At 62.5% G+C, this 55,653-nt stretch carries 55 protein-coding genes and 2 tRNA genes (2 of these 57 running past the window's edge); 22 read left to right on the top strand and 35 right to left on the bottom strand.

Annotated elements, in window-relative coordinates:
* Positions 1-777, top strand: partial view of an AEC family transporter gene (locus SM766_RS09600; protein ID WP_368947632.1) — the 3' portion only. Its footprint begins 168 nt before the window's first position; 777 of the gene's 945 nt are visible here — the last part of the coding sequence; its start codon lies off the left edge, out of view; it ends in the stop codon at positions 775-777.
* A gap of 265 nt (positions 778-1,042) precedes the next feature.
* Here the strand turns inward: SM766_RS09600 and SM766_RS09595 are convergent, their stop codons facing one another.
* The 3 genes from SM766_RS09595 to SM766_RS09585 form a co-directional block, all read right to left on the bottom strand.
* Complete coding sequence (locus SM766_RS09595) at positions 1,043-2,596, bottom strand: DUF427 domain-containing protein (protein ID WP_368947631.1); 1,554 nt, start codon at positions 2,594-2,596, stop codon at positions 1,043-1,045.
* 139 nt (positions 2,597-2,735) lie between these two features.
* A complete protein-coding gene (locus SM766_RS09590) occupies positions 2,736-3,437 on the bottom strand; it encodes a winged helix-turn-helix domain-containing protein (RefSeq protein WP_368947630.1) in 702 nt (233 codons plus the stop codon).
* Complete coding sequence (locus SM766_RS09585) at positions 3,409-3,702, bottom strand: hypothetical protein (protein WP_274833117.1); 294 nt, start codon at positions 3,700-3,702, stop codon at positions 3,409-3,411. The genes SM766_RS09590 and SM766_RS09585 overlap by 29 nt, the downstream gene beginning before the upstream one ends.
* 188 nt (positions 3,703-3,890) lie before the next feature.
* Between SM766_RS09585 and SM766_RS09580 the strand changes: the two genes are divergently transcribed.
* From SM766_RS09580 to SM766_RS09560, 5 genes are all read left to right on the top strand, one after another.
* The gene (locus SM766_RS09580; protein WP_368947629.1) at positions 3,891-4,424 is read left to right on the top strand and encodes a hypothetical protein; all 534 of its coding nucleotides are present in this window, start codon (positions 3,891-3,893) and stop codon (positions 4,422-4,424) included.
* A 123-nt stretch (positions 4,425-4,547) separates the two neighbouring features.
* Entirely contained in the window at positions 4,548-5,165 is a 618-nt protein-coding gene (gene rnhB / locus SM766_RS09575) for a ribonuclease HII (RefSeq protein ID WP_368947628.1), read from the top strand.
* 110 nt (positions 5,166-5,275) lie between these two features.
* The gene (locus SM766_RS09570) at positions 5,276-6,379 is read left to right on the top strand and encodes a site-specific DNA-methyltransferase (protein WP_065271899.1); all 1,104 of its coding nucleotides are present in this window, start codon (positions 5,276-5,278) and stop codon (positions 6,377-6,379) included.
* 179 nt (positions 6,380-6,558) lie between these two features.
* Positions 6,559-7,956, top strand: a complete 1,398-nt coding sequence (locus SM766_RS09565; protein WP_490363351.1) for an adenylate/guanylate cyclase domain-containing protein — start codon at positions 6,559-6,561, stop codon at positions 7,954-7,956.
* A 260-nt stretch (positions 7,957-8,216) separates the two neighbouring features.
* Positions 8,217-9,704, top strand: a complete 1,488-nt coding sequence (locus SM766_RS09560) for a methyl-accepting chemotaxis protein (RefSeq protein ID WP_368947627.1) — start codon at positions 8,217-8,219, stop codon at positions 9,702-9,704.
* A gap of 164 nt (positions 9,705-9,868) precedes the next feature.
* Here the strand turns inward: SM766_RS09560 and SM766_RS09555 are convergent.
* A tRNA-Arg gene (locus tag SM766_RS09555) sits at positions 9,869-9,945 on the bottom strand.
* Between the two features lie 158 nt (positions 9,946-10,103).
* Here SM766_RS09555 and SM766_RS09550 point away from each other — a divergent pair.
* Positions 10,104-11,129: a LacI family DNA-binding transcriptional regulator gene (locus tag SM766_RS09550; RefSeq protein ID WP_065271896.1), complete on the top strand. Its 1,026-nt coding sequence runs from the start codon at positions 10,104-10,106 to the stop codon at positions 11,127-11,129.
* A complete protein-coding gene (locus tag SM766_RS09545; protein WP_368947626.1) occupies positions 11,129-12,343 on the top strand; it encodes a winged helix-turn-helix domain-containing protein in 1,215 nt (404 codons plus the stop codon). Before SM766_RS09550 ends, SM766_RS09545 begins: the two co-directional genes overlap by 1 nt.
* Positions 12,344-12,368: 25 nt before the next feature.
* Here the strand turns inward: SM766_RS09545 and SM766_RS09540 are convergent, their stop codons facing one another.
* The 14 genes from SM766_RS09540 to SM766_RS09475 form a co-directional block, all read right to left on the bottom strand.
* Entirely contained in the window at positions 12,369-13,286 is a 918-nt protein-coding gene (locus tag SM766_RS09540; RefSeq protein WP_274835224.1) for a helix-turn-helix transcriptional regulator, read from the bottom strand.
* 144 nt (positions 13,287-13,430) lie between these two features.
* A complete protein-coding gene (locus SM766_RS09535) occupies positions 13,431-13,889 on the bottom strand; it encodes an acyl-CoA thioesterase (protein WP_368947625.1) in 459 nt (152 codons plus the stop codon).
* 19 nt (positions 13,890-13,908) lie between these two features.
* Complete coding sequence (gene boxA, locus SM766_RS09530) at positions 13,909-15,114, bottom strand: benzoyl-CoA 2,3-epoxidase subunit BoxA (protein ID WP_368947624.1); 1,206 nt, start codon at positions 15,112-15,114, stop codon at positions 13,909-13,911.
* Positions 15,115-15,288, bottom strand: a complete 174-nt coding sequence (locus SM766_RS09525; RefSeq protein ID WP_165832684.1) for a hypothetical protein — start codon at positions 15,286-15,288, stop codon at positions 15,115-15,117.
* Positions 15,289-15,373: 85 nt separating this feature from the next.
* Positions 15,374-16,825 (bottom strand): benzoyl-CoA 2,3-epoxidase subunit BoxB, encoded by a 1,452-nt coding sequence (gene boxB / locus SM766_RS09520; RefSeq protein WP_065271891.1) that lies wholly within the window; start codon positions 16,823-16,825, stop codon positions 15,374-15,376.
* Positions 16,826-16,876: 51 nt separating this feature from the next.
* Complete coding sequence (boxC, locus tag SM766_RS09515; RefSeq protein WP_368947623.1) at positions 16,877-18,535, bottom strand: 2,3-epoxybenzoyl-CoA dihydrolase; 1,659 nt, start codon at positions 18,533-18,535, stop codon at positions 16,877-16,879.
* A 142-nt stretch (positions 18,536-18,677) separates the two neighbouring features.
* Positions 18,678-19,133 (bottom strand): DUF309 domain-containing protein, encoded by a 456-nt coding sequence (locus SM766_RS09510; protein ID WP_368947622.1) that lies wholly within the window; start codon positions 19,131-19,133, stop codon positions 18,678-18,680.
* 1 nt (position 19,134) lies between these two features.
* On the bottom strand, positions 19,135-19,956 hold the full coding sequence (locus SM766_RS09505; protein WP_342455901.1) for an alpha/beta fold hydrolase: 822 nt from the start codon (positions 19,954-19,956) through the stop codon (positions 19,135-19,137).
* A complete protein-coding gene (locus SM766_RS09500; protein ID WP_368947621.1) occupies positions 19,953-21,491 on the bottom strand; it encodes a benzoate-CoA ligase family protein in 1,539 nt (512 codons plus the stop codon). Before SM766_RS09500 ends, SM766_RS09505 begins: the two co-directional genes overlap by 4 nt.
* 268 nt (positions 21,492-21,759) lie before the next feature.
* On the bottom strand, positions 21,760-23,265 hold the full coding sequence (locus tag SM766_RS09495) for a TRAP transporter large permease (protein WP_274835229.1): 1,506 nt from the start codon (positions 23,263-23,265) through the stop codon (positions 21,760-21,762).
* Complete coding sequence (locus SM766_RS09490; RefSeq protein ID WP_065271886.1) at positions 23,262-23,843, bottom strand: TRAP transporter small permease; 582 nt, start codon at positions 23,841-23,843, stop codon at positions 23,262-23,264. Before SM766_RS09490 ends, SM766_RS09495 begins: the two co-directional genes overlap by 4 nt.
* Before the next feature lie 73 nt (positions 23,844-23,916).
* Complete coding sequence (locus SM766_RS09485) at positions 23,917-24,963, bottom strand: TRAP transporter substrate-binding protein (RefSeq protein ID WP_065271885.1); 1,047 nt, start codon at positions 24,961-24,963, stop codon at positions 23,917-23,919.
* A 516-nt stretch (positions 24,964-25,479) separates the two neighbouring features.
* A complete protein-coding gene (locus SM766_RS09480) occupies positions 25,480-26,178 on the bottom strand; it encodes a fumarylacetoacetate hydrolase family protein (RefSeq protein ID WP_274838101.1) in 699 nt (232 codons plus the stop codon).
* A 158-nt stretch (positions 26,179-26,336) separates the two neighbouring features.
* Positions 26,337-26,423: transfer RNA gene (locus SM766_RS09475), tRNA-Leu, on the bottom strand.
* 233 nt (positions 26,424-26,656) lie between these two features.
* On the opposite strand from SM766_RS09475, the gene hemN reads away from it, so the two are divergent.
* A complete protein-coding gene (gene hemN, locus SM766_RS09470) occupies positions 26,657-28,012 on the top strand; it encodes an oxygen-independent coproporphyrinogen III oxidase (protein ID WP_368947620.1) in 1,356 nt (451 codons plus the stop codon).
* Positions 28,013-28,057: 45 nt separating this feature from the next.
* Here the strand turns inward: hemN and SM766_RS09465 are convergent, their stop codons facing one another.
* Positions 28,058-29,203, bottom strand: coding sequence for an alkane 1-monooxygenase (locus SM766_RS09465; RefSeq protein ID WP_368947619.1), 1,146 nt, complete (start codon positions 29,201-29,203; stop codon positions 28,058-28,060).
* Positions 29,204-29,280: 77 nt separating this feature from the next.
* Positions 29,281-30,360 (bottom strand): A/G-specific adenine glycosylase, encoded by a 1,080-nt coding sequence (gene mutY / locus SM766_RS09460; RefSeq protein WP_065271882.1) that lies wholly within the window; start codon positions 30,358-30,360, stop codon positions 29,281-29,283.
* Positions 30,361-30,444: 84 nt separating this feature from the next.
* Between mutY and SM766_RS09455 the strand changes: the two genes are divergently transcribed.
* From SM766_RS09455 to SM766_RS09445, 3 genes are all read left to right on the top strand, one after another.
* The gene (locus SM766_RS09455; RefSeq protein ID WP_274829902.1) at positions 30,445-30,972 is read left to right on the top strand and encodes a DUF721 domain-containing protein; all 528 of its coding nucleotides are present in this window, start codon (positions 30,445-30,447) and stop codon (positions 30,970-30,972) included.
* On the top strand, positions 30,969-31,640 hold the full coding sequence (locus tag SM766_RS09450; RefSeq protein ID WP_368947618.1) for a DsbA family protein: 672 nt from the start codon (positions 30,969-30,971) through the stop codon (positions 31,638-31,640). Before SM766_RS09455 ends, SM766_RS09450 begins: the two co-directional genes overlap by 4 nt.
* A 79-nt stretch (positions 31,641-31,719) precedes the next feature.
* Positions 31,720-32,196, top strand: a complete 477-nt coding sequence (locus tag SM766_RS09445; protein ID WP_368947617.1) for a hypothetical protein — start codon at positions 31,720-31,722, stop codon at positions 32,194-32,196.
* A 137-nt stretch (positions 32,197-32,333) separates the two neighbouring features.
* Here the strand turns inward: SM766_RS09445 and lpxK are convergent, their stop codons facing one another.
* The 5 genes from lpxK to SM766_RS09420 all read right to left on the bottom strand — a co-directional run bounded on the left by lpxK (position 32,334) and on the right by SM766_RS09420 (position 38,446).
* Positions 32,334-33,338, bottom strand: a complete 1,005-nt coding sequence (gene lpxK, locus SM766_RS09440) for a tetraacyldisaccharide 4'-kinase (protein ID WP_368947616.1) — start codon at positions 33,336-33,338, stop codon at positions 32,334-32,336.
* Complete coding sequence (locus SM766_RS09435; RefSeq protein WP_368947615.1) at positions 33,325-34,533, bottom strand: 3-deoxy-D-manno-octulosonic acid transferase; 1,209 nt, start codon at positions 34,531-34,533, stop codon at positions 33,325-33,327. The genes lpxK and SM766_RS09435 overlap by 14 nt, the downstream gene beginning before the upstream one ends.
* Before the next feature lie 66 nt (positions 34,534-34,599).
* Complete coding sequence (locus tag SM766_RS09430) at positions 34,600-35,439, bottom strand: inositol monophosphatase family protein (RefSeq protein ID WP_368947614.1); 840 nt, start codon at positions 35,437-35,439, stop codon at positions 34,600-34,602.
* The gene (locus SM766_RS09425; RefSeq protein WP_368947613.1) at positions 35,426-36,772 is read right to left on the bottom strand and encodes a TldD/PmbA family protein; all 1,347 of its coding nucleotides are present in this window, start codon (positions 36,770-36,772) and stop codon (positions 35,426-35,428) included. The genes SM766_RS09430 and SM766_RS09425 overlap by 14 nt, the downstream gene beginning before the upstream one ends.
* Positions 36,773-36,916: 144 nt before the next feature.
* On the bottom strand, positions 36,917-38,446 hold the full coding sequence (locus SM766_RS09420; RefSeq protein WP_274829895.1) for a DUF2125 domain-containing protein: 1,530 nt from the start codon (positions 38,444-38,446) through the stop codon (positions 36,917-36,919).
* 147 nt (positions 38,447-38,593) lie between these two features.
* On the opposite strand from SM766_RS09420, the gene SM766_RS09415 reads away from it, so the two are divergent.
* Both SM766_RS09415 and SM766_RS09410 read left to right on the top strand, forming a co-directional pair.
* Positions 38,594-39,343 (top strand): SDR family oxidoreductase, encoded by a 750-nt coding sequence (locus SM766_RS09415; protein ID WP_065271874.1) that lies wholly within the window; start codon positions 38,594-38,596, stop codon positions 39,341-39,343.
* Positions 39,340-39,951, top strand: coding sequence for an enoyl-CoA hydratase/isomerase family protein (locus SM766_RS09410; RefSeq protein ID WP_368947612.1), 612 nt, complete (start codon positions 39,340-39,342; stop codon positions 39,949-39,951). The genes SM766_RS09415 and SM766_RS09410 overlap by 4 nt, the downstream gene beginning before the upstream one ends.
* 249 nt (positions 39,952-40,200) lie before the next feature.
* Here SM766_RS09410 and SM766_RS09405 read toward each other — a convergent pair whose 3' ends face one another.
* A complete protein-coding gene (locus SM766_RS09405) occupies positions 40,201-40,506 on the bottom strand; it encodes an HNH endonuclease family protein (protein WP_274835240.1) in 306 nt (101 codons plus the stop codon).
* A gap of 80 nt (positions 40,507-40,586) precedes the next feature.
* Here SM766_RS09405 and SM766_RS09400 point away from each other — a divergent pair, with 80 nt between their 5' ends.
* Complete coding sequence (locus SM766_RS09400; RefSeq protein ID WP_368947611.1) at positions 40,587-41,795, top strand: TIGR03862 family flavoprotein; 1,209 nt, start codon at positions 40,587-40,589, stop codon at positions 41,793-41,795.
* Here SM766_RS09400 and SM766_RS09395 read toward each other — a convergent pair.
* From SM766_RS09395 to SM766_RS09375, 5 genes are all read right to left on the bottom strand, one after another.
* Positions 41,768-42,358: a glutathione S-transferase family protein gene (locus SM766_RS09395; RefSeq protein WP_065271870.1), complete on the bottom strand. Its 591-nt coding sequence runs from the start codon at positions 42,356-42,358 to the stop codon at positions 41,768-41,770. The two genes, SM766_RS09400 and SM766_RS09395, sit on opposite strands and share 28 nt — an antisense overlap.
* A 116-nt stretch (positions 42,359-42,474) precedes the next feature.
* Positions 42,475-43,506, bottom strand: coding sequence for a DNA polymerase III subunit delta (gene holA, locus SM766_RS09390; RefSeq protein ID WP_368947610.1), 1,032 nt, complete (start codon positions 43,504-43,506; stop codon positions 42,475-42,477).
* Entirely contained in the window at positions 43,503-44,036 is a 534-nt protein-coding gene (lptE, locus tag SM766_RS09385; RefSeq protein WP_368947609.1) for an LPS assembly lipoprotein LptE, read from the bottom strand. Before lptE ends, holA begins: the two co-directional genes overlap by 4 nt.
* Positions 44,023-46,590: a leucine--tRNA ligase gene (leuS, locus tag SM766_RS09380; protein ID WP_368947608.1), complete on the bottom strand. Its 2,568-nt coding sequence runs from the start codon at positions 46,588-46,590 to the stop codon at positions 44,023-44,025. Before leuS ends, lptE begins: the two co-directional genes overlap by 14 nt.
* A 91-nt stretch (positions 46,591-46,681) precedes the next feature.
* Positions 46,682-47,167, bottom strand: coding sequence for a DUF3576 domain-containing protein (locus SM766_RS09375; RefSeq protein WP_274833094.1), 486 nt, complete (start codon positions 47,165-47,167; stop codon positions 46,682-46,684).
* A 446-nt stretch (positions 47,168-47,613) separates the two neighbouring features.
* Between SM766_RS09375 and SM766_RS09370 the strand changes: the two genes are divergently transcribed.
* A complete protein-coding gene (locus tag SM766_RS09370) occupies positions 47,614-48,597 on the top strand; it encodes a porin (protein WP_368947607.1) in 984 nt (327 codons plus the stop codon).
* Between the two features lie 139 nt (positions 48,598-48,736).
* Positions 48,737-49,396: a YggS family pyridoxal phosphate-dependent enzyme gene (locus SM766_RS09365; protein WP_274835245.1), complete on the top strand. Its 660-nt coding sequence runs from the start codon at positions 48,737-48,739 to the stop codon at positions 49,394-49,396.
* On the opposite strand, the gene SM766_RS09360 is transcribed toward SM766_RS09365, so the two are convergent.
* On the bottom strand, positions 49,380-49,880 hold the full coding sequence (locus SM766_RS09360; protein WP_065273630.1) for a L,D-transpeptidase family protein: 501 nt from the start codon (positions 49,878-49,880) through the stop codon (positions 49,380-49,382). The genes SM766_RS09365 and SM766_RS09360 overlap by 17 nt on opposite strands.
* An 11-nt stretch (positions 49,881-49,891) precedes the next feature.
* Entirely contained in the window at positions 49,892-50,980 is a 1,089-nt protein-coding gene (ribA, locus tag SM766_RS09355) for a GTP cyclohydrolase II (RefSeq protein WP_368947606.1), read from the bottom strand.
* Positions 50,981-51,151: 171 nt separating this feature from the next.
* Between ribA and SM766_RS09350 the strand changes: the two genes are divergently transcribed.
* Both SM766_RS09350 and SM766_RS09345 read left to right on the top strand, forming a co-directional pair.
* Positions 51,152-51,838, top strand: a complete 687-nt coding sequence (locus SM766_RS09350) for a response regulator transcription factor (RefSeq protein ID WP_065271862.1) — start codon at positions 51,152-51,154, stop codon at positions 51,836-51,838.
* Between the two features lie 291 nt (positions 51,839-52,129).
* Positions 52,130-52,918, top strand: coding sequence for an exodeoxyribonuclease III (locus SM766_RS09345; RefSeq protein WP_065271861.1), 789 nt, complete (start codon positions 52,130-52,132; stop codon positions 52,916-52,918).
* Between the two features lie 206 nt (positions 52,919-53,124).
* Here SM766_RS09345 and SM766_RS09340 read toward each other — a convergent pair whose 3' ends face one another.
* A complete protein-coding gene (locus tag SM766_RS09340; protein ID WP_368947605.1) occupies positions 53,125-53,646 on the bottom strand; it encodes a DUF6653 family protein in 522 nt (173 codons plus the stop codon).
* A gap of 74 nt (positions 53,647-53,720) precedes the next feature.
* On the opposite strand from SM766_RS09340, the gene SM766_RS09335 reads away from it, so the two are divergent.
* The 3 genes from SM766_RS09335 to SM766_RS09325 are packed head-to-tail and all read left to right on the top strand — an operon-like array spanning position 53,721 to position 55,519.
* Positions 53,721-54,656, top strand: coding sequence for a tetratricopeptide repeat protein (locus SM766_RS09335; RefSeq protein WP_274835249.1), 936 nt, complete (start codon positions 53,721-53,723; stop codon positions 54,654-54,656).
* 27 nt (positions 54,657-54,683) lie between these two features.
* Positions 54,684-55,328: an LON peptidase substrate-binding domain-containing protein gene (locus SM766_RS09330; RefSeq protein WP_065271859.1), complete on the top strand. Its 645-nt coding sequence runs from the start codon at positions 54,684-54,686 to the stop codon at positions 55,326-55,328.
* Positions 55,325-55,519 (top strand): Trm112 family protein, encoded by a 195-nt coding sequence (locus SM766_RS09325; protein WP_065271858.1) that lies wholly within the window; start codon positions 55,325-55,327, stop codon positions 55,517-55,519. Before SM766_RS09330 ends, SM766_RS09325 begins: the two co-directional genes overlap by 4 nt.
* 123 nt (positions 55,520-55,642) lie before the next feature.
* Here SM766_RS09325 and SM766_RS09320 read toward each other — a convergent pair whose 3' ends face one another.
* Positions 55,643-55,653, bottom strand: partial view of a UbiH/UbiF/VisC/COQ6 family ubiquinone biosynthesis hydroxylase gene (locus SM766_RS09320; RefSeq protein WP_368947604.1) — the final stretch only. Its footprint extends 1,216 nt past the window's final position; 11 of the gene's 1,227 nt are visible here — the last part of the coding sequence; the start codon falls outside the window, past its right edge — the gene reads right to left on this strand; its stop codon occupies positions 55,643-55,645.

Below are 55,653 nucleotides of genomic sequence, written 5' to 3'. Positions count from 1 at the left end.
CCGGCCGAAGTGTTCCAGCCCGGATATGTGCTGGCCTATGGTCTGGGCGGGGTCGCGACCATCGCGGTTTCCTTCGTGCTGTTCACCCTGCGCGGCGTGGATCCGCGTCGCCGGGCGCTGGGCGTGATGGGATCGACCTGTCCCAACAACGGCTTTGTCGGCTATCCGATCATGCTGTTGACCTTTCCGGATCTGGCCGGGGTGATCCTGGCGCTGAACCTGCTGGTCGAGAACCTGATCCTGATCCCCACGTGCCTGCTCTTGATGGAACTGGCGGGCAGCACGCCGGGCCAGCCCCTGCTGCCGAAACTGCGCGGTATCCTGTGGAACATGGCGAAGATGCCGATGCTGATTGCACTGGCGCTGGGGCTTGTGGTTTCGGCCTCTGGGTTTGCGCTGCCGGGGCCGTTCCTGCGTTTTGTCGATATGCTGGCGGCCTCGGCCGGGGCGCTGTCGCTGGTGGTGATTGGTGGATCGCTGGTGGGGTTGCCGATGCACGGCAATCGCAGTCTTGCGGCGCAGATCGCGGCGAGCAAGCTGCTGTTGCACCCGGCGCTGGTGGCGGGCGCGGCGGCGGTGCTGCTGTGGGCGGGTCTGGTGACGCTGCCGGAAGAGTTGCACAGCGCGGTGATCCTGTCGGCGGCGATGCCGATGTTTGGGATCTACACGGTGCTGGCCCAGCGGCAGGGGTTGGAGGGCGCGGCGAGCCTCGCTATGCTGACCGCCACGAGCCTCGCCTTTGTGACGCTGACCGCTCTGTTGTGGCTGCTGGTTTGATCTAAGTCTTTGGGGCAGGCGGAATACTCCCGCGCCCGCAGGGGGTCGGCTGCGCCAGCCCCCTTTGTGCGTCCTTGGGCCGGGCGCTGTCCTTTGGACAGCGCAAGTGAATCTGCTGAGAGGTCCATTGAGGGGCAGATCTGCCCTCAACGGACCTACACAAGGATCATACCCTCTGGCGCTGCCTCAAGGGTGAACCGCGCTGGCGCGCGGCCGCAGTGCGGCCCTTGACCCATCGCCAGAGAGTGGGGGCCGGAAGGGCAGGTCAGGAAGTGGGGATCGCGTAGCTGTTCACCGGGCGGGAGACATTGTGTAGTTCGACCTCGCCCAGGGGGATGGCATTGGAGGGGTCTTTGAGTACATCGGCGCTGACCACGATCTGGTGACCTTGCGTCTTGCCATATTCACCCAAGCGGGCGGCGACGTTGGCGGCGCGTCCGATGACGGTGAAATCGAGCCGTTCCTGCGAGCCGACGTTGCCATAGGTGACCGAACCATAGGCGAGGCCGGTGGCGCATTGCAGTGCCGCCAGCCCGGTGTCGCGCGCCAGTTCCGGCAGTGCATCGACGATGGCGCGGGCCGAGGCCAGTGCCTGGCTGCGGGCGCGGTAGCTTTTCTGCGGGTCGGCGGGGAAGACCGCCAGCACAGCGTCGCCGATGAATTTCAGCACCTCGCCGCCGTTGTCATGCACGATTGTAGAGGCGGTTTCAAAGAAGCCATTCAGCAGCTGGATATAGGCATCGCGGCCCAGGTCCTCTTCGAGCCGGGTGGAATTGCGCAGATCGCAGAACATGATGGCGGCGTCGATCTCATCTCCGTCGCCGCGGCGGATTTCACCGCCCAGGACCCGCGCGCCGGAGCGTTTGCCGACATAGGTTTCCAGCAGCGATTGCGCGTTTTCGCGCTGCATGAAGACCTCGTAGTAGCGGGCGATCACGGCGCTGCATTCAAATATCAGGCCCAGATTGGCGGTGGTGAACCCGTCGGGGTGATCGCTGGCCACGGTCATCACGTTGATGCGCCCGTCCGAGAACGGCAGCGGCATGGCGACGTAATCGGTGGCGCCTTCGCTGCGCAGGTCCTGAAGGATCGGGAAGGCATCGTCGGGCAGATCGCGGTGCAGCCGGTGGCGCACACCGCCAAGCCCCTGCGAGACGTGGCGCAGGGGGCTGTTCTGATACTGCGGTTTGCTGAGAAGGTCATAGCTGGGTGCGGTGACGATGATCTCTGGGGAGCGGCGTTTCCAGACGTAGTTCTTGCCCGCGATCATCGGGTGCAGGGACCAGGCCAGCACCGACAGCCGGGCCAGTTGCACGCCCTGTTCGCGCAGCTTTCCCGCCAGCGCCTCGGTAAAGCTTTCGGGTGTGTTCAGCATTGCCGCTTCGCGCAGCAGCCAGTCGATCAACGGGCCGGAGATATTGCCGGAATCAGGCGGGGTGAGCGTGTTCTCCCCCAGATCCAGCTGTGTTTCATCATCCTGCACGAAACCCACATGGCCGGTGATCCCGGCGGCCTCGGGCAGGGTGTTTTCGTAGATCCAGACCGCATTGTCGACGCGCTCGTCCTCAAGCTTCAGATCGTGATAGCAGGCGGTGCCTTTGAACGGGCAGAAGGTTTGAAGCGCCACCCGTTCGGACAGGGGCACCAGCACATCGTCGCGCGGGAAATAGACGGTGGGCGGCAGGCGGGTTTCATACATCACCTTTGCTGCGCTGCTTTCGGCGAGAAGGACACCGTTGCGGAACACCCGCACCGGACCGCTGAGCGGTTCGACCAGAATGCCGTATCCCCGGGCGGGGGGCTTAACGTGCACATTCATCCGGGCTGTCCTTTTTAAAAACCGATCTTTGGAGTTGGTCCTATATGGGGCGGGCTCTGCCGGGTTTCCAGATGCGAAACCGGCAGATGCCGCACAGGTGATGTGCAGGTTGCGCACGATGTCGGTGCTCTGTCGCGCATCATACCATGCGGATGACATCCTTGCTGATGGCGAGCACATAGCCGCGTTTGGCGATGTTCTTGACCAGAAGCTCGCTGATCATCTGGTTACCAAGGGTATCGCGCAGGCGTTTGATCCGGGTGGCGCCGGCGGCCTCGTCACAATCGCTGCTGTGACGGCCGGAAATCACCGCTTCGATTTCAGCGCCCGACAGGACATCATCATCCATCCGCGCCTCGGCCAGGGCCGCGAGGGTCTCGATCGCTGCCGGGGTCAGGCGGAAGCCCATGCTGTTGAGATAGACGGTGTTTTCCTCGCGGCTGATCAGCAGCTCGTTGACCTGAATGCCGGCGCGTTCAATCTGCGCCATCCGCCGGTTCAGGAGCAGCAGCATGGTCAGCACCACCAGCGCCGCCAGCATCATCGCAGCGGCAAAGACCAGCAGCACAAAGATCACCATACGGTAGCTGGCCAGCGTATCGGCAAAGGCGGTGCCGGACTGGGCGAGAATCTCCAGCAGCTTGATCTCGGCCTGGGTTGTCAGATCGTTTTCCACAAAGACCCGTTCGACACGGGCGTCAAAGGCGTTGGCATCGGGCAGGGTCAGCAGCAGCCAGGTGCCGGCAATCGCCAGCAGCGCCACGATGGCGACGATACCAAACGCGACCACCCGCCCGCCCGCAGCGCGCATTTCAGAAACGGAGGTAATAGGAGCCCGCATTGGCCTTCCTTTGTTGCAGGCCTTCGGGTCCAAAGACCGACAGCACGTTCAAGAGGGTCCATCCGGCAGGCGCCAGACGGGCCGTGATTTCCTTGCGGGCCGGGCCCTTCTTGCAGGGGCCGGACAGCTGGATGACGCCATAATGCAGTTTCAGCGGGTTGTCCTGCTTGGCCTTGTAATCGGCATAGCAATCGGCCGCCTGCGCCTGCGGCGCGCCCGCAGTCAGGGCAAGAGCCAGGAGGGGGATCAGGAGCATGTGTTTCATGAAGCAACCCTGCGCCTGATCGCGCCGATATTCAATAACAACAGCGTCTTGGCGGGGTTGATATCCGATATCAGGGGGGCGTTATTGCCTGTCCGGCGGCGTCAGAGCCAGGGTCGGATCACCGGCTTCTGGCCGCAACGAAACATTCAACGACATGCCGCCCTGCGCCCCTGATGAAAGGCTTTGATATGACATTCTCCGCTTCCGCCCGCCCCCGCCCCCTGGGCAAATCCCACCGCAAGTTCATCGCCTTGATTCTGTCGCTGTCGCTGGCCATCACCGGGATGTCCGCCGCGCCTGCCCGTGCCGACGAAGACGTGGCAAAGGTGCTGGCAGGGGTGGCTCTGCTTGGCATTCTGGGCGCGGCGATCAATGATACGCGGCATCGGGATCAGTACACTGCACCAGCAGCCACGCCGCCGCACGGACACGGGTATCCTCAGCACGGCGCGCACCCCCACCACGGTCGTCCGCATCACGGGTCGCGCCCGCTGCCGCCCCGGGTGGCGCGTTATGACCTTCCGGCGCAATGCGTGCGCTATTTCCCCCGCTACAGCCGCAGCCATACCTTGGTCGGGGAGAACTGCCTGAAGCGCCAATACCGGTACGAATCGGCGCTGCCGCAGGTCTGCCGGGTGACCTTCTGGAACGGGCACAAGCATCGCAGCGGTTACAAGCCGACCTGCCTGCAGAACCGAGGTTACCGGTTGGTGCGCCGGTGACGGGCAGGGCGGTGATATTTCCGCAACAGTAAGAGGCGATTTCAGAGGGGCATTGCCCCTCTTTTTCCTTTGGCCGGGCGTGACGGGATTGCAAAACTGCGCTGGTTTGGGTCTCTCGGATCCATGGACCAGCCAGATTACAGCCTTGAAGACGCCGCCCGCGCCCGCGGGTCCCTGATCATCGCCGGAGTGGATGAGGTGGGCCGGGGGCCATTGGCCGGACCGGTCACGGCAGCAGCCGTCATACTGACCCCTGAATGCATTCCCGAGGGGCTGAATGATTCCAAGAAACTGAGCCCGAAAAAACGCCAGGCGGTGGAGCAGGCGATCTTTGACAATGGGGTGGTTGCGATTGCCCATGCCACCGTTGAAGAGATTGATTCCCTTAATATTCTCCGCGCCTCGCATCTGGCGATGGAACGCGCCGTGGCAGCTCTGAACCCGCAGCCGGACTACCTGCTGATCGACGGGAACATGATCCCCAACGGGCTACAGATTCCGGCTGAAGCGGTGGTCAAGGGAGACGGCAAATCACTGTCGATCGCGGCGGCCTCGATCGTGGCCAAAGAGGCCCGGGATCGGATCATGGTGGATTTAGCGCAACAGTTTCCAGGATATGGATGGGAGAAAAACGCAGGCTACCCGTCGAAACAGCACCGCATGGCGCTGGAGGAATTGGGCGTCACCCCACATCATCGGAGATCCTTCAAGCCGGTCCACAAGATATTGTATCAAGAGTGAACCGTAGACTGCTGTTCTAAAAAACAAATTGACCTCGAATCCCGGATGACTCATCCTGTGGATAACCAAAATGAGCGCAAAAATGCGCCGTGGTTATTGAGGCAGAGCAAATGAACAAAACCATGACGAAGGGCGCCGCGGCGCTCCCTCTAAACGCGATTCTTGGTGGCAATTGCATCGAGGTCATGGCCGGACTCCCGGCAAATTCCGTCGATCTGATCTTCGCGGACCCCCCTTATAACCTGCAGCTGAAGGGCCAGCTTCACCGCCCCGACAACAGCAAGGTCGATGCGGTCGATGATCACTGGGATCAGTTCGACAGTTTCAAGGTCTATGACGATTTCACCCGCGCCTGGCTGCGCGAGGCGCGCCGGATCCTGAAGCCGAACGGCTCGATCTGGGTGATTGGCTCGTACCACAACATCTTCCGGGTCGGATCGGCGCTGCAGGACGAAGGCTACTGGATCCTGAATGATGTGATCTGGCGCAAATCCAACCCGATGCCGAACTTCCGCGGCAAGCGCTATACCAACGCCCACGAGACGATGATCTGGGCGTCGAAGTCGGAAGGCGCAAAATACACCTTCAACTACGAAGCGCTGAAGGCCTTGAACGAAGGCATCCAAATGCGCAGCGACTGGGTGCTGCCGATTTGCACCGGGCATGAGCGTCTGAAGAACGAGAATGGCGACAAGGCGCATCCGACGCAAAAGCCGGAATCGCTGCTGCACCGCATCCTGGTCGGCTCGACCAACCCGGGCGACGTGGTGCTTGATCCCTTCTTTGGCACTGGTACCACCGGTGCCGTGGCCAAGATGCTGGGCCGCGAGTTCATCGGGATCGAACAGGAAGAGGCCTACCGCGAGGTAGCAGCAAAACGCATCAAGGCAGTGCGCAAGTTCGACCGTGAAGCCCTGCAGGTTTCCGCCAGCAAACGCGCCGAACCGCGTGTTCCCTTTGGCCAACTGGTCGAACGCGGTATGCTGCGCCCCGGCGAAGAGCTGTTCTCGATGAACCAGCGCCACAAGGCCAAGGTGCGCGCCGATGGCACGCTGGTCGGCGGCGAGGTCAAAGGCTCGATCCATCAGGTCGGCGCCGCGCTGGAAGGCGCACCGTCCTGCAATGGATGGACCTACTGGTGCTTCCGCCGCGATGGCAAAACCGTTCCGATTGATGTTCTGCGTCAGCAGATCCGCGCGGAAATGCAGGCCTGATCTAACCGAGAAAACCAAACAACACCGCTGGTGCCTGTGCCCCGACCTTTGGTCAGGGGCGCGGGCACCTCACCTTGCCCCGCCGATCTGGCGGGGCTTTTTTGGTTCTACCTGCGGGATAGGGGGTGCGTCCCGCCGGGGTGATGCCTATGGTCGGATCGGGAACGAAGGAACGGACGATGGCGGATACGGCTCTGGGTGCGGCGCAGCAGATGCGCGCCGCTGAGACGGTCAATGCGGCGGATCCCGTGGGGGACAGCCAATACGCAGCGGCGGCGCTGGAGGCGCACAAGCGCGAGGGTCTGGAACTCGCGGTGCGGGCGCGCTGGATTGCGATGGCTGTCATCTCGGTCTTTCTGGTCGCCGTCAGCCCGACCTGGGATGTGCTCTATTACCATGGCATTCTGCTGCTGCTGTGCCTCAACGGCTGGCTGATCCAGCGCTATGGGCAGGTGGGGCGTTCCCGGGTCGAGCTGTTGCTGATCTTCATGGACCTCTTGATCATGACGGTGGGCATGGTGGCACCGAATCCCTTCAGCCCCAGTGATCTACCGCTGGCGATGCAGTACAGGATCGACAACTTCCTCTATTTCTTTGTGATCCTGGCGGGCGGGACACTGGCGTTTTCCTGGCGCACGGTGATCGCGATCGGGGTCTGGACCTCTGCGATGTGGGCCGCTGGACTGGGCCTGGCGTGGTGGTTTGCGGACCCATTTCCAGAACTGACCGCCGCCACGCAGGCCGCTTTTGGTCCCGGCACCGAATTAGCGGCGATCATGGATCCGAACAGTTTCAACATTCCCCTGCGCATTCAGGAGATCTTTGTCTTTCTTCTGGTGGCGGTGACGCTGGGGATTTCCGCGCGCCGGTTCAGCCGGTTGCTGATGGACAACGCGGGGCTTGAACGCGAACGGGCCAACCTGTCGCGTTATTTCTCGCCCAATGTGGTGGACCAGCTGTCGCAGAACGACGATCCGTTGAAGCAGGTGCGCAGCCAGGATGTGGGCGTGTTGTTCATCGACATCGTCGGCTTTACCCGGATGAGCGCGGGACAGGATCCCCACCGGGTGATCGAGTTGCTGCGGGCCTTTCATGCCCGGATGGAGCGCGAGGTTTTCCGTCATCGGGGGACGCTCGATAAATATCTGGGTGATGGGCTGATGGCGACCTTTGGTACCCCGATGGCTGGACCGCAGGATGCCACCGATACGCTGGCCTGTGCCATTGCGATGCAAGAGGCGCTGGCGGATTGGAACCGCGACCGCCGCCGCCGGGGAGAGCCGGAAATCTGCGCCGGTATCGGCATTCACTATGGCGAGACCGTGCTAGGGGATATCGGTGCGAACCGGCTGGAATATGCGGTGATCGGGACTGCGGTCAACGTGGCGGCACGGCTCGAAGAAATGACCCGCAGACTGCAGGCGCAGATCGTGATGAGTGATGATTTACGCGGGCAGGTCATGGCCGAGGGGCAGGCGCCGGAGCTTTTGAAAAAGTTCACCTGTCACGACGGACAGGATATCCGCGGTCTGGATCAGTCCATGCGCGTCTGGAGCGTGACCGCGACCTGTGGCTGACTCGGTCAAGCTACGCCAGCAGAGAAGAGCGTTTCAGGGCATTTTCGAACCGTTTAATGCGGACCCTTGGCGTAAGGCGGGGTGCATGCGGTATGCTGCTCTCTTTTTTAGATTTCAATAATCGAATTTATGGTGAATTAAAATCATTTCACCGCAAAGGTTTAGGTCGGTATTCTTGTAACTTTCACGCACGTCTTTAACTAGTCATCAAATGCTGCAAGGCAGAAAGATCACAAGTTTAACAAGGGTACGGGCGTCACATGTCATCCACAGATCATCAGAGTTTTTTCCAGTGGTTTTCTCTTGATACCGATAGCAAGGATCTGATCGCCCAGACCGAAAAACTGCTCGTGCCCCACCTCGGCCGGGTGCTGGAGCGGTTTTATGATCGCGTGCTGGAACGCGAGGAAACCCGCCGTTTCTTTGCCGATGACAAGGTGGTTGCCCACGCCAAAGCGGCCCAGAAGGCGCATTGGCAGCAGCTGTTCTCGGGGCGGTTCGATCAGGAGTATTTTGATTCCGCTGCTCGGGTCGGCAGGGTCCACTACGAGTTGCGCCTGCCTTTCATTCAGTATCTCGGCGGCTATTCCTCGGCCGGGGCTGATATGATGGATATCCTGGTGCGCAAGCGGATGACCAGCCGGGCGGTGCTGTCAAAACAGGTACAACTGGTGAACCGGTTGATGATGGCCGATTGCGAGCGGGTAATCGCCTCGTATTTCGAGGCGCAGCATGCCGAACACAGCAAGGCACTGGACGTGCTGACCACCGGTATTTTCGAGCTGGAGAAGGGCAACCTGACCAGGCCGATCCGACAAGAAGACGGGATTCCGGCGCGGTTCGACGGGATCCGAGAATCTTACAACAATCTGCTCGGCCGCTGGTCTGGGATCATTTCCGATGCCACAACACGCGCCAATTCGGTTGCCGACAAAATCAGCTCAACCTCGGAGCTGACACGGGAAATGGCAGAGCGCGCTGAACAGCAGGCGGCCACCCTGGAAGAGGCCGTCGCCGCCGTCAGCCATGTCTCCGCTGGCACCACCGAGGCCACCCATATGGTCGAGAAGGCCAGTCGACACTCGGACTTGAACCGCAAGGATGCCGAAGAAGGCGGTCTTGTGGTGGAGAGGGCCATCGAAGCGATGGAACGTATCGAAACGTCCTCGTCTAAAATCGCCAAAATCGTAGATGTGATCGAGGATATCAGTTTTCAGACCAACCTTCTGGCGCTGAACGCCGGGGTCGAGGCGGCTCGGGCCGGAGAGGCCGGGCGCGGATTTGCCGTGGTCGCCTCCGAGGTGCGCTCGCTTGCGGCGCGGGCGTCGGATTCCGCGAACGAGATCAAGGCCCTGATTGCCGAAAGCTCGATCCACGTCAACGATGGCAGCGATCTGGTTCGCGCCACGGGGCAAAGCCTGTCCGGCATTCGTCAAGGCGTGATCGACGTCTCGCAGTTGATGTCGGAAATCTCCGGCGTAATCTCTCGTCAATCGCTCAGCCTGCAGGAAATCGACAGCAGCATGAGCGATCTGGGCCAGACCACGCTGGATAACGCCACCCGGGCGGGTGCGGTTTATGAAACCACCTCGAAGCTTGCCGAGGATTCGGGTCGACTGAAGACCAGCATGGACGGGTTCAGCACGCTTGGGCTTCATGCGGTGGGCGGAGCCGAGGGCCGGATGGACCAGGAGTTCGAAGCCTACCTAGCCAATTCAGTAGACGGCACCGAAGCCAACGCCGCCTGAAAACCGGGTGCGCGGGCACGACCTGACCGCCGCTGACACTGGTCGGTGGCGGTGCCTGGTCTGACAAGTTGCCAACGCGAAACGGCAGAACATGGGCACCGAATACGGCGCTTTTCCAGTTCTGTGACCCGGACCCCAAACATGATCTTCCAATAGTTGATCACTGGCGACCCCGGCAGGATTCGAACCTGCAACCTGCCCCTTAGGAGGGGGCTGCTCTATCCAGTTGAGCCACGGGGCCGCGCGTTTCAGGCGATAGCAAATCACATCTGCCATCACAATGCTATGTGGCTGCGTGGTCGTATTTTTCAGATCCGGCAGGTCGGCGTGGTTGCCATTGTGTTGTCATCGCCGTCTGCGCTAACATCGCTCAGGAAACAATCAAAGAGGTCCACGCCCGTGACCACCGACAATAAGCGCCCGCTCACCCTTCGTGATGTCTCGGAAGCCACAGGTGTTTCGGAAATGACCGTCAGCCGGGTGCTGCGCAACCGGGGGGACGTGTCGGAAAAGACCCGCACCAAGGTTCTGACCGCGGCCAAGGAACTGGGCTATGTGCCCAACAAGATCGCCGGCGCGCTGGCGTCGAAACGGGTCAATCTGGTGGCGGTGATCATCCCCTCGTTGTCGAACATGGTCTTTCCCGAGGTGTTGACCGGGGTGAACAAGGTGCTGGAAAACACCGAGCTGCAGCCAGTCGTCGGGGTAACAGACTATCAACCGGAAAAAGAAGAAAAGGTTCTTTACGAGATGCTGTCCTGGCGGCCCTCGGGGGTGATCATTGCCGGGCTTGAACATACCGAGGCGGCGCGCGCCATGCTCAATGCCTCGGGCATTCCGGTGGTTGAGATCATGGATACCGATGGCAAGCCGGTGGATGCGATGGTCGGAATTTCGCACCGCCGCGCGGGCAGCGAGATGGCCAAGGCGATCCTCAAAGCCGGCTACCGTCACATCGGCTTCATGGGCACCAAGATGCCGCTGGACCACCGCGCCCGCAAACGCTTCGAAGGCTTTACCGAGGCGCTGGCCAAGGAAGGCGTCGAGATCGAAGATCGCGCCTTCTATTCTGGCGGCTCGGCGCTGGCCAAGGGGCGCGAGATGACGGCGGAAATGCTGGAACGCTCTCCGGATCTGGATTTCCTTTATTATTCCAATGACATGATTGGGGCCGGCGGGTTGCTGTATCTGCTGGAGCAGGGCATCGACGTGCCGGGGCAGATTGGTCTTGCGGGTTTCAACGGGGTTGAACTGTTGCAGGGGCTGCCGCGCAAGTTGGCCACCATGGATGCCTGCCGTCAGGAAATCGGGCGCAAGGCGGCGGAGATCATTGCGGCGCAGCTGGAAGATCCCGACGCCGAGATCGAACGCCACGTGACCCTGACCCCGACCATCGCCTATGGCGATACGCTGAAACGGCGCTGATGGCGCGGGCACGGCTGGGCAACCGGGCGGCGCGGCGGCTGTTCCTGGACCGGCACGCGCTGCTGGAGGCGCCGAGCGGCCCATCAAAGGGCGCTTACCTGCTGGATCTGATTTCGCGGCTCGGGTTTGTGCAGCTCGACAGTATCAACACGGTTGCGCGCGCGCATGATGTGATCCTCTATTCCCGCAGGCCCAGCTATCGCCCCACCCATCTGAGACGGCTGTACGAGGCCGACCGGGGACTGTTCGAACACTGGACCCATGATGCCGCGGTGATCCCGATGGCCTATTACACCCATTGGCATCTTAGGTTTCAGCGCGATGCCGATCTGCTGCGCAGCCGCTGGCGCAACTGGCGGCGGGACGGGTTCGAGGCGCAGTTTGCCACCGTGCTGGAACATATCCGCGATCACGGGGCGATCAGCTCATCGGATATCGGCAAGGACGAGAAGAAGGGATCGGGCGGCTGGTGGGATTGGCATCCCTCCAAGACCGCGCTGGAATACCTCTGGCGGTCCGGCGCGCTGACAGTGGTTGGGCGCGAGGGGTTTCAGAAGCGCTATGACCTGACCGAGCGGGTGATCGAGGAACACCTGCACCCGGGCGCCGCGCCTGTGGATGTGGCGGCGACGGTGGACTGGCTGTGCAATGGCGCGCTGGACCGCTTAGGTTTTGCCACCTCGGGGGAACTCGCGGCGTTCTGGGATACTGCCTCGGCCACTGAGGCAAAGGACTGGGCAGCGGCGCAGCTGCAATCCGGTGCCCTTGAGGAGATCGAGATCGAACAGGCCGATGGTGGCTGGCGCCGGGTGCTGGCGCGCCCGGGGACAGTGGAACAGGCCGAGGCGTTGGGTCCGGCGCCGGGGCGGATGCGGGTGCTGAGCCCCTTTGACCCGGCCCTGCGCGATCGCAAGCGGGCCGAACGCCTGTTCGGCTTTCACTATCGGATCGAGGTCTTCACCCCCGCACCCAAGCGCAAATACGGTTACTACGTCTTCCCGCTGATGGAGCGGGAGCGTCTGGTGGGGCGGATCGACATGAAAGCGGATCGCGGCGCGGGGCAGCTGAATATCACCGCCGTCTGGCCCGAGCGCGGGGTCAGCTGGTCAGCGCCGCGTATCGGCAGGCTGGAGGCGGAACTCGATAGGGTGGCGCGCTTCGCCGGGTTGCAAAACGTTGCCTTCGCCGATGATTGGTTGCGCGACCCGATATGAGACAAGCCTGCGGATGCAATCCGGATCAGCCGGTAAAGCCGCGCTCCCGGACCATGGTGATCAGGCTGGCCAGCGACTGATCCACGGTCTGATCCGAGGTGTCCAGTTGCGCCAGCGACCTGCCATACAGGGCCTCGCGGCTGGTCAGGATCGAGCGGAGCTGTTCCATCGCCTCGGGATTGCCCGCCATCGGGCGTTCATCGCCCTGCGCCCGCACCCGCGCCATATGTTCATCGGGCCGGGCCTTGATCCAGATGGTGTGAAAATGCGCCAGAACGTTGGTGTAGGTCTCCGGTTCGGCGACGATGCCGCCCGCGACGGCCAGGATCAGGCTGTCATGGGTTGCGATGATGCGGTTGATCGCCTGCGCCTCCAGTTGGCGGTAGCCTTCCTGGCCGTAAAGCGCCATCAGTTCGGACACCGGCATGCCGGACTGGCTTTCGATTTCGCTGTTCAGCTCGACAAAGGGAATGCCCAGCTCCTTGCCCGCCATGCTGCCAAGGGTCGATTTGCCTGCACCGCGCAGACCCACCAGACAGACGCGCCCGGCGCGCTGGGTTTCCGGCGTCTGCGGCGCCAAGAGGTCCAAAACCGCCTGCTGGGTGCTGCTGGTGGCGCCGCGATAAAGATCCGCCACCCGCACCGCGTCCGAGGTCCAGGGATCCTCTTCGCCGATCAGCCATTCGATGCGGTGATCCAGTGCCACGGCCACCCGTTGCAAGAGGCCGATGGAGATATTGCCCTCTCCGGCCTCCAGCTGCGCCAGATAGCGCGGCGACACACCCGAACGGTCCGATAGAACCCGGCGCGGAATACCCTTGCGCTCGCGTGCCTTGCGGACCCGTTCCCCCACGCGTGAAATCAGGGCGGGAACGACCTGGTCGATCTCGCTTTTGTCCTGCGCGGGCCGGGTTTCGCCCCGGAAATTGGTGATCTCACTCATGCGGCGCCGATATATGAAACATAATGCACAAACTTAAGGCGCTGCCGCATCCGGTTCAAATGAAAACCGGTGCGGGCGCGGCTGCGGAGTGCATTATCTTGCGGGACCCCACGTCAGTGGGGCGCGGGAAGGGGGAATGGGAACCTAGGCCGGGCGCAACCGGGGTTCGACCACGGCGCGGTAATCCGGGGGTGCCGCCTTGGCGGTGAAATTGGTCGGATCGATAAAGACGCAGGTAAAGGTGCCTTCGAAACACAAAACACCGTCCTGCCGCGCATCCACCCGGAAGGTGATCGATTTGGTGCCGAGCTTGCAGGGCCAGACCTCGCACATCAGCCGGTGGCGTGGGGTCACCGGCGAGCAGAAATCGATGTTCATGTTCACGAAGGGGGTGCCGGTACCGCGGTCCAGTTCCATCTGGAACCAGCCATCGCCATCCAGGTTATGTTCCCACCAGGCATCGATCGCCTCCAGCGCAAAGGCGGGCAGGCGGCCGGTATAGGCGATCTTGGCCGGATCGCAGTCGCCCCAGCCGACGCGGATTTCGTGCACGAAGTTCTCCGTCCCGGCGTCCTGTCCGGCGGGGGCGATCTGGTCTGTCATCTGGGTTTTGTCCTGCGGCTCAATAGGTTTCGACGTGGTAACGTCCGTCGGTGCGCATCTTATCGCGCAGTTCGGCCCAGTTCAAACCATGGGAGCGGGCAATATCACGCAAGGCTTCTTCGACGCCCTGCTCCATCGCCTTCAGCCCGCAGATGTAGATATGGCCCGCCGGGTTCTGCATCAGCGCGGCAACCCGGTCGGATTCCTCGCGCAGACGGTCCTGCACGTATTGCTTGGGCGCGTCCTCCTGCCGGGAAAAGGCAAAGAGCTTGGTCATGAACGTATCGGGGATCTTTTTTAGCGGGCCGAAGTAGGGCAGCTCACCCGGGCGGCGGGCGCCAAAGATCAGGGTCATCTTGCCGGTCTCATGCGGTGCCTCACGCAGGCGGCGCATGGTGAAGGCGCGGAAGGGGGCCGAGCCGGTGCCGGTGCAGATCATCATGATGTCAGCAGCCGGATCCGAGGGCAGCAGGAAGGTGGCGCCGAAGGGCCCTGTCACCTGTACCTCGTCGCCCGCAGCAAGATCGCAGACGTAGTTGGAGCACAGGCCCTGTTCCTCGCGTTTCACGGTCAGCGATATGTTGTGATAGCCGGGGCGTTCGCCGTCGCGCGGGCTGGAGACGGAATAAAGCCGCGGCAGATGCGATTTGCCTTCGGCGTCTGTGCCGGGGGGGATGATACCGATGCTTTGGCCTTCGAGCACCGGAAAGGGCAGGCCCGCCGGATCAAGGATGATGTGGCGCACATCGCTGTCGCTGTCCTTGTCGGTCAGCCGGTAATTGCCCTGCACCTTGACCCGGGCCGGCTTGCCGGGGGTGTACATGTTGATCACCGGCTTGCTGGCGCTCGCGGGGGCGGTTGCCTTGCCGCCCGCGCCGGCATGGGCATCGGCCAGCAGCGCCGCAACGGCATCGTCCATCGCCTCGATATCGCCGTCGGCAGCGTCGCCGCCGGAAATCTCTTCCTGCTCGGGTAGTTCCATCCATTCGAACTGCTCATCCACCGAATAGGGGGTGTTCACCACCCGCCATTCGTCGATTGAGCCGGTCGGGCAGACCGGGATGCAATCCATGCAGAAATTGCATTTCTCCGCGTCGACCACGACGTTCATGTCGTCATGTTCGATCGCCTCTTCGGGGCAGGTCATTTCGCAGGTGTAGCAGCGGATGCAGATCTCGGGATCGATCAGATGCTGTTTCAGCGGCGCGGTGGGGGCGTTTGTCATTCAGCTTCTCGGCGCTTTTTTGAGGATCGCATCGGGCACGGTCAGCGCATCGATCAGCTCGCGACACATGCCGACACAGTCGGAACAGCCCACACAGGGGCCTTTGAGGCCATTGATCTGAACCGACACACGGTTGGCATTGGGCGTTTCAGCTTGGCTGCGGGTGATGTCCATCTGGGGATCCTCCGGTCTGGCTATTGAATTCCGGCGCCTGCCGGTCAGTGTGACAGGCGCCGGCAAAGAGAGGGTTAAACCCTGCTTATGCCATGTGCAGTTTCACGTATTCGAAATCGCCCGGCTTGTTGTCGATGCCGACCTTGGGCGGCGAAATCCAGCTGGCGTATTTGCCCGGCTCGTAGACCGGTTTCATCAGCGACTGGATAAAGGCACCGTCTTCCTTGTTGGGCAGCCAGTCCTTGACCTTGGCGTCCCACTGCTCTTGCGAGATGATGTTGCCTTCGGGGTCGCAGCGCACTGCGGAGAACACGCCGATCTGGCGGTGGAAGCCTTCGTGCGGCAGCTTCATCTCGAATTCGATGCCGTGCTTTTCGATGATCTTGTTCCAGCGGCCCACGCCACCTGCGGCGTCTTTGACGTAGTCGTCGCGCAGACGCATGTTGATCGCGGTCAGGGCCGGCACTTCTTCGGCGACGATCTGACCATCCTTGACGGTGCGCACAACGTAGGTGTCGTTGGTCAGCTTGTGGTCGTCTTTCAGGCGCATTTCCATGTAACGCCCCTTGATGCCCGAGTTGAAGGCATTGGCGGCGTTGGTGGAAACTTCCTGACCAAAGAGATCCAGCGACAGCGTGTAGTGCAGGTTCAGCTTTTTCTGGATGGTGGGCAGGTCAATGACACCCAGGTCGCGGATCTTGTTGATGTCATAGGGGTCGGTGATCCCGGCCTTGTTCATCGCTTCGCAGGTGGCCTGAATGGTCCGGCCCACACCGGTTTCGCCCACGAACATGTGGTGCGCCTCTTCGGTCAGCATGAAGCGGCAGGTGCGCGACAGCGGATCAAAGCCCGATTGTGCCAGCGATTCCAGCTGCATCTTGCCGTCGCGGTCGGTGAAATAAGTGAACATGAAGAAGGACAGCCAGTCCGGTGTTTCCTCGTTAAAGGCACCCAGCATCCGCGGCGCCTCTTCGGAGCCGGAGGAGCGGATCAGCAGCTCGTTCGCTTCTTCGCGGCCATCGCGGCCAAAGTATTTCTGCAGCAGGTAGACCATCGCCCAGAGATGGCGGCCTTCCTCGACGTTGACCTGGAACAGGTTGCGCATGTCATAGAGCGACGGCGCGGTGAGGCCCAGGAACCGCTGCTGCTCGACCGAGCCCGGCTCGGTATCGCCCTGAATGACAATCAGGCGCTTCAGCATGTTGCGGTATTCGCCGGGAACCTCCTGCCAGGCCGGTTCGCCATAGTGTTCGCCCATCGGAATGGTGCGGCCTTCGACCTGCGGCGCCAGCAGCACGCCCCAGCGGTATTCCGGCATCTTCACGTAGTCGAATTTGGCCCAGCCTTTGGGGTCGACTGAAACCGCGGTGCGCAGGTAGACCATCGATTCCTGAAAGTTCTGCGGGATCAGGTCGTTCCACCAGTTGATGTAACCGGGGTGCCATTTTTCCAGCGCCTTCAGCACCTTCTTATCGCTGGACAGGCCAACGTTGTTGGGGATCTGGGTGTCGTAGCTGACATTGATGAGATCAAGCATATCGTTCCTCCGTCACGCGGCGCCGCCTTGGGCTACCGCTGTATTTCCTGGTTACACGCGTTCCATGTTGTATTCGCCGCGCTGGCCGGTGCCGTAGCGCTGCAGGGCGCCAGCGCTGCCCACCGCGTTGGGGCGCTGGAAGATCCAGTTCTGCCAGGCGGTCAGGCGGCCAAAGATACGGGTTTCCATCGTTTCGGGCCCGGCAAAGCGCAGGTTGGCCTCCATGCCGGTCATCGCATCGGGGCTGAAGCTGGCGCGTTCCTCAAGGAAGATGCGCACCTCGTCCTCCCAGTCGATATCGTCAAAGGCATAGGTCACAAGGCCCAGCTCTTCGGCCTGATCGGCCTCAAGCGGCTCACCGATATGATCGCGCAGCGCCTCGACCGACTCGGGGGTGCCGAGGAACCGGGTCTGAAGCCGCGTCAGGTCGTTGCCCATCGGATAGGTCCCAAAGTTCCCTTCGCTGAGCGTGATGGCGGCCAGCGGGCGATTGTCGCCTTCGAATTCCTCCAGCATCATGTAGGAGCGGTCGACGGCCCACAGCAGTTCCGCCAGCGGCCCGGCAAAGCAGGAGCCGTGTTCGACCACGGCCACCAGCGAGCGCGAGGTCATGTCGACGCGTTTCAGCAGGCGCTTCCAGTACATCAGGATTTCATTGGCCAGCCAGTGATCGCGGTTGTTCAGCAAGAGCGCCTCATGCGCCAACAGTTTTTCGGCGTCGCCCTGCGTCTGGAACACCACGGTGCCGACTTCGCGTTCATTGAGGCGCAGGTGCAGAATGGCATCGTCCAGCTCGCGCGCCAGACGCAGCAGGTAGGTCTGATCGCCTTCTGCCTGGAGCGCAGCGGTATCTGCCGGGGCATCGCCATCGGGGCCTTTTAGGGTCACGGTGGCGCGGCCGCCTTTGCGGTCGATTTCGACCTCGACCAGCGTATAGGTGATGGAATCCTCGCCAAAGCTGCGGGTGATCGGGCCAAGGGTGATGCCGGTCAGCCCGTCTGCCTTACTGCTGGCAGCAGCAAATTCCTGGGCGCGTTCGGCAACGGTGTCGGCGAATTTCGAATTCGGCACCACCTCGTCCACCAGACGCCAGTCGACGGCGCGCTGGCCTTTGACGCCTTCTTCGACCGAGCAGAAGATATCGGCCAGATCGCGGCGCACCTTGCGTTTGTCGGTGACACGGGTCAGCCCGCCGGTGCCGGGCAGAACCGCCAGCAGCGGCACTTCGGGCAGGGCGACAGAGGAGGCGCTGTCATTGGTCAGCATGATATAGTTGCAGGCGAGGGCCAGTTCATAGCCACCACCGGCGCAGGCGCCCTGAACGGCGGCAATGTACTTCTGACCCGAATCCGCCTCGGCGGCCTCGTAGGTGTTGCGGGTCTCGTTGGTGAATTTACAGAAGTTCACCTTGTGGGCGTGGCTGGCGCCGCCCAGCATACGGATATTGGCGCCGGCGCAGAACACCTTGTCCTTGCCCGAGCGCATGATCACCACCTTGACCTCGGGGTGTTCGAACCGCATCCGCTGCACGATGTCGGACAGCTCGATGTCGACGCCCAGATCGTAGGAATTGAGCTTCAGCTGGTAGCCGTCGAACAGCCCGCCGTCTTCGTCCACATCCATGTAGAGGTTTGCGATGGGGCCATCATACTCCACCCGCCAGTGGCGATACTTCGAAGGGTCGGTTTGAAAATCGATTGCCTGGGGCATGTCGCGCTCCTGAGTTCTGTTGTGAGTAACCTACCGCAGCTTTGCAGGCTGGCAAAGGAAAAGATGCATAATAATGCCTTCTTTCGGCATAATAATGCAGAATATTGCGGTGTGATTGCGGAATATCCGCTTTGACAATGCATTATAGTGCGCTTTTTATGGTATTCTCGGTCTGGCGGCGAAGGTCCAGCAGCTGCGCCCGAATCTGATCCTCCTGCAGGTCTGCGGTGATCCACAGCGCCCCTGGCAGGTCGGTCATCTGCGCGTCGGCGATATCGCAGAGCCGCTTCACCGCGCGCGGGCGCTGCATCTTCTGCTTCAGCGCTGCATTCGCGAGCTGGATCATCCCCTGCACTAGTCGTCGTTCGGCCGAGGGATCAGGCAGGGCCATCCAGACCGCTTCCCAGACCTCATGTGCTTCCCAGAAATAACCGGTCCGGAAATACTGACATCCGGCACGCCAGGCGTCTGACGCGAAAACAGCCCCAAGGGGCTGTTCCGGTCTTGCTGTCTCGCAGATCGCATCGAAGGTGCCTTCCGGATGCCGGGGCGTCTGGCCCGGGATATGGGCGTGCGGCGGATCCGGAAAACGGGCCATGTCAGGCGGTTTCGACCTCGGCGGCCTCGATCCGGGCCAGACGGCTGGTGAATTCGGCGACCGCGTCGATGACCTTTTGTGGCTGGTCCTGTTGTGGGCTGTGGCGACAATCCTCCAGCACCAGCATATCGCAGGGGCAATAGGTGCGTTCCTCGATCACCTCGACCTGGGCGAGGGTGCCGTATTGGTCCTCGCGGCCCTGAATGGCCAGAACCGGCACCCGCAGATAGTCGATCACATCTGCTACGTCCCAGTCCCGGAAACCTTCGTCGAGCCAGACATCGTTCCAGCCGCGGAAGGCGCCTTCGGGGTCCTTGTGGTATTTCGCCAGCTTTTCCTTCAGATCGCCGCTGTCATAGGCCTCTTTCGCCTTGGCGATTTCCGCAAGCCCGCCCGGTTCGGTGAAGAAATGCGGGGCCATCAGGATCAGCCCGCGCACCCGGTGGTCCAGCACGCTGCCGCCGTATATCGCCGCGATAGTGGCGCCGTCGCTGTGGCCCATCAGCACGCCATGCTCCAGACCGATGGTATCCAGCAGCCCGGGCAGCACGTCCTTTGCCTCGCGGGTCATGAAATCGAGCGGCCGGGGCAGGGTCACGGGATCGGACTGGCCATAGCCCTGACGGGAATAGACAAAGACGCCCCAACCGGTGGCCGCAGCCAGTTTTTCGGGGAAATCGCGCCACAGCGCCACGCAGCCCAGCCCTTCGTGCAGCAGCACAAGGGTTGGCGCCTGATCCGGCGCGGGCCCATGGCAGGCATATTCCAGATTGGCACCGCCTGCCGTGACCGTGCCACTTCCACCCCATTCAAACGCCATCATGCATCCTCCCGCAATTTGAAGCGCTGGATCTTGCCGGTTGCCGTCTTGGGCAGGTCGTCGGCATAGACGATCCAGCGCGGATATTTCCACTTGCCGACCTTTTCCTTCACAAACGCCTTGAGATCGGCGGTCAGGGCGTCGTTCCCGGTCCCGTCCTTCAGCACGATATGGGCCTTGGGTTTTTCCAGACCTTCTTCGTCGCGGGCGGGCACAACGGCGGCCTCCAGCACGGCGGGATGGGCGACCAGCGCCTGTTCCAGCTCAAACGGAGACAGCCAGATCCCGGAGACCTTGAACATATCGTCGGTACGGCCACAGTAGATGAAACGCCCGTCCTCGCCACGTTCGTATTTGTCGCCGGTGCGGGTCCATTCGCCTTCGAAGGTACTGCGGCTCTTGCCTCGCTGGTTCCAGTATCCTTCGGCGGCCGAGGCACCGCGCACCAGAAGTTCGCCGATGCCGCCTGCGGGCACCTCCTCGTCGTTCTCGTCCACCAGCCGCAGTTCGTACCCCGGCACCGCCACGCCTGAGGTGCCATAGACCACATCGCCCGGCGCATTCGACAGGAAGATATGCAGCATCTCGGTCGAGCCGACACCATCGAGGATTTCGACGCCCCATATGTCTTCCCATTTGCGGCCGACCTCTTCGGGCAGGGCCTCACCTGCGGAAATGCAGCGGCGCAGGGGCGCATCAGGTTTCTCGGCGGTTTCCAGCGCCGCAACCGTGGCCGCATAAAGCGTCGGCACACCGCAATAGAGGGTTGGTTTTTCTGTATCGAGGATCGACAGCACCGAGTCCGGTGTCGGACGGCCATCGAACAGGATGGTGGTGGCGCCCGCCGACAGCGGGAAGGTCATGCCATTGCCCAGCCCATAGGCGAAGAACAGTTTTGCCGCCGAGAAGATTACATCGTCCTCGGCCACCTGAAGCACCTGCGCGCCATAGGTGTCGGCGGTGGCAGCCAGCGCCCCATGCACATGGCGCACGCCCTTGGGTTGCCCGGTGGAGCCAGAGGAATATAGCCAAAAGGCGGTTTCATCGGGGCAGCAGGCCACGGCCTCCATCGGCTCTGCCCCGGCAAGGAAATCCTCAAAACTGTCGCAGCCCTCCGGCGTTTCGCCGCCGATCACCACGACGCGCTGCAGATCCGGGCAGGCAGCGACGGCGGGCTCTACCACCGGCCAGAGTTCGGCGCTGACAAACAGGATGGTGGCGCGGCTGTCTTTCAGGATGACCTCGTAAACCGAGGTGGACAGCAGGGTGTTGAGCGGCACCGGCACGACACCGGCCTTAAGCGCGCCCCAGAAGATCTGCGGGAATTCGATCTGATCCAGCACCAGCATGGCGGCGCGGGATTCGCGGGCTATGCCCGCCCGGCGCAGGGCGCCTGCCATCCGGTCCGAGCTTTCGGCCAGATCGCCATAGGTAAGCTGCCGCTGCGCGCCGGCGGCCTCTCGGAAGGCCACCTTGTCCGGGCGCTCGCTCCGGTGGCGATCCACAAAATATCCTGCCGCATTGCCGCTGGGTGTCATCCTCGCTCCTCCCTGATGTGCCGCGGAAGGCGCGGGGCGCTCCGGCGGCCTGCGCGGCCCTCCCCGGCGGCGCAGTCTTGATCTGGGACGGATTAATGCACCGGTCGCAAAATAATGCAACATATCGCTGCAATAAATTGCACTATTTTGCACATATTTCCGCCGATGCAGGTGCGAGGCGGGCCGGTCTGGTGGCTCGCAGACAAAAAATCCCCCCGCCAGAGGTCTGACGGGGGGGATCAATTGCAGGGGTCGTCGGACCCGATGGTCAGTGCAGCAGCATCAGCGGCAGCAGCGTGATGATCGGGAAGGCGACCAAGATAATCACCCGGATGATGTCCGATGCCACAAAGAACATCACCGCCTTGTAGGTGTCGACCATGCGGGTGGTCCGGTCCATCGCGTTGATAATGAACAGGTTCATGCCCACAGGCGGGGTGATCAGGCCAACCTCGACCACGATCAGAACCAGAATGCCGAACCAGATGGCGACGTATTCCGATTCGATCCGGTTGACGCGGCCTTCGGTGACGCGGATGCCCAGTTCCTTCATCTGCTCCCGGGTCAGTTCCATGCCGTTGGCGATGGCTTCCTGTATCGAGGCCAGCATTTCAGCCCCCATGCCATCCGGCACCCCGTTGCGCAGCACCTCCATCGCTGCATCCGCCTGCATCGCGGGCAGGGACAACAGGCCGAAGTCCATCACCGAGATCACCGGGAAGAAGATCGGAATGGTCAGCAGAATCATCGACAGGCTGTCCATCAGGCACCCAAAGACCAGGTAGAAGGCCAGGATCAGCGCCAGAACCACCCATGGGCTCAGCCCCTGGCTGACGACGAAATCTGCCAGTTCCTGCGGCACCTTGGTCAGCGCGAGGAAGCCGTTATAAAACCCGGCGCCCAGCACGATGAAAAAGATCATCGCGGTCGAACGGGCGGTGACGATAAAGCTATCGACCATGGTTTCGCGGTTCAGACCGCCATTCAGCCAGGCGATGAAACCGGTGCCGAATGCGCCTACGGCTGCACCCTCGGTCGGGGTGAACCAACCGGCGTAGATGCCGCCGACCACCAGGCCAAAGACCAGCAGAACCGGCCAGACCTTGACCAGGTTTTCCATCCGTTCCGCCCAGGGAACCGAGGGGCGGGTGCCCGCGCTTTCGGGGAACATGCGCACATAGATCGAAATCGCGATGACATATCCAACCGCGGCGAGGATGCCGGGAATGAAGGCTGCGAGGAACAGCTTGGCGATATTCTGCTCGGTCAGGATGGCATAGATCACCAGCACCACCGAAGGCGGGATCAGGATGCCCAGGGTGCCGCCTGCCGCCAGTGTTGCCGTCGAAAAGCCACCGGCATATCCGTATTCCTTCAGCTCGGGCAGAGCGACACGGCCCATGGTTGCCGCAGTGGCCAGCGAGGAGCCGCAGATCGCACCAAAGCCGGCGCAAGCCCCGATCGATGCCATGGCGACGCCGCCTTTCCTGTGGCCCAGGAAACTCGCGGCCGCCTTGAACAAGGCGGATGACATGCCGCCCAGCGTCGCGAAATGGCCCATCAGCAGGAACATCGGCACGATGGTCAGAGAATAAGAGGAAAAGGTCGAGTAGGTCTCGCTTTTCAGGCGCCCAAAGGCAACCTGGGTTCCGTCGGTGACCAGGATCAACCCGACCAGGCCCACCAGGAACATCGAAAGCCCGATGGGAACCCGAAGGAAGATCAGGATCATCAGGATGGGGAATGAGGATATTCCGATTTCAAGAGCTGTCACTGCTCACCCTCCACACCGTCCCACAGCTCAATGCGGCCGGTCATAAATTCGGTTGTACGCACGATCGCGACATAGATCGCCACCACAGCAGCCATGCTGGAGGCGAAGAGGCTGGCGGCATAGGCCCACCAGGTAGGAAACTCGAGCAGGAACGACGTCTCGCCATTGTAGTACTTGCCGACCATGCCGGCGCCGAGCCGTTCTGTGATCAGGGCGAGAACCCCCGCGAACAGGATCGCGACCACCATGCGCAGGAACCGGTTCACCTTGACGGGAAAGGCGTTTGCCACCACGTCGACCGAGGCATGGCCCGATGTGATCTGGCACAGTGGGATAAACGCGAAGATGGCGAATGCCACGCCGGCCTCTACCAGTTCGAAGTCCCCGTTGATTGGTCCGATGTAGTTGATCAGCCAGTCTGACAGCGCAGGAGCGAGCCCTTGCATGAGGCTTCCGTGCAGCACGCCGTTCAGCAGGCGGCCGATGATCGAAAGGCAGGTCAGGATGATCAGGAGAACGAGGACCATACCGCCCAATATGGCCATCTTCCTGGCCAACCCCATCATGAGCTTTTGCATGGTGTTTACCCTTTTCTGAGTACGCAAAGGGCCGCGGCACGGGTGCGCTGCGGCCCTTTGACTATGCTACCGCTTACTTCACGTATTGCGGTGTGTATTTTTCGATCAGGTAGGTTGCTTCTTCCAGCAGGGCCTGCCCGTCGATGCCTTTTTCAGTCATGTCGGCCAGCCATTTGTTGTAGATCGGCTGAGCCAGCGCGCGCCACTCGTCGGTCTGTTCCTGGCTGAGGGTGATGACGTTGTTACCGTTGTCCAGTGCAAATTCGCGGGCCGGGCCGTCGGAATCTGCTTGGGTGCCGCCGGCGAAGACGGAGAACTCCAGACCGGAGTTGTCGTCGATGGCCTTCTTCAGATCATCGGGCAGGCTTTCATACTTGTCCTTGTTCATCGCCAGAACGAAGGTCAGGGTATAAAGCGCCTTGCCGGTGAATTCGGTGTGGTTCTCGACCAGTTCCGGAACTTTCAGTGCGGTGGTGACTTCCCACGGGATGGTGGTGCCGTCGATCACGCCTTTGGACAGGCCTTCGGGGATCGCGGGAACCGGCATGCCGACGGGGGTTGCGCCCAGTTCGGTCAGCAGCGCGTTGACCGAGCGGGAACCGCCACGGATCTTCATGCCCTGCAGGTCGGCGGGGGTTTCAACCGGATCCGTGGTGTGGATCATACCGGGGCCGTGCACCCAGGTGCCCAGGATGTGGACGTCCTTGAACTCGGTGTCCTTCATGTGGCGTTCGAACATTTCCCAATAAGCGTGCGAGGTGGCACGCGCGTTGGTCATCATGAAGGGCAGTTCGAAGACTTCGGTCGACGGGAACCGGCCCGGCGTATAGCCGACCACGGTCCAGACGATGTCGGCAACGCCGTCGATGGCCTGGTCCATCAGTTCCGGCGGCTTGCCTCCCAGCTGCATGGAGGGATAGCGGTCGATCTTGATACGGCCATTCGAGGAGGCCTCAACGTTGTCGGCCCAGACATCCAGAACCAGTTTCGGCACATTTGCCTGCGCCGGCAGGAATTGGTGCAGCTTTAGCGTTACCTCCTGCGCGAAGGCGGATGTGGCGCATACTGCGGCAATGGCCGCCGCGCCTGCTGCGCCAAGAATCTTTCTGCGAGTGGTCATGTGATTCCTCCCTTTGACCCTACTTCCAAGCAACATAATGCAGGCAACTAACATTATTGCAATATATTGCCTATTTTCTTTCTGTTTTGGTCCCCTCCACACCCCTGCGGATCACAAAACAAACTTCGCTGACCTCCTGCTATTTGGTGCATTTGTAACCATCAACAGCAGATCATGCATTTTTCACTCATGAATTGGCTGGTCCCAAATCAGCGCTCAGACTCGTTTAGAAAATGTTACAAGATTTCCATATCTGAGCCATACCGGATACATTCCAGCATTTCATTTCTTGAAGATCAATCACTGATTGGCGCAGGAGCCATGAAAAAAGACATTTCGGCGGATCGCTGCCTTGCCGCTGCGGTCGCAACCCTCCCTATCGCTGCGCAGGACTGTGGTACGCTTTGCGCACAGCCCTGTAATTGATAGGGCCAAGGCGCCGGGATCAGGAATGGACCCAGCGCACATATTCTTGACGGTTTCGAACCTTCGGGGCGGCTCTATGGCCCTTTGATCTTATTCAGCGGCGCTGAGGGTCAGTTCGACCTGGCTCAACCCGTCGATTCCGCCAGTCATCGACTGTCCGGCGGTTACCGCTCCCACTCCTGCTGGGGTGCCGGTGAGGATCAGATCGCCCGGCCGCAGGTGGTAATAACCCGACAAGTGGCAGAGGATGTCCTCGACCGACCAGATCATCTCATCCAGGCTGGCATCCTGACGTATTTCACCGTCGACGCTGAGCCAGATCCGCTTGCCCGCTGGGCCGTCCCAGTCAGCGCTGCGGGTCAGGGGGGCGAAAACCGTGCCTTGCTCCAGATCCTTGCCCAGATCCCATGGGCGCCGTTTGTCCTTCGCCTGCCCCTGCAGATCCCGGCGCGTCATGTCCAGCGCGCTGCCATAGCCATAAACCGCTGTGCGGGCCTCTTCCGGCGTGGCGCGGAACAGCGGCGCGCCGATGGCCACGGCCAGCTCCATCTCGTGGTGGAAATCAGAGGTGCCAAGCGGGTAGGGCACGGTAGCGCCGGTCAGAATCGCATTGGCTGCGGATTTGGTGAAGTAAAAGGGCGCTTCGCGGTCGACCTCGTTGCCCATCTCGGCAGCATGTGCGGCGTAGTTGCGCCCGACGCAGAAGATACGCCCGATGGGATAGGTGCGGTCCTCTCCCAGAACCGGGATCGTAGCGGTTTCGGGCAGGGTAAACAGGGTATCGGTCATCTCGGGCGCTCCTGATGGTCACGGGCTGGGCTGCGGAATCGTGATGGATGCCTAGCACAGGAAAACCCGTCCCGCAGCCCCGCACGGACCGATCACGGACAGCGACAGATCAGAGGCGCTCGGGGCCAAGATTTTACAACAATTCCAGGAGAGTGATATGGTGCCCAGAAGAGGACTCGAACCTCCACGTCCATACGGACACTAGCACCTGAAGCTAGCGCGTCTACCAATTCCGCCATCTGGGCACGGGTTGGTGAGGGGCCGTATAAGCAGAGTCGCGCGGGGCGTCAAACTCAAAATGCGCCCAATGTCACAAATTTTTTGTGCGGGGGTGACTGCTGCTGATGTCCCGCGAATTCAGGCGGTTGATGGCGCCTTTCTGGCTGGACCGTTGCAATAGCCGACCGGGTGGGTGATTTTTCCCGTGCAATTTGATCCTGCGCAAAGTCAGCGCGCGCCTGAGCGGCAAAAAGGCGGTATGACACAGATTGACCGCCTTGCCGCCCTTGGCCTGTTCGACAGCCGGGTGCCCCGCTACACCTCCTACCCGACCGCTCCGGTCTTTTCTTCCGCCGTGGGTGCGGCGGAACAGGTCGGGCATCTTGATGCGCTTGATCCGGCGGTTCCGGTTTCGGTGTATCTGCATATCCCGTTCTGCGAGCGGCTGTGCTGGTTCTGCGCTTGCCGGACCCAGGGCACCCGTCGGCCCGAGCCGGTGGAAAGCTATGTCGAAACGCTGGAGGCCGAGCTGAAGCTGCTCGCGCCGCATCTGCCCGCGGGGCTGCAGATGGGGCGGTTGCACTGGGGCGGTGGCACGCCGACCATCCTGCCGCCAGCGCTGATCCACAGGCTGGCCCAGGCGGTCAAGGCGGTCTTCCCGCCGACGCCGGACTGGGAGTTCTCGGTCGAGATCGACCCGACGCTGGTGGACCGGGACAAGATCGCGGCGCTGGCCGAAGAAGGCATGAACCGGGCCAGTATCGGTATTCAGGATTTCAATCCCGAGGTGCAGGCCGCCATCGGCCGGGAACAGCCCTATGAGGTGACGCGCGCCTGTGTCGAGGATCTGCGGGAGGCGGGGATCACCTCGCTCAATGCCGATCTGGTCTACGGCCTGCCACATCAGGACGCCGCGCGACTGAAGGATACGGTTGAAAAGGTGCTGAGCCTTGCACCGGACCGGATCGCGCTGTTCGGCTATGCCCATGTGCCCTGGATGGCCAAACGTCAGGAGCTGATCGACGAATCCGCCCTGCCGGGAGACGCCGAACGCTATGATCTGGCCTGCGCAGCTGCGGATCAGTTCCGCGCCGCTGGTTATGAAACGATTGGTATCGACCATTTTGCCCTGCCCGAGGACGGTTTGGCCAAGGCGGCCAAAAGCGGCCACCTGCGGCGCAATTTCCAAGGCTATACCGATGACCGGTGTCCGACGCTGATCGGGTTGGGTGCCTCTTCGATTTCGCGTTTTGCCGGGGGATACGTGCAGAACGCCGCTGCGACCCCTGCCTATGTGGAGCGGATCGAAAAGGGGAAGCTCGCCGGGGCGCGGGGCCATGAGATGAGCGAAGAGGACCACCTGCGTGGTCGCGCCATCGAGATGATCATGTGTGATTTCCGTCTCGACCGCGCCGCGCTGGAACGGGAATTCGGTGATCTGTCGCGCAGTATCGATCCCGATCTGGTCGCCGTTCAGGCCCGGTTCGGAGAGCTGGTGACACTTGACGGCAAGGCGCTGGAGATCCGCCCCGAAGGGCGCGCCCTGACCCGGCTGATCGCCAGCCATTTCGATGCGCATAAACCCGAAGGCGCCCGCTACAGCCGCGCCTCCTGAGCCGCGTGCTCCGGGATTTTTGTGGCCCCGGCGACAGCAGCCTCGTCAGCGGGGCATCGGGTTGCGCGCCTTGTTGTAGGCCGTCCAGTCGGTGATTTCCGGATAATACATCTGGCGCCAGTGGCTTACGCGCGGGTTCATCACCCGGCGCCACAGCGGCGGCATCATCGCCGCCACGGTCATCACCGGATAGCCATAGGGCAGCTGCGGCGCGTCTGCCTCGGTATAGTTCTGCAGCAGCGGGAAGCGCCGGTCGGGTTTATAGTGGTGATCGGAATGGCGTTGCAGATTGATCAGCAGCCAGTTTGACGCCTTATGCGCCGCGTTCCACGAATGGCAGGGGCGCACCGGTTCGTATTTGCCGTCCCCCAGATGTTTGCGGGTCAGCCCGTAGTGTTCGACGTAGTTGACCAGCTCCAGCTGCCAGATGGCGACGCCCGCTTGCACCAAAAACAGCACCAGCCCGCCAAACCCGCCCAGCAGAACCGCCAGCACCAGCATGGCCGCCTGTAGCGCCCAGTAGCGGAAGAACGGATTGACCGGATCGCTCCAGGGGCGGTCTTTCTTGGCCAGTTTTTCCTTTTCGGCGCGGAAAGCGGATTGCCAGCATTGCCGCAGCACCCGCGGATAAAAACGGTGGAAACCTTCGTTGTAGCGCGCCGTGACAGGATCGCGTGGCGTGCCGACATAGCGGTGATGCACCAGCAGGTGTTCGGAGCGGAAATGCGAGTAGAGTACAATCGCCAGCAGGATATCTGCCAGCCAGCGTTCCGCCCTGCTGCGCTGGTGCATTAGCTCGTGACTGTAGTTTATGCCCACGGTGCCGCTGACCACGCCCATGCCAAAGAAGATGCCGAATTTTTCCAGCCCGTTCAGTGTCTCGTTGCCCGCCACGTAGAAGATCAGGCCAAACAGCGTCAGGAACTGGATCGGCACCCAGGCGATGGTCAGCAGGCTGTACCATCGCAGGTCTTCCTCGGGCGTCATCGGGTCGGCATTGTCGAGGTTGAGGCCGAAAACCCCATCCAGCGCCGCAAAGAGATACCATGTCACCAGCGGCGTCATCAGCACCCACCAGCCGCCCATGATGGCGGAAAACCACAACAGCGGCACCAGCAGGAAGGACAGCCAGAAGGGCAGGGCCGATTGCCAGCGGCTCAGGGTTTCCGGTGCGATCTTGGCGGCGATCATCGTCAGCACTCCCAAAGTATGGCGCGTTGGGAAAACCCTATGCCGGGTCCGGCCCAAACCCAAGAGGTCGAATGGCCTCAGTCGCCGCCGGTCTGCCCGCCACGCCACAGGTCAAAGGCCTTGCGCATCGCCGTCGGCAGGTCCGAGGGGCGGAACGCGTGTCGGGTGATGATCTCCTGTTGCTCGGCGGGTGCAAACCCCTCAGGCAGCTCTGCCACCATCACCCGCAGGATCAGATGGAAATGAGTGAAGGTATGGCGCACCTCGGCGCCGAGGTCCTGCCAATCCGCGTCAAACGGCGGCGCAGGCTGGGGCGACTCGCCCCATTCCGGGCCGGGCCAGCCCAGCATCCCGCCCAAAAGCCCCTTGTCCGGTCGCCGCTCCAGCAGCCAGTCCCCGGCGCTGCTGCGCGCCAGATAGACGATGCCGTGGCGGGTGGGCTTGGCTTTCTTTGGGGTCTTCTTTGGCAATTCAGGCGCGGTGCCTGCGATTCGCGCAGCGCAGGGCTCCCGCCAGGGGCAGATGCCGCAGGCGGGCGATTTCGGGGTGCAGATGGTGGCGCCCAGATCCATCACCGCCTGTGCATAGCAGCCGGGACGGACCTCAGGGGTCAGCTCGGCGGCGCGGTCCTTCAGCAGCGGTTTTGATCCCGGCAGCGGCTCGTGAATATCATGCAGCCGCGCCATCACCCGCTCCACATTGCCATCCAGAACGGTTTCGGGGCGGTCGAATGCGATCGAGGCGATTGCCGCCGCCGTATAGGGGCCGATCCCCGGCAGTTTCAGCAGCGCCTCATAGCTGTCGGGAAAAGTGCCATCCAGCTCCTGCGCCACCACCCGGGCGCATTTCAGCAGGTTGCGGGCGCGGGCGTAGTAGCCAAGGCCCGCCCATTCCGCCATTACGTCGGCATCCTCGGCTGCGGCAAGGTCCTCGACCCGGGGCCAGCGGGCGGTGAAGCGCTGAAAATAGTCGGTCACGGCGGCAACGGTGGTCTGCTGCAGCATCACCTCGCTCAGCCAGACGCGATAGGGATCGGGCCGCACCCCGGCGGCGCGGTCTGCCGGGCCGGTGCGCCAGGGCATGTCCCGCGCTTGCCGGTCATACCAGTCCAGGATGTCGCGGCTGAGCCCGCCTGGATCCGCATTCAGATCACGCATAGTTTACTCCCGGTTCCTGCCTTTTTCTGGCCCCTGCAAACGGACCCTTTACAATAGGGCGGTCAGTCACGCAAAACCACAGTTATGGCATTCAGGCGCAGCAGCACACGCGGGTTCGCACGGACTTCCAAGCTTTTGAACGACCAGATCCGCAAGGCTGGCGAAAGTCGGGGCTTTGCGGTGTCGCGCCTGTTGACCCATTGGGAAGAGATCGTCGGGGCCGATCTGGCGGCAATGGCCCGGCCGGTCAAGGTCGGCTATGGCCGCAGTTCTTTCGGAGCAACGCTGACGGTGCTGACCACCGGGGCCAATGCGCCGATGCTGGAGATGCAGAAGGAACGGCTGCGCGAAAAGGTGAACGCGGTCTATGGCTACAATGCGATTTCCAAGGTGCTGATCACCCAGACCGCGCCGATCGGGTTTTCCGACGGTCAGGTGTCGTTCAAATACGCACCCAAGGAGAACACCCCACTGCAGCCTGATCCACAGGCCGTATCCGAGGCCGCCGCGGCGGCCGAAGGGGTGGGAAACGAAGAGTTGCGCGCCGCGCTGGAACGGCTGGGGCGCAACGTTCTGACAAAACAGAAAACAATTCGAAAGGGGTATGAATGACCCGTCTTATGTCTGGTGTCTTTGCCGTGGTGGCTGTCGCTGCCGGCGCCTATGCCATCTCTGGGCTGAGTGGCCAAAACCGGCTGCCCGAAAACCCGCTGATCGGGGCCGCCTATGCCCAGGACGCGGAGGTCGATACCTCGACCATCACCGAAATGGTGCAGGGCGCCGAGGACGCGCCGGTGACCCTGATCGAATACGCTTCTTACACCTGCCCGCATTGCGCCAACTTCCACACAGGTCCCTACAAGAAGCTGAAAGAGGAATATATCGACACCGGCAAGGTGAAGTTCATCTACCGCGAGGTCTACTTTGACCGCTATGGTCTTTGGGCTTCGATGATCGCGCGCTGCGCTGGTCCCGAGAAATTCTTTGGCATGACCGATCTGATCTTCAAGGAGCAGTCCGACTGGGCCCGTGCCGGTGGCGCCACCGAGATCGTCGACGCGCTGCGCAAGATCGGCCGCCTCGCCGGGCTTGAAAACGATCAGCTGGAAGCCTGCCTGCAGGATGGCACCAAGGCGCAGACTCTGGTGACCTGGTATCAGGAAAACGCCGAAGAGCATGACGTGACCGCGACGCCGTCCTTCGTGCTGAACGGCAAGAAGATCGAGAACCAGTCCTATGAGTCCTTCAAGGCGCTGATCGACGCCGAACTGGAAGGCTGATCCCCCTTCCGGATCCACGCGAACAGAAAGCCCGGTCCAATGTGGCCGGGTTTTTCATCGGTCATATCAGAAGATCACGTTGATCCGCTTTGAGCCCATATTGACTTGCGCTGCAAGGTTCACGAAGGTCCTCTCAAACAACTTTAAATCTCCTTTCGAGCATTACAGCATGTCGATTCCCGGTATCCCATTCCTGATCGGTATATTCGGTTTCTGCTATCTTATTTTGGCGCTGCAGGTGAATAGCAGCTTCCCACCCTTCTATGAAAAGGGGGACATTGAGAAGGAGATGAAGCTTGATCTGCCTCACATGATGGCTGTCTTTGTACTCTTAGTCGCTTCGGCTCTCCTCCCCTATCTATTTGTTTTGTTCGGCCTAGTATCTGGGTGGTTTGGGGTCCGGATTAGGCAACGTGTCCAAAAAAGAACTCGGGGCCCACTGCCATGGCTGCTCAACCCTCTAACGATCGGCGTGATAAACCGTTGGCCGATGCTTTTGTTCGATGCTTGGACCATTGGGCTCGCCGCTCTGATGGTTATCGTGATGACCTTTTGACAGCCGTCATCTTCTTGGTCTGTTTCGCAACAGCCGTGGAGCGCCGATGCCGTCATTGGCGCAACCGCAGCGAATGCTCCCTTCTGTCCGCACAGAATACCAACACGATCTTCTGACATAGCCTATTCTTTTCGTGGCTAGGGCGGTGGCGGTGCCGCCCGCTTCAGAAGATCAATCAGCGGGTCTGCCGCCGTAATCTCAAGGCGCACCGGCAGGGTGATCACCTTGTGGCGGAAGCTGGCGGGCAGGCGCACGGCGTCCTTTTCGGTGGTGACCAGCTGCGCGTTCAGCGCCTTTGCATCGGATTCGAGCCGGGTCAGAAGCGCCGTTGGCAGGCTCTGGTGATCGTCCAGCGCCTCGGCTCGGGCCAGATCGGCGCCAAGAGTGCGCAGGGTATCAAAGAACTTCTGCGGATAGCCAATGCCGGCAAAGGCCAGAACCCGGGTGCCCTGCCAGGGCATGCCGGTTTGCAAAGGCGCCAGATGGGCCGAGACATGTGGCAGCCCCTCCATCGTCGCACCCCAGAGGCGGGCGAACTTCTCCTGCGCCGCAGGGGCGCCGATGGACAAGACGGCATCGGCGCGCGCCAGACCTTCGGCCACCGGTTCGCGCAGCGGCCCGGCGGGCAGGCAGCGGCCATTGCCGAACCCCCGCGCCGCATCCACCACCACCAGCGACAGATCCTTGGCCAGGCTTGGGTTCTGAAACCCGTCGTCCAGCAGAATCACCGTCGCCCCGGCAGCTGCAGCGGCGCGTGCTCCGGCGGCGCGGTCGCGGGCCACCCAGACATTGGCAAAGGCGGCCAGCAACAGCGGCTCATCCCCGGTTTGCGAGGCTTTGTGGCGGGCGGGAATGACCTCTTCGGGGCCAATCAGCGTGCCGCCGTAACCACGGCTGACCACATGCGGGTCGTGCCCCATGGCGCGCAGGGTCTCGATTAGCCAGATCACCGTCGGCGTCTTGCCGGTGCCCCCGGCATTGAGGTTGCCGACGCAGATCACCGGCACGTCGACCTTCGCTGGCGTGCCCTTGGCCAGCCGCGAGCGGGTCACCGCGCCATATAGACGGCCCAGCGGCGCCAGCAGGATGGCGCGCAGATCAAAGGCGCCGGGCGCCTTGTTCCAGAACTCAGGAGGCCGCATTACGCTCCTCCCTCAGGTCGAGCAGATCCTGCACCCGGTCGATCAGCTGATCAGTCATCGCTGCGCCCTCTGTGACGGCTTCCCAACCTGCCAATGCCATTTCCGCCGCCATATCGGGGGCCGACAGGTGCAGTACCATTTCGGCCAACTCCTGGGGTGTGTAGACGCATTCGGCAGCGCCGCAATTCGCCAGCTGGGCATAAATCTCCTGATGCCGCACGGTGCCGGGACCGTGCAGAATGGCCGAGCCGAGCGCGGCGGCGTCCAGCGGCGAATGACCCTCGCGGCCCCGGTGCAGGCTGCCCGCCATCAGGCAGACAGGCGCCAGCCGATACCAGAGGCCAAGGTCGTCCTTGTCCGCCAGCAGAACCTGCGTGTAATCGTCCGGTTCATCCCCGGCGTCCCAATCGGCATATTGCAGCCCGCTGTCCTTCAGGGCGGCGCGACATTCATCGAGGCCATCATAGCTGTCCGGTGACAGCACAAGGATCAGCCGGTGCAACAGCCGCAGAGCGATCCTGTGTGCCTCCAGCACCATCGGCAATTCGTCCGGGCGCACTTGCGCCGCCAGCCAGACGGGACGGCTGCCAAGCACCCCTTGCAACTCTGTCAGTTCCTCGTCGTTGCAGCCGGGCGGCGAGGTCGAGATCCGCAAACGTCCGGCCATCTGCAGCTTGTCCGGCGAAATGCCGGTGCGCTGCAACTGGCTCTGGACCTCGGCATCGGGAGTCAGGATCGCAGCGAAGCCATCCAGCATGCGGCGGCGCTGATCGGGCAGCCAACGGCTGGTGCGGCTCGGCAGTTCCTTCTCCGTCAGATCAACCAGCAGCGCGTCGATGCGTTGTTCGCGCATGTGCCGCAGCAGGACGCGGCGCAGCCGTCCGCCGGACCAGATGCAGAAATCCGGGCGCCAGAGGTTCAGAAAGGCGCGCACATCCGTCGGGCTGTCAGGGGGCAGGTGGCCAGCGGCGATATCACAGCCTTCGGCCTCGGGCGGTGGCGCCATGTCCGGCTCCCAGGTGGCGAGAACCGACAGATCCGGCCGCGCCGTCTTAAGCCGGTTTCCGACATCGCAGAGGGCCATGTAGCGTTCGGTGCTGGTCGCATGAACCCACAGAACTTCCCCCTCCGGACGCGGAGGCAGGTCAGTGCTGGGAACCGTCCTTGATACGGGGCGGGAGCTGCGGCTGGGCATATGGGGCGTCCAAAAATTCATCTGCGTGTCGCGGGCAACCGGTGTGGTCGGACCGTAACGTCCGGGTCAGCTTGCAATGCCGGGGCCGTCGGGGTCCAGCGCTGCGATCAGCTCCTTATGCAGGGCCGGAGGTCCGGCCACCACCCCATTGAGCAATGGCACAGGATTGTTGAACCTCAGGTCCTGGCCCAGACGGTCGGTCGCCTGCCCGCCAGCCTCGCGCAGGATCAGATCGCCGGCGGCGATGTCCCATTCCCAACTGCGGCGCAGGGTCAGCATGGCACCGGCGCGCCCGTCTGCGACCTTGGCCATGCGATAGGCCAGTGACGGGCGATAGCTGCGGGTGAAACCGGGGGCATTGCGGGTGCGCCAATGTTCGGCGGCGAGGTTGGGCCGCGCGGTCAGCACCTCGGCCAGCGCCAGATCGGTCAGCGAGGAGGCGCGGATCGGGGTGCCATTCCGGGCAGCTCCCTGTCCCTGCGCCGCGGTGTACATCAGACCGCGCTGCGGCAGGTAGATCACCGCAGCGGTGACCCGGCCCGCGGTGGCAATGGCAAGAGAATGCGCCCAGGTGCGCGAGCCTTCGGCAAAGGCGCGGGTGCCGTCTATGGGGTCGATGATGAAGACGCTGTCGCGGCTTAACCGGTCGGCGCTGTCCTCGGTTTCTTCGGATAGCCAGCCATAGTCAGGCCGCGCCTCAGGCAGCATCTCTTCCAGCAGCGCATTCACCGCCAGATCTGCCTCGGTCACCGGCCCCTGACCGCCGGGCTTGTCCCAGCGCCGCGCCGTTGGCCCGCTATAGCGGCTGGCTATCTCGCCCGCAGCCTCGGCGGCGGCGACCAGCAGTTCGAGGTCCGTAAGGCCCTTTGCCTGTTCTTCTGTCTGGGCGTCGTCAATTGCCGGCAAGCGTCATCCCCTCGACCAGCAGCGATGGTACGACGCGGGACAGGTAGCTCCGCGCGTCATTGGCAGGCACGATCCGCATCAGCATGTCGCGCAGATTGCCCGCGATGGTGCATTCGTTCACCGGATAGGCGATTGCACCGTTCTCGACCCAGAACCCTGAGGCGCCGCGCGAGTAATCGCCGGTGTTGGGATTGATGGTCGAGCCGATCAGCGAGGTGACCAGCAGCCCGGTCCCCATGCCCGCGATCAGATCGGCGCGACTTTGATCGCCCTCAGTCAGCGCCACGTTCCAGTTGGATGGCGACGGCACTGAGCCGATGCCACGGGCGGCGTTTGCGGTGCTTTCCATCCCCAGCTTGCGGGCCGAGGCCAGATCCAGCGTCCAGCCGGTCAGGGTGCCGTCCTCGACGATGGCGCGGCGGCGGGTGGCCAGACCTTCACCATCAAAGGGACGCGAGCCCGCGATGCGGGGGCGGTGGGGATCCTCGATCACCGACAGATGCGTGGGCAGCACCTGCTGTCCCAGACTGTCCTGCAGCCAGGAGGAGCCGCGTGCGATGGCAGCGCCATTCACCGCCGACAGAAGATGACCGATCAGCGATGCGGAAATCCGTTCGTCGAATAGTACCGGATAGGTGCCGGTCTTGGGCCTGCGTGCGTTTATCCGCGCCACGGTGCGTTCCCCGGCGCTGCGACCGATCTCTTCGGCGCTGCGCAGGTCGCTTTGATAGGTGCGGGAATCGCCGTCGTAATCACGCTCCATCCCGGTGCCGGTGCCCGCGATGCCGGTGCAGGAAATCGACCGGCCGGTGCGGGTGTAGCCGCCGGAAAACCCGTTCGAGGTCGCCAGATAGACCGAGCTGCGGCCATAGCCCGCGCCTGCGGATTGCACCTGGCTGATCCCGTCGATGGCCTGACAGGCGGCTTCGGCGGCCAGCGCATCCTCTTGCAGGGCGGCCGGGGCCGGATCGGCGGCGGGGTCGTTCAGATCCAGCGCCGCAAGGTCCCAGTCCTGCGCCAACTGATCCGGTGCGGCAAGGCCGGTATAGGGGTCCTCGGGTGCCTCTCGGGCCATGGCCACGGCGCGTTCGGCCATGGCGGCAATGGTTTCGGGGCGGCTGTCGGAGGAGGAGACCAGCGCCTGACGCTGACCCAGGAAGACGCGCAATCCCAGATCGGTGCCTTCGGAGCGTTCGGCATGCTCCAACCGGCCCTCGCGCACCTCGATGCTGAGGGAACTGCCTGCAGCGGCCATAGCATCGGCAGCATCCGCGCCTGCCTTGCGGGCGGCATCGATCAGGGCATGGCAAAGCGTCTCGGGGGTCTGGGTCATGGGCGTCTCGGGCCATCCTGTTGCTGCGGGTCGCCATAGAGCTAGCCAGAGGAACCCCCTGCTGCAAGGGCGCAGGGACAATTGCCGCAAGAAAAAGGGACCGCGCAAAGGCGGTCCCGTAAAGCGTTTTTGCTGTGGGTCAGCTTATTTGATGCGCTGGCCGTTGGCGAGGATCTTGCCGTCTTCGGAAATCTCGATCTTCGAGTTCAGCGTGTCTTCGCCTTCGCCGGGAACAGCCAGCATGCCCATCATCATCCGGGCGCCCATGGCGTCATCATCGCTCATCAGGCCCATTTCGATCAGCTTGTCCATAAGGGTGTTGGCACCGGTCAGCGACAGGTTCGCTTCGCCCGAGGGGGCCGGCATGCCGTCAAAGCTGGTTAGATCATCGTTGTTGAAGGCGAAATCACCGGTACCGGTCAGCTTGGCACCCGCTGCCGAGACCAGCAGCTCCTGGATGGTGACCGCGTTCAACTCACCCGGTGCGACCTCTCCATCCTCGACCTTTTCCATGGCTTCGGCATCAAAGACGTCGAACAACACTTTGCCCTTGCCGGTGAGGCTCAGCACGACGCTGGCCGGATCATGCGGCAGGGCGCCGGCTGGATCGACCATGCCCCAGAGCATTTCCGGAACCGCGAAGTCGCGCAGCGCCACGCCAAGCGCGAAGTCCTGTTCTTCCTCGGACTTGGCAAGGGGAATGGTGATGTTGAAACCAGCCTCGGCCATGCTGAGCGCCAGCGGGAAGGGAATGTCCGATCCGGTGACGTTGAAGGCCATGTCCTTTTGCGTGACGTCATAGGTCAGTTTGCTTGCGTCCATCGCAACGCCAAAGTTGCCGCCGCCCGAGGTGCTGTCAAAGGTTAGGCTGTCGCTGCCATCCTGAAAGGCAAAGGCAGAGGTGCCGCTGGTGTAGGAGAAATCGGTATCAAGACCAAAACCGGCGGCCAGCAGCGCAGAGAAATCACCGCTCTTGTCCAGATCGGCCGGAACCGTGCTGGTGCCATGCGCCTGAAGCTGCTGCATCGCGCCGTTGAAGGAGGCGAAATCCTCGCTGTCCGGATCCTTGAAACCAAGATCATAGCTCAGCGCTGAAGCGGTCCAGGTCTGATCGTAGCTGCGCACCCCGGCCAGCGACATGGTGGTTTTTGTCACCATGTCGGACAGGGAGACGGTGCCCCGGATCGCATCCTGGGGGATGTCCTCGCCAGTGGCTTCCAGCCCGTCCAGCGTCATCGTCATCTCGCTGGTGGCATAGTCATAGGTCATGTTCTCGGAATCACCCGAAACCGTCACCGGCGTGCCGTCGTGGGTGATGATCAGATTTACCGTCAGCTTGTCATCATCTTCGCTGGCGCGCACGGTCAGCGGAAATTCCTTGGGCACCAGAATGCTGACGGTTCCGTCGCTATTCTCGGTGAATTTGATCTCGGGCATGCTGAGCCCGGCGGTCACGTCTTCTTCGTCGGGGATCGGCATCATCATCGACAGATCGGACACCGTCAGCGTGTCGCCCGACATGCTTTCGGTGGCGGTCACCTCGTAACCGGTACCGGTCATGTAGGATTTCCAGTCGGACCAGACGTCCTTGGCGCTGAGATCGGCCAGCGCCCCCTGGGCGGAAACAGTCAGAAGAAGAGCGGCGCCACAGCTGCGCGCGAGAAAAATGGACATGGGTGAAACCTTTCGTAGCAAGCGTTGGATACCATGGTCCGTCGCGGCGCCACCGGCGTCAAGGGGCCTGGGGCTGGACCGTTCCCCCTAGGGAGTTTACCACAGAGGGGAACCACTGTCGCGATACAGGTATTGGAGAGAAATCATATGGATATGCAGGGCAAGACGGTCGTCATCACAGGGGCCAGCCGCGGTATCGGAGCCGATGCAGCAAGGGTTTTCGCTGCCGCGGGGGCCAACCTGGCGCTGCTGGCGCGCAGCACCGATGCGTTGGGCGAACTGGTCGGGGAACTCGGCGGAAATGCGCTCGCCTTTGCCTGTGATGTGGCGGAACCAAGCGCGGTTGCGGCGGCGCTGGAAAAAGCACACGAGCATTTCGGAAGCCTTGATGTGCTGATCAACAACGCCGGGGTGATCGAACCGATCGCGCGTCTGGAAGAGGCCGATCCAGCGGCCTGGGGCAAGCTGATCGATATCAACATCAAAGGTGTATTCAACGGCATCCGCGCGGCACTGCCGTTGATGAAACCCGCCGGGGGCGGCACCATCATCACGGTGAGTTCCGGCGCTGCGCATAACCCGCTGGAGGCCTGGAGCGCCTATTGCACCTCAAAAGCCGGGGCTGCGATGCTGACTCGCGCCCTGCACCTGGAGGAAGGCGGCAACGGCATCCGCGCCATGGGCCTGTCGCCGGGCACCGTCGCGACCCAGATGCAGCGCGAGATCAAGGCCAGCGGCATCAACCCGGTGAGTGAGCTCGACTGGGAAGACCACATTCCCGCCGAATGGCCCGCCAAGGCGCTGTTGTGGATGTGCGGCAGCGATGCCGATGATTTCCTCGGCCAGGAGATTTCCCTGCGCGAAGACGCGATCCGCCGCCGGGTGGGCCTGATATGATCAACCTAGAGATTTCGAATGAGGGTCTCTGGGTGGTGACGATCAACCGCCCGGACAAGGCGAACTCGCTGACGGGTGAGATGTTGACGGAACTAGCCGAGATCGCTGAACGCGCGGGCGAGGCGCGAGGCTTTATCCTGACCGGCACCGGCAAGGTGTTCAGCGCCGGCGCCGATCTGGAGGCGGCGCGCGCGGGGCTTGCGACCTCGCCCCTGTGGGAGCGGCTGTCGGGCGCCATCGCGGCGCTGCCCTGCCTGACCATCGCGGCGCTGAACGGCACGCTGGCCGGGGGCGCCAACGGCATGGTGCTGGCCTGCGATATCCGCCTGGCAGTGCCTTTGGCGAAGTTCTTCTATCCGGTGATGAAGCTTGGCTACCTGCCGCAACCTTCGGACCCGACGCGCATGGTAGCGCTGATCGGTCCTGCCCGCACCAAGATGATTCTGGCCGCTGGTCAGAAGATCGAGGCGGAAGAGGCCTGTGCCTGGGGGCTGGTGGACAGGATCGTGGAGCCCGATGCCTTGATGGAGAGCGCCCGCGCCCTGCTGAGCGATGCGCTGGCGGCCAAGCCGGAGACTGCACGCGGTATTCTGGAGATGTGCCGCTAAGAGGGGCAGGGGCGGCTCCCGCCCGCCCTTGGAGCATGCCATGCCCCGCGTCCCGTTGGGCGTAGCGCCGCGCTGTCGCGCGGCGTTTTTCCTGCTGAGAGGCCCTGTTGAGGGCAGAAACTGCCTCAACAGGGCCATATCGGGTGTAGAGGCACCGTCACCGCCTCAAGGCGCATTGCCCCTGCTGCGCAGGGTGGCCTGCGGCCAGCCTTGACCCGCTGTCGGTGCCAGAGCAGAGCCGGGGGCGCATCAACGCTTGCGTCGCTTACCCGGTACGCGGGAGGAAAAGCCAGGTGGGCGTTTGCGGACCCAGGCGATGAAGCGGGCGAGGCGCGGATGGCTGCGCAGCGCGTCGATGGTGGCATAGTCGCGGGCCAGCTCGGCCTCGGTCAGGGCTGCGTGGATTTCGCGGTGGCAGATATGGTGTAGCAGCACGGTGGGGCCGCCCTTGCCACCTTTGAGTTTCGGGATCAGGTGGTGCAGGCTTTGCGGAACGTCCGCGGGGATGGGGCGGTTGCAGAGGGGACATATGGGTGTCGGGTTCGGCTCTGGCATCCTGACCTCTCGTCTTTGCGGCTGGACTGCATTAGATGCGGCGCAGATGGATGCGGGCAAGGGGCGGAAGGCGGAGTTTCATGGCGGGGCAATCGGAACAGTGGGATGCGGTGGTCATCGGCGGTGGGCCTGCGGGGTTGATGGCGGCTGAGGAACTGGCGCGCGCAGGCTATCGCGTGCTGGTGGCCGAGGCCAAACCGTCGCTTGCGCGCAAGCTGTTGATGGCGGGGAAATCCGGCCTGAACCTGACCAAGGATGAAACCTTTGACGACCTGATCGAACACTATGGTGCCGCGCGGGACTGGCTTGCACCCATGGTGAGGGCATTTGATGCAGGCGCCGTGCAGGACTGGGCACGGGGCCTGGGGCGCGATCTGTTCACCGGCTCCACTGGGCGAGTGTTTCCCAGGGAAATGAAAGCCTCGCCGTTGCTGCGCGCCTGGCTGGCGCGGCTGGAGGAGTTGGGCGTTGCCCGCCGCACCCGCTGGCGCTGGACTGGCTGGGAGGGGAACTGCCTGAGTTTTGAGACGCCCGAAGGGATGGTGCGGCTGCGCGCGGGGGCAACGGTTCTGGCGCTGGGCGGTGCAAGCTGGGCGCGGCTCGGCTCGGACGGGGCCTGGGCGGAGTTGCTGGCGGCGCGGGGTGTGGCGTTGGCGCCCTTCAAGCCTGCCAATGCCGGGCTAGTGGTGGTTTGGTCGGACCACATGGCGGCGCATTTCGGGGTTCCGCTGAAAGGGATTGCGCTGCGCGCAGGGGCGCTGTCGTCGCGCGGGGAGGCGGTGATCTCTGCTCGCGGTTTGGAAGGGGGCGGAATCTACGCCATTTGCGCGGCGGTGCGGGAGGGCGCGGATTTGACGCTGGACCTGCTGCCGGATCTGACCGTGGAGGAGGTGACGCGCAGACTGACGCGCCCGCGTGGCAAGGCGAGCCTTGCCAATCATCTGCGCAAGGCACTGAAACTGACGCCTGCGCAGATCGCGCTGATGCAGGAATTTGCCCGACCGCTGCCGCAGGATTCCGCAGAGCTTGCGGCGCGGATCAAGTCTCTGCCGGTGCGTCACCAAGGTCTGCGCCCGATGGATGAGGCGATCTCGACGGCTGGCGGAGTGTGCCGTGAGGCGCTGGATGCGGGGCTGATGCTAAAAGAAATCCCCGGCACCTTTTGCGCCGGGGAGATGTTGGATTGGGAGGCGCCCACGGGGGGCTACCTTCTGACGGCCTGTCTTGCCACCGGGCGCTGGGCCGGACGTGGCGCGGTCGATTACTTGGCCAGCGCTGCGGTGCGCTGAAAGGCGTCGCGGCTGCGCACGGTCTTGGAATAGTCGAGCAGGGCACGGCTTTCGACCGGGAACTTGGCGCCATAGGCCCAGTTCAGGCAATGTACGCAGATGATATCGGCGATGGTGAACGCGTCCCCCATCAGGTAGGGGCCGGTCAGGCGCGCTTCGAGCCGGGCGATGTTGCGCTCGAACTCCCAGCGCAGGCTGTCCTTGATTTCGGGCACGCGCTGCTCTTCGGGCAGGGCAAAGCTGTGGCGGGCGGCGGTCCAGAGCACGGCGTCGATTTCATCCAGGATCTGATGGGTGACGGCATCCTGTTTGGCGCGGGCCATGGTCCCTGCGGGCGCGGTGAGCGCGCCGTGCTTGTCCGCCAGATAGGTGATGATGGCGGTGGAATCGGTGATCACCTCGCCATCTTCGACCAGCGCTGGCACCTTGCCCGAGGGGTTCACGGCGACGATATCCGGGCTGTGCGGGGCGGCGGTATTCAGATCATAAGGCTGGCCAAGTTCTTCGAGCGTCCAGATCACGCGGAAGGCGCGGGTCATCGGTTTGCCGATCACGGTGTACATAGGTTTCTCTCCCTCAGGTTTTGCTGCGCATCAGATGCGCGCAGCTGTCTTTGCGTCAAGGCTGAAGCCTGCCTGCACCCGTCGATGGCCGCAGAACGTTGCGGCCTTTTGGGCCCTTACTGGCGGGCGCGGCTGAGCATCGCCAAGCGGATCAGTGCCCGCTCCATCAGCGCCAGCGCCGGGGCGGTCTGCCCGGCTGATCGCAGCTGCAGGTCGGTATCGGTCAGAATGGTCAGCGCGGTCTGCAGCTTGGCGGCGCCCCAGCCCTGTGCCTGCCGCAGCACCCGGTCGCGGCGCTTGCCATAAAGCGGTGGGCGCAGGCGGCCGATGCCCTGCGCCGGACCACCGGGATCGGCGGCCACGGTGTAAAGCGTGCGGAAATGGCGGGTCGCCCCGATGCAGAGCGTCACCGCATTGGTGCCCTGCGCCTGAAGACGCCGCAGCAGCGGGCCGATCTCGGCGCTGCGCCCATCGGCCACCACGTTCAGCACATCGTCAAGTGCGGCTTCGGTGGATTGCGGCGCGACGGCGTCGATATCCTCAAGGCTCAGGGGGCTGCTGTCCTGGTATTTGTAGAGCGCCAGTTTTTCGATCATGCGGGAGAAATCGCCGGGGCCGATGTCATTGGCGATATCGGTCAACGCCGACATGCTGTCGCCAGGCACATCTCGGATCTGCGCTTCGGAGAGGATCCGCTCGATCTCGGCTCGCGAGGGCGGATCGTCATAGATGCCGGTGGCATAGGCATTGCGATGCGATTCGAAACCCTTGCGCAGTTTCGATGTGGCTTTCAGCTGCCCGGCGGTGACGACGATCTGGGCATCGCCTGGTTGCCAGTCCTCCAGCGCCGCGAGAATCGCAGGGGCGGCGCTGTCGTTGGCCTCTTCGACAAAGACCGCGCGTGGGCCGGGAAAAAAGCCGACCGCCTTGACCGCGTCCAGAAGCTGTGCCGGATCCTTGCGCAATTCGGAGCCCGGCATCCGGGTCAGGCGCATTTCTTCCTCAGCGGCGGCGCCCAGCAGGGCCGCCAGCATCTGCTGGCGCTTCAGCGCCACCCGCATGGCATCGGCGCCATAGATCAACAGACCCGTCTTGTCCGGATCGGGCTTTTTGAAATAGCCCTCGGCGTCGCGCGGGGAGAGCTTCATTCCGCAGTCGGCGCCGCAGCGGCCAGATCCGCAGTGGTCAGCACCCGGGCGGTGATCTGGTCAGCCAGAATCTGCATCAGCCGCGCATTGGCATCGCGTTCCCCGGCCAGGGTTTCCACCGTCGATCCGGTGGCGGAATAGCCGGTAAAGGCATCTTCGCTGCCGCTGGCCACGATCACGCCGTCGGACAGGCGGAACAGGCTGTAGCTGGCAACGCCGACGATGGAATAGCGGGTGGTTTCATTGCCCGCGGTGATCGCCTGACCTTCGCTGCGGGTGCGCAGGGACAGGTCCAGCCGGTAATCGCTGCCAGAGGCGCGGCCAAGCCGTTCCTCCAGATTGCGGACCAGCAGGTAGGCGTTCACTTCGTTGTCGGTCTTGATCTCCTCGGGGGACTGAATGGCGATCTTGCCATAAAGCGCCGCGCCGGTGCCCCCCGGCGCATAGACCGGGGTGAAACCACAGGCGGCCAGCCCCAGCAACAGGACCAGCGGCAGCGCGAGGATATGCCTTGGATCAGGCAACGACATTGACGATACGACCCGGCACGACGATCACCTTCTTCGGGGCGCCGCCATTCAGCGCCTTTTGCACAGCTTCGTGCGCCAGCGCGAGTTTTTCAACCTCGGCCTTGTCCAGATCCTTGGCGACGGTGATTTCGCCGCGGCGTTTGCCGTTGATCTGGATTGGCAGGGTGACGCTGTCTTCGACCAGCATCGATTCGTCGGCGGTGGGCCAGGCTGCCGTGGCCACCAGACCTTCGCCGCCCTGCGCTTCCCAGACGGCCTCGGCCAGGTGCGGCGTCATCGGCGACATCAACTGCGCCAGCGCCATGATCGCCTGTTTCTGCGCCGCCGCGCCCGCCTTGGATTTGGCCAGCGTGTTGGTAAAGGCGTAAAGCTTGGCAATCGCCGCGTTGAAGCCGAAGGATTCGACACCCAGCGTTACGTCGCGGATCGCCTTGTGCATCTCGCGCAAAAGGTCCTCGTCGCCGCTGCCGGATGCATTCGGGTCCATCTCGGCGATCTTTACCGACAGGTTCCAGACCCGGTTCAGGTGCTTGTAAGCAGCCTCGGCCCCGGCGGCGGTCCATTCCACGTCGCGCTCCGGCGGGCTGTCGGACAGCACGAACCAGCGTGCGGTATCGGCGCCAAAGGCCGAGATGATGTGCAGCGGGTCGACCACGTTGTTCTTGGATTTCGACATTTTGGCCGAGGGAATCACCTCAACCTCGGCGCCGGTCTCCTTGAGGAAGGCCTTGCCGTCGCGCAGCTCGACTTCTTCGGGGTAGTGATAGACCGGGCGGCCATTGTCGCCTTTGGTCTGGTAGATCGCATGGGTGACCATGCCCTGGGTAAAGAGCGCGTCGAACGGTTCTTTCGACTTCTCCGGCAGGTGGCCGCAGATGTGCATCGCGCGGGCGAAGAAGCGCGAATACAGCAGGTGCAGAATCGCGTGTTCGATGCCGCCGATATACTGGTCGACGTTCATCCAGTAATCGGCCTCTTCCATCACCGTGGGCGTTTCGGCGCGCGGCGCGGTGAAGCGGGCGAAATACCAGGACGAATCGACGAAGGTATCCATTGTGTCGGTTTCGCGCTGGGCAGGCTTACCGCATTTCGGGCAGGCACAGTCGCGCCAGCTGGGGTGGCGGTCCAGCGGGTTGCCGGGCACCGAGAAATCGATGGCCTTGCCGTCTTCGTCATAGGGCAGGGCGATAGGCAGGTTTTCTTTCTTCTCCGGCACCACGCCGCAGGCGTCGCAATGGACCACGGGAATCGGGCAACCCCAATAGCGCTGGCGGCTGAGACCCCAGTCGCGCAGGCGGAATTTGGTGACGCCTTCGCCCCAGCCTTCGGATTCGGCCTTGTCGATGGTGGCGTTGATCGCCTCTTCACCGGTGGCCACGTCCAGTCCTGCGAAGTGGTTGATCCATTTCACCTTTTCTGTCTTCGGAGGTACAAATGCCTCGTTTGCGACCGGCTTGGGATCGTCCAGCGCCAGGAAGGTGTCGGTGACCGGCAGGTCGTATTTGCGGCAGAAATCGAGGTCGCGCTGATCATGCGCCGGGCAAGCAAAGATCGCGCCGGTGCCGTAATCCATCAGGATGAAGTTGGCGATCCAGACCGGCAGTTCCCATTCCGGGTTCAGCGGATGTTTGACGCGGATGCCGGTGTCGCGGCCCAGTTTCGGCGCGGTCTCAATCGCCTCGGCGGTGGTGCCGCCCTTGCGGCATTCGGCCAGGAATTCAGCGAGTTCGGGGCTTTCGGCCTCAAGCTGTTTGGCAATTGGGTGGTCCGGGGAAATCCCCACGAAGGAGGCACCCATCAGCGTGTCGGGGCGGGTGGTATAAACCTCGATCGGCTCACCACCGTCGGCGCGTTCAAAGAAGAACTGCAGGCCGCGCGATTTGCCGATCCAGTTTTCCTGCATCAGGCGCACCTTGGCGGGCCAGTTGTCCAGACCATCAAGGGCGTCCAGCAGTTCCTCGGAATAGTCGGAGATCTTGAAGAACCACTGGGTCAGCTCGCGCCGTTCCACCAGCGCACCAGAGCGCCAGCCGCGGCCGTTTTCAACCTGTTCATTGGCCAGAACGGTCATGTCGACCGGATCCCAGTTCACCACGGCGTTCTTGCGGTAAACGAGATCCTTTTCCAGGAAATCCAAGAACAGCGCCTGCTGCTGGCCGTAATATTCCTCGTCACAGGTGGCGAACATCCGCGACCAGTCCAGCGACAGGCCCAGCGGCTGCATTTGTTCGACCATGGTGTCGATATTGGCGTAGGTCCAATCCTTGGGGTGCCCACCCGAGGCCATGGCGGCGTTTTCTGCAGGCATGCCAAAGGCATCGAACCCCATCGGGTGCAGTACGTTGTGGCCGGTTGCAATTTTGTAGCGCGCGATCACGTCGCCCATGGTGTAGTTGCGCACATGCCCCATGTGCAGCTTCCCCGACGGATAGGGGAACATCTCCAGCACGTAATACTTCGGCTTGTCTGCCGTCCGTTTGGCCTGGAAGATTCCGGCCTTTTCCCAGGCCTCCTGCCATTTTGCTTCGATCTCAGAGGCAGAGTAACGCGACATGGATGCGGTCCTTTAGAATGAAAACGCCGGGCGATGGGGCCCGGCGCTGGTGATACTGATGTTTTCTGCGGCTTTCCAGAGGGCAGAGGGGTCAGAACTTTTTGTCTGCGATGCGCAGCTGGCGCGCACGGGACAGAATCGCATCTTCGACGGCGCGGGTTGTCGAGGCGCTGACCGGCCCCCCCTTGGAATGAAGCGAGACATTGAGCGAACGCGCGTCCAGCGCCGGGTCCTTGATATGGACAGTGGCGCGATAGGAGCGTCCGCCGCCGGGCGGGGTGCCGTAGCCGGTGATGATGACGCCGGTGAAGGGATCAACGCTTTGCACCGGCAGGAAGCTCAGCACATCAATGCTGGCGTTCCACAGGTAGCGGTTGACCTGAACCTTCTGATCGGGCTTGCCGCCAAAGACATCCCAGATCGAGGATTTATCGCTCTTTGCGGCGTCTACGTCGTTGTTGAATTCCTGCGCAACGCTGGTGTTGGCCGGACGATCTTTGCCGCGCCCGCCGCAGGCGGCAACGCTCAGGCACAATGCGCCGATCAAGGTCGCCTGAAATATCTTATGCAGTTTCATAGCCGCTCCCGGAGCCTTTGACTTGAGGCAGTCCTATCGCATGGGCAGCAAGCTGAGCAAGGGCTTTAGCATCCGGGTGCACTGCACCGAATCGGATCCTGGGCAGCCTGATGAGGTCCTTGCAGGAGATTATGCGTCGGCTGTGCCGGGCGGCAGAGGTTATGGCATCAGCGGAAGACAGAGAGATGGCGTTGCAGCGCTTGGCCACAGTCTGGCTGCGGTCTGCCGGTGATTAAAGTATATTGTCCCTATGGCTTAGCCGCACGGGAGCGGCGAAATCGGGGCGGCATTTACTACTGTGGCAAAGCTGCACCAGCACAGGCCACAATGATCGGCGGCCAATGGGCGGCTCTTGCCAAACCGGGGCCGAAAGAGCGAAACCCCTTGTCATACCCACGCCGGATTCCCCGGTTTGGGCATGTGAATTGAAAACCGAGGGAAAAACTATGAAAAAGGTTCTCTTCGCGACCACCGCGCTGATCGCAACCGCGGGCATGGCTGCTGCTGAAGTCAGCATGTCCGGTTACGGCCGTTTCGGTCTGGACTACAACTCCGCAAACGAGCGCGTTGTTGGCCGTTCCAAAACCAACATCACCAGCCGTCTGCGCCTGCAGTTCGACATGTCTGCTGAAACCGACGCTGGCGTTGCATTCAACGCTCGCTACCGCGCACAGGCTGAAAGCCGTGACGGCGTTGCCGGCACCGGCGCATTCAACGGCGCACGTTTTGGCGTGTCGTACAACGGCGTGACCGTGAACGTTGGCAACATCATCGGTGCGGTTGAAAACGCACCCGGCCTGTACACCACCGGCACCCGTTCGGCTGGTACCGGCATCGACGGCATGGGCTTCCACTCCCTGGCCATCAAAACCAACGGCGGCACCTCCTTTAACTGGGATGCATACTCCTCCGCTGGCGCTGGCTCCAACGGCATCGAAGTTCTGTACTCCGCAGGCGGCTTCACCGGTCACGTGTCCTACTCGCAGCGTAACGGCGGCACCGTTGCCGGTTCCGCAGGCGGCGAAGACCGCACCGGCGTGATGGCGACTTACTCCTTCGGCGACTACTATGTCACCGCAGCGATGCAGTCCTCCTCCGTTCCGCTGAACGACATCACCTTTGCTGCTGCTGGCGGTAACTTCGGTGCATTCGGCGCGAAACTGGCCTACGGTTCCACCGACCAGGTCGACAGCTTCACCCTGGAAGGCAACATGGACATCGGCGCAGCGTCGAACGTTCTGGTTTGGGTGAACTCCGCTGACGCACCGGGCTCCGTGTCCACCGTTAAAGGTGACGGCGGCGTTGACGGCACCTCCTTCGGCATCAACTACCAGTACGACCTGGGTGGCGGCGCCACCGTGGTTGCCGGTTACGTTGACGAAGCCGACGACGACAACCAGTTCCAAGCTGGTGTGTACTTCAGCTTCTAAGCTGAACCACGCTTAGCGTGAAATTGGGGGCGGGCCTGCTTGCAGGCTCGCCCTTTTCTTTTGCCTCTTAACATTTGTCGGCAAACAGTGTTTCTCTGCGCCGAGACCGAACCGCACTTTCATCGCTCGGAGGCCGACCATGTCCCTGGAAGAGATCAAGACACGCATCGCAAAGGCAGAAGAGGCCGCAGGCCGTGCGCCGGGCTCGGTTCATCTGATCGCGGTGTCCAAGGTGCAGCCCAACGAGCGGGTCGAAGCGGTGCTGGAAGAAGGCCACCGTTGTTTTGGTGAAAACCGCGTGCAGGAGGCGGCCGGGAAATGGCCGGGCTTCGCTGAACGGTTCGACGGGATCGATCTGCATCTGATCGGCCCTTTGCAAAGCAACAAGGCCCGTCAGGCGATGGAGCTTTTTGACAGTATCCATTCGGTGGATCGTCCCAAGCTGGCCAAGGCCATCGCCCGGCTGGCGCAGGAGCTGGGCCATTGCCCGGATCTGTTCATTCAGGTCAACACCGGCGAGGAAGAGCAGAAGGCCGGTATTCTTCCAGCCGATGCAGATGCCTTCATCTCCGAATGCCGGGCGCTGGATCTGCCCATCAAGGGGTTGATGTGCATTCCCCCGGTGGACGAGGAACCGGCGCTGCATTTCGCGCTACTGGCCAAGATCGCCGCGCGTAACGGGCTGGACGGCCTGTCGATGGGCATGAGCAGCGATTTCGAGACTGCCATCGCACTTGGCGCCACCCATGTGCGGGTCGGCTCGGCGATTTTTGGCGAGCGGGTCAAGCCGACGGAATAATTACCCGGCTGCCGGGACGGAGCCGCTGCGCGATCCAGCGCAGATCACTGCGGCTGAAGGCAAGGCAGCCTTCGGTCGGATAACCGGGCCTCCTCCACTGGTGGATAAAGATGGCCGACCCGCGCCCTTTGACCGCGTTGGGCCAGTTCCAGTCAGTGATTAGCACCAGATCATATAAGGGATCGGCGCGGCGCAGGCGCTCGTGGCTGAAACCGTGCGGCGCGCGGACCATCAGGTTGTAATCGGGGTCCCTCACATCGTCCGACCACAGATCCCCCGGCCCGATCGGCACCGCCCAATCCGTGGGGGGCAGCATGCGGTCCGGACGGTAGAGCATCCCGGCGATGCGATGTACGCCCACGGGCGTGGCGCCGTCGCCTTCGCGCTTGCTCTGGGTCAGCCCGCCCTTGCCGATGGCACAGGGCAGGAGGCGCCCCATGAAGCGCAGACCGCGCGGGGTCAGAACCAGATCCCGGGGCGACAGCGCGGGGGGGATCACAAGAGATGCCCGGATTTCGCCGCCTTGGTCGCGAGATAACCCGCGTTATGGGCGTTTTCGCCGACCTTCAGCGGCACCCGTTCAGCCACCGCAACGCCAGTCTTTTCCATCATGGCAATCTTGTTGGGGTTGTTCGTCATCAGCCGGACGGAGCTGAATCCCATCTCTTTCAGAATCGCAGCGCCAAGGCGGAAATCGCGCTCGTCATCCTCAAACCCCAGCCGGTGGTTTGCCTCGACGGTGTCAAAGCCCTGGTCCTGCAGGCTGTAGGCGCGCATCTTGTTAGCCAGGCCAATGCCGCGGCCTTCCTGGTTGAGGTAGAGCAGCACGCCTGCGCCCTCTTCTCCCATCTGCGCCAGTGCCCCGCGCAGCTGCGGTCCGCAGTCGCATTTCAGCGAGCCCAGAACATCGCCTGTGAAACAGGCCGAATGCAGCCGCGCCAGCACGGGTTTGCTGCGGTCGGGGCGGCCGATTTCGACCGCATAATGTTCCTCGGCGCCGTCTTCGGGGCGGAAGATGTGTAACCGGCCCGCCTCGGCAGCGACCATCGGCAGGCGGGCGGCGGCCACCGGATGCAGGGGTGAGCTTTGGCTGAGCAGCGGTTCGGCAGCAGCCCGGGCGATTCGGGTCAACCCGTACTCGGATGCGAATTGGGGGGCCGTGTTGACGGGCACCAGTAGCGCCGCGGGCAGCAGCCGCGCTGATTTCATCAGGGCAATCGCCAGACGGTGCAGATCGGCGGATCCGTCGCGCAGGCTGGTGAGCGGGCCTTTCATCGGTGTATTGAGATCATCGGCGGGATCGGCCAGCGCCTGTATCCACTGCAAGGAGGCCTGAGCGGGGACCTGGATGCGCGCGAGATCCTCATCATAGGCGCGCGCCTTCAGGGTTTCGGCGCGCCGGGCGGTCAGCGCCAGCGACACCGGGCCAAGGGCCAGAAGCTCCGTCAGCCGCTCGGGCGTCAGGCTTTCGACGGCAATTGCCAGCGCCGCGCTGTCGCCACCCTCCAGCACCACGGGCAGGCCCATGCGCAAATCGACCCGTGCGCGGGCCAGCAATTCAATCATGGTGGGCATCAGGCTCATGCGACCATCCGGAAGTTCGTGACATTATAACAGCCCTTACCTAGGCCCAAATGCAACGGAAGTGAAACAATTCCTGTCTGACGGACACGAGGGCGTGAAACTTCTGCAGCATACCTTGTCGTTGGGGGATGCTGACCGCATCTGTCTGCACACGAACTGGAGGACACCGCCATGGCGCAACTGAAGAAGATTTTGCTGGTAGACGATGACGACGATCTGCGCGAGGCGCTGAGCGAGCAGCTGATCATGACCGAGGACTTTGATGTCTTCGAAGCAGAGAACGGTCAGGCCGCCATGGAGCGGGCCAAGGAAGCGCTCTATGATCTGGTGATCCTCGACGTGGGGCTGCCCGATACAGATGGTCGCGAGCTGTGCCGCCTGTTGCGCAAACAGGGCGTCAAGGCACCGATCCTGATGCTCACCGGCCATGACAGCGACGCCGATACCATTCTCGGCCTTGACGCGGGCGCCAATGACTATGTGACCAAGCCGTTCAAATTCCCGGTGCTGCTGGCTCGGATCCGCGCCCAGCTGCGCACCCATGAACAGTCCGAAGACGCCGTCTTTGCGTTGGGTCCCTATACCTTCAAACCGGCGATGAAGCTGATGGAGACAGAGGACAACCGCAAGATCCGCCTGACCGAGAAGGAAACCAACATCCTGAAGTTCCTCTACCGGTCGAACGACGGTGTGGTGGCGCGCGATGTGCTGCTGCACGAGGTCTGGGGTTATAATGCCGGCGTGACCACTCATACGCTGGAAACCCATATCTATCGCCTGCGCCAGAAGATCGAACCCGATCCCTCCAATGCCCGTATTCTGGTAACGGAATCCGGTGGCTACCGCCTGTCGACCTGACCGGATTGTGACAGTTCGGGGCTTGAAACCTGCGGGGAAAAGCTGTTGACGCAGATCAAAGATCTGTCTGTCAGTCATCTTTACCCTGATCCCATCCCGCGCATATCCGGGTCATGATATGCACCTCCCTGTTGGACTGGGCCGGGCCTTGCGCCCGGCCTTTTTTTGTCTGCGGACTTCCGGGAGTGATAGGGGGAAGCCAGGGAAATAGGCTCTGGTATCCGGCGGGCCGGAAGGGCAAGAATGGCGCCGAGCCGCTGCCATGACCCGCTGTTACGAAAGAGACGCGCAATGCCCTTTACCCTTGCCACCTGGAACATCAACTCTGTCCGCCTGCGCGAGCCGATCGTGCTGAAGCTGCTGCAGGAAGAGGCGCCCGATGTCCTGTGCCTGCAAGAGTGCAAGAGCCCGGTCGACAAGATCCCGATGGAGGGCTTTGCCGCGCTTGGCTATACCCACATGATCGCGCGAGGGCAGAAGGGGTACAACGGCGTCGCCATCCTGTCGCGGATGCCCATCACCGAGGTCGGTAGCATGGATTTTGCCGATCTGGGCCATGCCCGCCATATTGCAGGTCAGCTGGACAATGGCGTCACCATCCACAACTTTTACGTCCCGGCCGGCGGCGACAAACCCGACCGCGAGATCAACGAGAAATTCGGTCAGAAGCTCGACTACCTCACTGGCATGCGGGATTGGTTCCACGGCGAAAAGCCACAGAAATCCATTCTGGTCGGCGACCTCAACATCGCCCCGCGCGAAGACGATGTCTGGGACCACAAGAAACTGCTGAAGATCGTCAGCCACACCCCGGTTGAGGTCGAACACCTCGCCGAGACGCAGGATGCAGGAGACTGGGTCGATATCACCCGGCAGGACATCCCCGATGGGCGACTCTATAGTTGGTGGTCCTACCGGGCAAAGGACTGGGATGCAGCGGATAAGGGGCGGCGTCTGGATCATGTCTGGGCGACGGGCGACATTTCCAGCGCAGGTCACTCTAGCCGCGTTCTGCGGGACGCCCGTGGTTGGGAAAAACCCAGCGATCACGCACCGGTCTTTGCCACCTTCGACCTCTAGGCGCAGGGCGGGGGCGCTCCCGCCTGCCTTGGAGTAATCGTTGATTGCCCCGCCGCAGTTGGGCCGGGCGCCGTGCTGACGCACGGCGCGGTGCCGCGTTCAGACGTCACCGTCGTGGAGAAACAGCAGCGCGGTAACGCGCTGCCCGGCCCAAGGCCGCATGAAGGCGCCCCATGGGGCGTCTGCGGGCGCGGGAGGGCATGCCATCAGTGCAGCCATTTTGCATATTCCGGGCGTTGCGCCTGCATGTCCTGATATAGCCAGACCATCCTGTCAAAGAACCAGAGTTTTCCGCCGACCATCAGGCTGAGACCGAACAGTGTCAGACCTGGGTCCAGCTGCCACACCCTGTAAGCCCACGGAACAACGCCCAGCCCGGCGGTCAGGGTCAGGATCCTGGCCCATTGCGCGTGATGCGGTGGGATCGGCACCTTGGCACGGTTCAGAAAGACCCGTTCGCCGAAGGTGCCCCGCGCCGCCCAGCTGTCGGTTGTGGCTGGCGGGCCAAAGGCGCGCGGGTTCCACCATGTCCAGATCAGTACCAGAGCAACCGGCGCTAAAGCGCCCCACCCGAGCCAGAGATGAGACCAGACCGCGAGGGTCATAAGCGGGAGAAACGACACCCGGCTATAAACGCTCAGCGGGTTTGCGTGACGGGCCCAGGCCGCGTCGTCCATAGCCATCAGGCGCTCGGACAGGGCAAAGATGTCGATGCGCGGAACCGGCACGCGGCAACTCCTCTCTTGGTTTCTTGGCCTTGGGATTCCATATAGGGGGCAAGTTCCAAACGGAGAACAAGAGCATGATGGATATTCTCGGAGGCGCGGGCGCGCCCACGCCCGCAGGTGATCTGATCAAGGACGTCACAGAGGCGACCTTTATGCAGGACGTGGTCGAGGCCTCGATGCAGGCGCCGGTGATCGTCGATTTCTGGGCGCCCTGGTGTGGCCCTTGCAAGACATTGGGTCCGGCGCTGGAGGCGGCAGTCACGCGCGCCAATGGCGCGGTCACCATGGCCAAGATCGATGTGGACCAGAACCAGCGTCTGGCGCAGGCACTGGCGCAGCAGGGGCTGCCGCTGCAATCGATCCCCACAGTGGTGGCCTTTGTGCAGGGCCGCCCGATCGACATGTTCCAGGGCGCGCTACCGCCAAGCGAAATCGACGCCTTCCTGAAAAAGGTGATTGAGGCCGCAGGCGGGGAAGCAGGCGGTGGCCTTGGTGAGGCGCTGGAGGCGGCTGAGGAAATGCTCGCCGAAGGCGCAGCGGCCGATGCGGCGCAGACCTTTGCCGCGGTTCTGGGCGAGGATGACAAGAACGCCGCCGCCTATGGTGGTCTGGCGCGGGCGCATATCGCGATGGAAGATCTGGATCAGGCCGAGGCAATCCTGAACGGCGCGCCTGCCGAGATTTCCGACGCGCCCGAGATCGAAGCGGCTCGGGCCCAGATCGAGCTGGCCCGTCAGGCGCAGAATGCCGGTCCGGTAGCCGATCTGCGCGCCAAGGTCGAAGCCGACCCGGCCGACCATGCAGCGCGTTTCGATCTGGCGCAGGCTCTGCATGCGGCTGGTGATGCCGAGGCGGCGGTGACCGAACTTCTGGAGCTGTTCCGCCGTGATCGCGAATGGAACGACGGCGCGGCCAAGGCGCAGCTCTTCACCATCTTCGAGGCGTTGCCTGCCAACGATCCGGTTGTTCTGAACGGGCGCCGCAAGCTGAGCTCGATGATATTTGCCTAAAGGCACCTGCGCGCTAAACTGAAGGCTATGTTTAAGCCTGCAGATCTGCCTGACACGATTCCCGTGTTTCCCTTGCCCGGGGCGCTATTGCTGCCCCGGTCAAAGCTGCCCCTTCATATCTTCGAACCGCGTTATCTTCAGATGCTGGAAGACACGCTGAAGACGCGCACGCGGCTGATCGGGATGGTACAGCCCTGTCCGCTGCGCAGCGGTGATGCCGAGGGGCTGCATGCCATCGGCTGTGCCGGGCGCATATCGCAATTTTCCGAAACCGATGACGGGCGCTATCTGATCACCCTCTCCGGGATATCCCGGTTCCGGGTGGTGCAAGAATGCGATGGCTTCACGCCCTACCGTCGCTGCGAGGTGAATTGGAGCGGCTTTGAGGGTGATCTGGGCCGGAGCGAACCGGATTGCGGGTTCGAACGGGGGGACCTGCTGGAGCTGTTGGAACGCTTTTTCGCGGCACGCGGCCTGTCGACGGATTGGGAATCGTTGCAGGAGGCCGATGACGAGCTGTTGATCAATTCCCTGTCGATGCTGCTGGATTTCGACCCCGAGGACAAACAGGCCTTGCTAGAGGCGCCCTGCCTTGCCACAAGGCGCGAAACCCTTGTCACCCTGATCGAATTCGCTTTGCGAAGCGGTTCAAGTGAGGACCCCCTGCAATGAGTGAAGAACACACCGCCGCGCCCGCCTTTGACCGTCGCATGCTGGAGGCGCTGGTCTGCCCGGTGACCAATGCAGTTCTGGAATACGACGCCGCGGCGCAGGAGCTGATTTCCAAACCTGCCAATCTGGCCTTCCCGATCCGCAATGGGATCCCGGTGATGTTGGTGGACGAGGCCCGCCCGCTGGAGTGAGGCGAAGCCGGGATACTCCCGCGTCCGGCCTGTCCTTTGGCTGCGCCCAAGCAAGAGGTTGGGACTTGGGCCCGGCGCCGCGCTGTCGCGCGGCGCGGTTGCGCCCTGATCAGGCGGAGTGGCTCAGATCGGCT

The sequence above is a fragment of the Pseudophaeobacter sp. A-200-2 genome, from assembly GCF_041008815.1.
In the GTDB taxonomy this organism is placed as follows: Bacteria; Pseudomonadota; Alphaproteobacteria; order Rhodobacterales; family Rhodobacteraceae; genus Phycobacter; species Phycobacter gallaeciensis_A.
Note: the sequence above shows the minus strand (reverse complement) of the source record. Positions and strands in the feature narration are given on the sequence as shown.

What these genes read in the sequence shown, in the direction of transcription:
- ribA (WP_368947606.1), bottom strand. Translation starts at nt 50,980, where the DNA reads ATGAGCCTGATGCCCACCATGATTGAATTGCTGGCCCGCGCACGGGTC.
- holA (WP_368947610.1), bottom strand. Translation starts at nt 43,506, where the DNA reads ATGAAGCTCTCCCCGCGCGACGCCGAGGGCTATTTCAAAAAGCCCGAT.
- SM766_RS09365 (WP_274835245.1), top strand. Translation starts at nt 48,737, where the DNA reads ATGTCCCTGGAAGAGATCAAGACACGCATCGCAAAGGCAGAAGAGGCC.
- SM766_RS09400 (WP_368947611.1), top strand. Translation starts at nt 40,587, where the DNA reads ATGGCGGGGCAATCGGAACAGTGGGATGCGGTGGTCATCGGCGGTGGG.
- SM766_RS09525 (WP_165832684.1), bottom strand. Translation starts at nt 15,288, where the DNA reads ATGGACATCACCCGCAGCCAAGCTGAAACGCCCAATGCCAACCGTGTG.
- boxA (WP_368947624.1), bottom strand. Translation starts at nt 15,114, where the DNA reads ATGACAAACGCCCCCACCGCGCCGCTGAAACAGCATCTGATCGATCCC.
- rnhB (WP_368947628.1), top strand. Translation starts at nt 4,548, where the DNA reads ATGGACCAGCCAGATTACAGCCTTGAAGACGCCGCCCGCGCCCGCGGG.
- SM766_RS09480 (WP_274838101.1), bottom strand. Translation starts at nt 26,178, where the DNA reads ATGACCGATACCCTGTTTACCCTGCCCGAAACCGCTACGATCCCGGTT.
- SM766_RS09490 (WP_065271886.1), bottom strand. Translation starts at nt 23,843, where the DNA reads ATGCAAAAGCTCATGATGGGGTTGGCCAGGAAGATGGCCATATTGGGC.
- SM766_RS09455 (WP_274829902.1), top strand. Translation starts at nt 30,445, where the DNA reads ATGGCATTCAGGCGCAGCAGCACACGCGGGTTCGCACGGACTTCCAAG.
- SM766_RS09370 (WP_368947607.1), top strand. Translation starts at nt 47,614, where the DNA reads ATGAAAAAGGTTCTCTTCGCGACCACCGCGCTGATCGCAACCGCGGGC.
- SM766_RS09585 (WP_274833117.1), bottom strand. Translation starts at nt 3,702, where the DNA reads ATGAAACACATGCTCCTGATCCCCCTCCTGGCTCTTGCCCTGACTGCG.
- SM766_RS09590 (WP_368947630.1), bottom strand. Translation starts at nt 3,437, where the DNA reads ATGCGGGCTCCTATTACCTCCGTTTCTGAAATGCGCGCTGCGGGCGGG.
- SM766_RS09540 (WP_274835224.1), bottom strand. Translation starts at nt 13,286, where the DNA reads ATGAGTGAGATCACCAATTTCCGGGGCGAAACCCGGCCCGCGCAGGAC.
- SM766_RS09425 (WP_368947613.1), bottom strand. Translation starts at nt 36,772, where the DNA reads ATGACCCAGACCCCCGAGACGCTTTGCCATGCCCTGATCGATGCCGCC.
- SM766_RS09545 (WP_368947626.1), top strand. Translation starts at nt 11,129, where the DNA reads ATGGCGCGGGCACGGCTGGGCAACCGGGCGGCGCGGCGGCTGTTCCTG.
- SM766_RS09345 (WP_065271861.1), top strand. Translation starts at nt 52,130, where the DNA reads ATGCCCTTTACCCTTGCCACCTGGAACATCAACTCTGTCCGCCTGCGC.
- SM766_RS09415 (WP_065271874.1), top strand. Translation starts at nt 38,594, where the DNA reads ATGGATATGCAGGGCAAGACGGTCGTCATCACAGGGGCCAGCCGCGGT.
- SM766_RS09485 (WP_065271885.1), bottom strand. Translation starts at nt 24,963, where the DNA reads ATGACCACTCGCAGAAAGATTCTTGGCGCAGCAGGCGCGGCGGCCATT.
- boxC (WP_368947623.1), bottom strand. Translation starts at nt 18,535, where the DNA reads ATGCCCCAGGCAATCGATTTTCAAACCGACCCTTCGAAGTATCGCCAC.
- SM766_RS09350 (WP_065271862.1), top strand. Translation starts at nt 51,152, where the DNA reads ATGGCGCAACTGAAGAAGATTTTGCTGGTAGACGATGACGACGATCTG.
- SM766_RS09410 (WP_368947612.1), top strand. Translation starts at nt 39,340, where the DNA reads ATGATCAACCTAGAGATTTCGAATGAGGGTCTCTGGGTGGTGACGATC.
- SM766_RS09405 (WP_274835240.1), bottom strand. Translation starts at nt 40,506, where the DNA reads ATGCCAGAGCCGAACCCGACACCCATATGTCCCCTCTGCAACCGCCCC.
- boxB (WP_065271891.1), bottom strand. Translation starts at nt 16,825, where the DNA reads ATGCTTGATCTCATCAATGTCAGCTACGACACCCAGATCCCCAACAAC.
- SM766_RS09580 (WP_368947629.1), top strand. Translation starts at nt 3,891, where the DNA reads ATGACATTCTCCGCTTCCGCCCGCCCCCGCCCCCTGGGCAAATCCCAC.
- SM766_RS09335 (WP_274835249.1), top strand. Translation starts at nt 53,721, where the DNA reads ATGATGGATATTCTCGGAGGCGCGGGCGCGCCCACGCCCGCAGGTGAT.
- SM766_RS09435 (WP_368947615.1), bottom strand. Translation starts at nt 34,533, where the DNA reads ATGCCCAGCCGCAGCTCCCGCCCCGTATCAAGGACGGTTCCCAGCACT.
- SM766_RS09330 (WP_065271859.1), top strand. Translation starts at nt 54,684, where the DNA reads ATGTTTAAGCCTGCAGATCTGCCTGACACGATTCCCGTGTTTCCCTTG.
- mutY (WP_065271882.1), bottom strand. Translation starts at nt 30,360, where the DNA reads ATGCGTGATCTGAATGCGGATCCAGGCGGGCTCAGCCGCGACATCCTG.
- SM766_RS09535 (WP_368947625.1), bottom strand. Translation starts at nt 13,889, where the DNA reads ATGACAGACCAGATCGCCCCCGCCGGACAGGACGCCGGGACGGAGAAC.
- lpxK (WP_368947616.1), bottom strand. Translation starts at nt 33,338, where the DNA reads ATGCGGCCTCCTGAGTTCTGGAACAAGGCGCCCGGCGCCTTTGATCTG.
- SM766_RS09420 (WP_274829895.1), bottom strand. Translation starts at nt 38,446, where the DNA reads ATGTCCATTTTTCTCGCGCGCAGCTGTGGCGCCGCTCTTCTTCTGACT.
- SM766_RS09375 (WP_274833094.1), bottom strand. Translation starts at nt 47,167, where the DNA reads ATGAAACTGCATAAGATATTTCAGGCGACCTTGATCGGCGCATTGTGC.
- SM766_RS09500 (WP_368947621.1), bottom strand. Translation starts at nt 21,491, where the DNA reads ATGACACCCAGCGGCAATGCGGCAGGATATTTTGTGGATCGCCACCGG.
- hemN (WP_368947620.1), top strand. Translation starts at nt 26,657, where the DNA reads ATGACACAGATTGACCGCCTTGCCGCCCTTGGCCTGTTCGACAGCCGG.
- SM766_RS09325 (WP_065271858.1), top strand. Translation starts at nt 55,325, where the DNA reads ATGAGTGAAGAACACACCGCCGCGCCCGCCTTTGACCGTCGCATGCTG.
- SM766_RS09465 (WP_368947619.1), bottom strand. Translation starts at nt 29,203, where the DNA reads ATGATCGCCGCCAAGATCGCACCGGAAACCCTGAGCCGCTGGCAATCG.
- leuS (WP_368947608.1), bottom strand. Translation starts at nt 46,590, where the DNA reads ATGTCGCGTTACTCTGCCTCTGAGATCGAAGCAAAATGGCAGGAGGCC.
- SM766_RS09560 (WP_368947627.1), top strand. Translation starts at nt 8,217, where the DNA reads ATGTCATCCACAGATCATCAGAGTTTTTTCCAGTGGTTTTCTCTTGAT.
- SM766_RS09570 (WP_065271899.1), top strand. Translation starts at nt 5,276, where the DNA reads ATGAACAAAACCATGACGAAGGGCGCCGCGGCGCTCCCTCTAAACGCG.
- SM766_RS09395 (WP_065271870.1), bottom strand. Translation starts at nt 42,358, where the DNA reads ATGTACACCGTGATCGGCAAACCGATGACCCGCGCCTTCCGCGTGATC.
- SM766_RS09505 (WP_342455901.1), bottom strand. Translation starts at nt 19,956, where the DNA reads ATGATGGCGTTTGAATGGGGTGGAAGTGGCACGGTCACGGCAGGCGGT.
- SM766_RS09565 (WP_490363351.1), top strand. Translation starts at nt 6,559, where the DNA reads ATGGCGGATACGGCTCTGGGTGCGGCGCAGCAGATGCGCGCCGCTGAG.
- lptE (WP_368947609.1), bottom strand. Translation starts at nt 44,036, where the DNA reads ATGTCGTTGCCTGATCCAAGGCATATCCTCGCGCTGCCGCTGGTCCTG.
- SM766_RS09510 (WP_368947622.1), bottom strand. Translation starts at nt 19,133, where the DNA reads ATGGCCCGTTTTCCGGATCCGCCGCACGCCCATATCCCGGGCCAGACG.
- SM766_RS09595 (WP_368947631.1), bottom strand. Translation starts at nt 2,596, where the DNA reads ATGAATGTGCACGTTAAGCCCCCCGCCCGGGGATACGGCATTCTGGTC.
- SM766_RS09450 (WP_368947618.1), top strand. Translation starts at nt 30,969, where the DNA reads ATGACCCGTCTTATGTCTGGTGTCTTTGCCGTGGTGGCTGTCGCTGCC.